Genomic DNA, 55,837 nt, shown 5'->3' with positions numbered 1-55,837 from the left:
GCGGGTCAAGGGTTTCCGCAGCATGGCCGACCTGCCCAGGGGCGGCAAATCGACCCTGCCCGCCTTCGACCGCAGCGAGCTTTTGCGGCGCCAGGTCGCCGCCGGGCTGACGATGGAGGATATGGAGCTCATCCTGTCGCCGATGGTCGAGGATGCCAAGGAAGCCATCGGATCGATGGGCGACGACACCCCGCTCGCGGTCATCTCGGACAAACCACGCCACGTCGCGCAATTCTTCCGCCAGAATTTCAGCCAGGTCACCAACCCGCCGATCGACTCCCTGCGCGAACGGCATGTGATGAGCCTCAAGACGCGCTTCGCCAACCTCGCCAACATCCTCGATGAAAAGGGCCAGAGCGATCATGTCCTCGTCATCGACAGCCCCGTGCTGGTCGGCGACGACTGGGACCGGCTGCGCGCCTATTTCGGCGATGCGGTCGCCGATATCGATTGCACCTTCAAGGTCGGCGGCGATGCCTCGACCTTGCGCGAAGCGATCGCACGCGTCCGCCGCGAGGCCGAGGATGCGGTGCGCGCCGGGCGCAGCGAATTGTTCCTGAGCGACGAAAAGCTCGGCGAAGGCCGCGTCGGCATCGCGATGGTGCTCGCCGCCGCCGCGGTCCACACCCACCTCGTTCGCAAGGGGCTGCGCAGCTACGCCTCGATCAACGTCCGCTCGGCCGAGGTGCTCGACACCCATGCCTTCGCGGTGCTGATCGGCGTCGGCGCGACCACCGTGCAGGCCTATCTGTCCGAAGCCGCGATCGCCGATCGCCAGGCGCGCGGACTGTTCGGCAGCGAACTGGCGCTCGACGACTGCCTGAAGCGGTTCCGCAAGGCGATCGACGACGGGCTGCTCAAGATCCTCGCCAAGATGGGGATCGCGGTGATCTCCTCCTATCGCGGCGGCTATAATTTCGAGGCCGTCGGGCTCAGCCGCGCGCTCGTCAACGACCTCTTCCCGGGTATGCCTGCGAAGATCTCGGGCGAAGGCTATCAATCGCTCTTCATCAACGCGACCGAGAAGCATGAGGCGGCGTATGACAAGCGCGTCACCACCCTGCCGATCGGCGGCTTCTATCGCCAGCGCGCCGGCGGCGAGACCCACGCCTATTCGGCGCAGCTGATGCATCTGCTGCAGACCGCGGTCGCGACCGACAGCTACTCGACCTATCTCCAGTTCGCGCGCGGCGTCGCCGACCTGCCGCCGGTCTATCTGCGCGACCTGATGGAGTTCAACTATCCGGCGCAGGGCGTCGCGCTCGACAGCGTCGAGGCGATCACCGAAATCCGCAAGCGCTTCGTCACCCCCGGCATGTCGCTCGGCGCGCTGTCGCCCGAGGCGCATGAAACGCTGGCGATCGCGATGAACCGCATCGGCGCGAAAGCCGTGTCGGGCGAAGGCGGCGAAGCGAGCGAACGCTACCAACCCTATGCCAATGGCGACAATGCCAACAGCAACATCAAGCAGATCGCCAGCGGCCGCTTCGGCGTCACCGCCGAATATCTCGGCGCCTGCGACGAGATCGAGATCAAGGTCGCACAGGGCGCGAAGCCCGGCGAGGGCGGCCAGCTGCCCGGCTTCAAGGTCACCGAATTCATCGCCCGGCTGCGCCACTCGACCCCGGGCGTGATGCTGATCTCGCCGCCGCCGCACCATGACATCTATTCGATCGAGGATCTGGCGCAGCTGATCTACGACCTCAAGCAGATCAACCCGCGCGCGCGGGTCTGCGTGAAGCTCGTCTCCAGCGCCGGCATCGGCACGGTTGCCGCGGGTGTCGCCAAGGCGCACGCCGACGTCATCCTCGTCTCGGGCAACACCGGCGGCACCGGCGCCTCGCCCCAGACCAGCGTCAAATACGCCGGCACCCCGTGGGAAATGGGCCTCAGCGAAGTCAACCAGGTCCTCACCCTCAACGGGCTGCGCCACCGCATCCGTCTGCGCACCGACGGCGGGCTCAAGACCGGGCGCGACATCGTCATCGCCGCGATCCTCGGCGCCGAGGAATATGGCATCGGGACGCTCAGCCTCGTCGCCATGGGCTGCATCATGGTGCGCCAGTGCCACAGCAACACCTGCCCCGTCGGCGTCTGCACGCAGGACGAAAAGATGCGCGCCAAGTTCACCGGCAGCCCCGAGAAGGTCATCAACCTGATGACATTCATCGCCGAGGAAGTGCGCGAAATCCTCGCCAAGCTCGGTTACCGCAGCCTCGACGAGGTGATCGGCCGCACCGAATTGCTGCGTCAGGTCAGCCGCGGCGCCGAACATCTCGACGACCTCGACCTCAACCCGATCCTCGCCAAGGTCGACGCCCCCGACAACGAGCGCCGCTCGCACGGCCTGCTCCGCAACCCGGTGCCCGACAGCCTCGACGCGCAGATATTGAGCGACGCCAAGCCCTTGTTCGAGCGCGGCGAGCGGATGCAGCTGACGTACAATGTCCGCAACACCCACCGCGCGGTCGGCACCCGCCTGTCGGCCGAAGTCACCGCGCGCTTCGGGATGAAGGGTCTCGCCGACAATCATGTCCAGGTCCGCCTGCGCGGCACCGCGGGCCAGTCGCTCGGCGCCTTCCTGTGCCAGGGCATCAGCCTCGAAGTGTTCGGCGACGCCAACGACTATGTCGGCAAGGGCCTGTCGGGCGGCCGCATCATCGTGCGCCCGACCGTGTCGAGCCCGCTGGTCAGCCAGCACAACACGATCGTCGGCAACACCGTCCTCTATGGCGCGACCGCAGGCACCCTGCTCGCGGCGGGGCAGGCGGGCGAACGCTTCGCGGTGCGCAACTCGGGCGCTAACGTGGTCGTCGAGGGCTGCGGCGCCAACGGCCTCGAATATATGACCGGCGGCATCGCGGTGATCCTCGGCACCGTAGGCTCCAACTTCGGCGCCGGGATGACCGGCGGCATGGCCTTCGTGCTCGACGCCGACGACCATTTCGAACGCCGCGCCAACCCCGAATCGATCGTCTGGCAGCGCATCGAAAGCCGCCATTGGGAAGGCGTGCTCAGGGCGCTGGTCGAGGATCATGCCAAGGCCACCGGCAGCAAATGGTCGAACGAGGTGCTCGCCGACTGGGACCGCTGGCTCGGCCAATTCTGGCAGGTGTGTCCCAAGGAAATGGTCGGCCGCCTGTCGCACCCCCTGCGCGACGAGGAAATGGCGGTCGTGGCGGCGGAGTAGAGTCCGTCGCCCCCGCCTATGCGGGGGCGACGTTTTGTCGCATCGCCGTCTCATCCCACCGCATCCCCCGCCATGTTCAGCCCAGCGAAAGCGTTGTGTCCCCATACACCGCGCTTTCGCTGACCCCGCACCCTTCCCGGAAAGGAAGATGCCGATGACCCGCTGGACCCCCAAACTCGCCCTGGCCGCCCTCCCCCTGCTCGCCATCGCCGCGCCGCTTCCGGCGCAGGCCGCCGATGTGCGCGATACCGCCGCGACGCTGACCGATCCTGCCGAAGCTGACCGCATGGCCGACACTGTGACGATCCTCGTCGATGCGCTGATGCGCACCAACATCGGCCCCCTCGCCGAGGCGATCGCGCGCGTCGATCCGGAGTCGGACGCAGCTTATATTCCCCATGATGCAACTTTGGGCGAGGTTACGGGCAGCAACCCCGACGCCGGCAAGCGCATGGGCGACGACGTCCGCGCCACCTCGCGCATGGCGGGCCAGCTCGCGACGACCGCTGCTGCTTATGCCCCGGTTCTCAAGGATATGGCGCGCGATCTCGCGGCGCAATGGCAACGCGAACGCGACGCCGCGCGCCGCTGATCCACAGCCTGCGGCGCCGCAACGCACCATAGCCGTTGCGCGCCGCGCCCCCCTGCCGCTATGCCCACGCCATGTGGCAACTTTACCAATATCCGCTCTGCCCCTTTTCGCGCAAAATCCGCCTGCTGCTCGGTGAAAAGGGCGTCGGCTACGATCTGGTGCGCGAATCGCCATGGGAGCGCCGCGACGAATTCATCGACCTGAATCCGGCCGGGCGGACCCCGGTCATGGTCGACGCCGCCCGCGGGCAGGTGCTGATCGACAGCATGGCGATCGCCGAATATTTCGAGGAAACGGTCGAGGGCAAGGCGATGATCAACGGCACCGCCGCCAATCGCGCCGAAATCCGCCGCCTCTCGGCCTGGTTCGACCAGGATTTCTATTATGAGGTCACCGGACCTTTGCTGTTCGAACGGATGCAGAAACGCATCGTCCACCGCCAGCCCCCCGACGGCGGCGCGCTGCGCGAGGCGATGAAGGCGGCGAACCAGCATCTCGATTATGTCGATTATCTCATCGACCACCGCACCTGGCTCGCCGGCGCGACGATGAGCCTCGCCGACCTCACCGCCGCCGCGCATATCTCGGTCGCCGACTATCTTGGCGGTATCGACTGGACCGGGCATGAGCAGACGAAGGGATGGTATTCAGGGCTGAAATCCCGCCCCTCGTTCCGCCCCCTGCTGGCGGAGCGGATGGAAATCGTGACGCCGCCGAAATATTATGAGGATGTGGACTTCTGACGCGGCGAGGACGTCGGTGTTCCCCGGCGAAAGCCGGGGTCCATGCCATGTAGCGCTGCGCGATCCGGGCCCCGGCTTTCGCCGGGGAACACGAACTCAGCAGCTCTTATATTTCCAGTTGCGGTCCTTGCCCTGGGCGACCTGCGCGACGATCGTTTCGATGCGCTTGATGCGCGTTTCCTCGCGCTTCGCCTCAAGCACCCATTCGATATAGTCGCGGCGCTTGCCCGGCGAAAAGGCATCCCAATGCCCCTGCGCCGCGGCATTGGCCCCCAGCGCTGCGCCAAGGTCGTCGGGCAGGTCGAGCGCCGCCTTGGGTTTCGGCGCCGGACGCTTGGGCTTGCCCTCGACGCATAGCGCCGCCGCCTTGGCGATATAGGCCGCCATCACCTCGTCCGACGGCAGGTCGGCCAGCGTCGCCAGCCGTCCCATGCTCCCCATCGCATCGGTATCGCGCGACGATCCGGTGACCTCTTCGTCGCGCCAGAAACCGAAGGTCGCATGGCCCTTGAACGCCGCCATGCCCGCGAGGTTCTGTCCGCCCAGCGTGAAATGCGGCACACCCCATTTCAGCGTTTCTTCGGCGCCGGGCACGTGCGCGTGCACCAGTTCGCGCAAATGGATCAGGATCGGCTGCGCGAAAGGCTGCCGCGCGGCGATATAGGCATCGACGCGCGGGTCGCGGTTCATCCCGGCCACCGCGCGGTGACGAGGTAATTGAGCGCCTCGCTGCCGCCGAGCTTGAAGCCTTTCGCCGCCGACGGCGACAGCCCGGTCCGGTCGATGACCTCCAGCCCCGCGCCTTCCATCAGTTTCGTCAATTCCTCGGGCTTCAGGAACTGGTCCCAGTCGTGCGTCCCGCGCGGCACCGCGCCGACGCGTTCGGCCGCCTCGACAAGCAGCAGTTTCGACAGCATCGTCCGGTTCGGGGTCGACAGGATCATCAGCCCGCCGGGCGCGAGCCGCGCCGCCAGTTCGCCGATAAATGCCGCCGGGTCGGTGACATGCTCGACGACCTCCATCGAGGTAACGAGATCGAAGGTCGCCGCCGGCAACGCCGCCAGTTCGCCCGCAAAATAGCGGATCGCCAATCCCTGCCCCGCCGCATGCTCCTGCGCCGCCGCGATATTTTCGGGTGCCGCGTCGACCCCCGTCACTCCGGCGCCCATCCGCGCCAGCGGTTCGGCGAGCAGCCCGGCGCCGCACCCGACGTCGAGCGCGCTTTTGCCGAAAAGCGGGCGCCGCTCGCGCGTGTCGCCGTGCCAATGCGCGTCGATCTGGCTGCGGATATAGGACAGCCGCACCGGGTTCAGTTTATGCAGCATCGCCGACGACCCATGCGGGTCCCACCAGTCGGCGGCGAGCGCCCCGAAATGCGCGGCTTCGTTCGGGTTGATCGTGGCGGTGCTCATGGCCGTTGATGTGGCACCGGGGCATCACCGGCGCAAGAAATTCTATCCGCCGTGTGCGTTGCCGGTCTTGCCTTCCCCCGCCCCCTTCCCTAACAGCCGAGCGCCGCAAAATTGTACGAATGTTGCGGTGGAAACCAGTTTCTTGAAAGCGGGGCGAGATGGCGCGGATCGTGATGAAATTCGGGGGCACGTCGATGGCGGGCACCGAACGAATTCGCACCGTGGCGAAGCTCGTCGCGCGCGAAGTCGCCAACGGCAACGAGGTCGCCGTCGTCGTTTCCGCCATGGCCGGCGAAACCGACCGCCTCGTCAATTTCTGCCGCGAGGCGAACCCGCGCTACGACCCCGCCGAATATGACGTCGTCGTCGCGGCGGGCGAACAGGTGACCTCGGGCCTGCTCGCACTGACGCTGCAGGCGATGGGCACCCCGGCGCGCAGCTGGCTCGGCTGGCAATTGCCGATCCGCACCGAGGAAGCGCATGCCCGCGCGCGCATCATCGATATCGACACCGGCGCACTCGGCGCCGCGATGGCGCGCGGCGAGGTCGCGGTGATCCCGGGCTTCCAGGGCATGATGGACGACGGCCGCATCTCGACGCTCGGCCGTGGTGGCTCGGACACCAGCGCGGTCGCGGTCGCCGCGGCGCTCAAGGCCGATCGCTGCGACATCTACACCGACGTCGACGGGGTCTATACCACCGACCCGCGCATCGTCGCGCGCGCGCGCAAGCTCGATTATGTGACCTATGAGGAAATGCTCGAACTCGCGAGCGTCGGCGCCAAGGTGCTCCAGACGCGCTCGGTCGGGCTCGCGATGAAGATGGGCGTGCGCGTGCAGGTGCTGTCGAGCTTCGTCGAAGGCGACGAAGCGCCCAAAAAAGGCACGATGATCGTCAGCGACCAGGAAATAGAGGAACATCAGATGGAACGGCAGCTGATCACCGGCATCGCCCACGATAAGAATGAAGCGAAGATCATCGTCACCCGCGTGCCCGACAAGCCGGGCGCGGTCGCCAACATCTTCGGCCCGCTCGCCGCCGCCGGGATCAACGTCGACATGATCATCCAGAACGTCGGCCGCGAAAAGGGCGAAACCGACGTGACCTTCACCGTGCCCGGCACCGACCTCCTCCGCTCGATCGACCTGCTCGAAGCGTCGAAGGACAAGATCGGCTTCAACCGCATCATCAGCGACGACAAGGTCGCCAAGATCAGCGTCGTCGGCGTCGGCATGAAGAGCCATGCGGGCGTCGCCAGCACGATGTTCCGCGCCCTCGCCGACCGCGGCATCAACATCCAGGCGATCTCGACCAGCGAGATCAAGGTCAGCGTGCTGATCGACGAGGACGAAACCGAACTCGCGGTGCGCGTGCTGCACACCGCCTACGGGCTCGACGCCGACTAGAGATTGCCCAAGACCCTATTTTTGACGGTCATCCCGGCGAAGGCCGGGATCTCACCGTCGCGTTTCGATGCACCGTTGAGATCCCGGCCTTCGCCGGGATGACGGGGTGGGCTTTAGGCACCATCGCAAGCCTACTCGGCAGCGACCGCTATCGATGCCTCATCCCCCGCCATCCGCCGCAGCCGCGCCTGGCCGATGAAATGCACCACAGCGATGTGGACCGCGAACAGGCCGAATTTCGACGCCAGCGGAAATATCCCGATGAACAGCGGCCACCAGGCGGTGAAGAAGACCGCGATGATCAGGTTGAGGCCCGCGCTCAGGAACATCAGCGCCGCCCAGATCATCCCGAACCGGTCCATGACATCGCCGACCAGTGCCAGCTGTTCAGGCAGGATATAGCGGTTGAGCCAGCCGCGGCGCAGCATCACCGTCCCGACGACCAGATAGACGATCGTGGGCTTTGCCATCACGAAACGCGGGTCGCCGGTGAAGAGCGTCGCCGCAGCGGTGAGGAGCACCGACGCGAGGCTGATCCACTGCAGCGCCGCGACCTTCTTGCCGCGCGCCAGTTCGTAACCGACCACCGCAAGCGCCACGATGGTGCCCGCGATCGTTGCAACCATAATATCCGCGCCAGCGACAAGCAGCACCGCAAAGACGAGCACGCCGAGCGAGTCGAACAGCATCGGTCCGAGAGCGTAAAGCAAGGTTTTCATCCGCCAGTCCCTTTCGCCTCAATATTTCCACTGTCAATATTGAGGCGATGCCACACGCAAGTCAAGCATAAATTGACAGCGTCAACATTGACGCGCTAATCGGTTCCAATGACCAAACCCTATCATCACGGCGACCTGCGCGCGGCGCTGCTCGCGGCGGCGGAGGCAATCGTGAACCGCGACGGCGTCGCCGGCCTCACCCTGCGCGGGGTCGCGCGCGAGGTCGGTGCCTCGCACGCCGCTCCCAAAAATCATTTCGACGATCTGACCGGCCTGCTCAGCGAACTCGCAGCGATCGGCTTCACACGCTTCGCCGATCGCATGCAGGCCGCCGCCGCCGCGCAAACCGCGCCCGCCGACAAGCTCAACGCGATCGGCCGCGCCTATGTCGAATTCGCGCTCGCCGAGCCCGGGCTGTTCCAGCTGATGTTCCGCGGCGAACGCCTCGACAGATCGCGCCCGGCGCTGAACGCCGCGATGGAGCGCGCCTTCGGCACACTGACCGGGTCGGTCGCCGCCACCCACGAAGGCGATCCCGACGTCGCGCGCGCTACCCGCGCCCATGCGGCGCGGGCGTGGAGCATGGTCCATGGCTATGCGATCCTGCTCCTCGACGATCGCCTCAACCCGCTGCTCGACGCGGGCGCCCCGCGCGACGATGCGCTCGCATTGCTCGACGACATGCTGAAGGGCTGAGGCCGGCCTTGCGCGGGCCCGGCATCGGGCGCATGCTCGCCCGCAGAGGCGGTGCACTCGCTTCCGTCGACGGAGGGGCAAGGGCAATGAGATTTCCCGGCAGTTTCTTGGCGGCATTGGCGCTCACGCTGACCGCCGTTCCCGCAGCCGCGCAGGTTCCGCCCTTCCCGACCGCCTTCACGACGCACGAGATCGCGGCCAATGGCACGACGCTGCATGTCCGTGTCGGCGGCAAGGGACCCGCGGTCGTCCTGCTCCACGGCTATGGCGAGACAGGCGACATGTGGGCGCCGCTCGCCGCCGCGCTGATGAAGGATCATACCGTCGTCGTTCCCGACCTGCGCGGCATGGGGCTGTCGGCGCATCCCGACGGCGGTTATGACAAGGCGACACAGGGCCGCGATATCGCCGCCGTGCTCGACAGCCTCAAGATCGGCAAGTTCGCGCTGGTCACCCACGACATCGGCAATATGGTCGGCTTCGCGCTCGCGACGCAGCAGCCCGATCGCGTCACCCGCTTCGCGCTGCTCGACGCGCCGGTCCCCGGGGTCGGGCCGTGGGACGAAATATTGAAGAACCCGCTGCTCTGGCATTTCCGCTTCGGCGGCCCCGACATGGAACGGCTCGTCGCCGGGCGCGAACGCATCTATCTCGACCGCTTCTGGAACGAGTTTTCGGCCGATCCCAAGCGGTTCGACGAAGCCTCGCGCGACCATTATGCCAGGCTCTATGCGCTGCCCGGCGGCATGCATTCGGGGTTCGCGCAGTTCGCCGCCTTCGATCAGGACGCCATCGACAATCGCGCCTGGCTCGCCAAGGGCCAGAAACTGACGATGCCGGTGCTGGGGATCGGCGGCGCCAAATCCTTCGGTCCGACGATGGCGCTCGTCATGCGCTTCGCCGCCACCGACGTCAGCGAAGGCGTCATTCCCGATGCCGGGCACTGGCTGATGGAAGAACAGCCCGACGCGACCGTGAAGATGGTCGCCGCCTTCCTGAACGCCCCCTAGCGCAGCCGCACCGTCGCGGTCACCGACAGGCCGGGGCGCAATTGCGCCAGCGCCGCCTGTCCCGGATCGAGCCGGATCCGTACCCCGACGCGCTGGACGATCTTGGTGAAATTGCCCGATCCGGGCTCGAACGGCAGCAAAGTGAACTCGCTCGCCGAACCGGGCGCGAGGCTTTCGACGGTACCGGTCAGCGGATCGCCGCCGAGCGCATCGACATGAACCTCGGCCTTTTGCCCGGACCGCATCTCGCGCGTCTGGGTCTCCTTGAAATTGGCGACGACATAGAGCGACCGCGTCGGCACGAGGGTCAGCAGCCGCGAGCCCGGCTGGACATAGTCGCCGACCTGCACCTGGCGGTTGCCGACCACCCCGGCGATCGGCGCGCGGACCAGGGCATGCCCTTTGTCCTGCCGCGCCAGCGCCAGCGCGGCGCGGGCCTTCAGCGCTGCCGCCTCGGCCGCCTGGATCTGCGCGAGCAACACCGGGCGCCGCGCCCTGGTCACCGCCGCCTGTTCGTAGCTGGTGCCGAGGTCGGCGCGCGAGCGCTGCGCCGCCGACACCGCACCGACCGCGGTCGCGCGCACCTGGTCGGCATCGCGCCGCGTGACGAAGCCGTCGACGAGCAGGCTGTCGTACCGCTTGAGGTCGGCAGACGCCCGCACCGATTCGGCGTCGGCAGCGGCGATCTGCGTTCCCACCGCCCGGATCTGCGCCGCCGCAAGCCGTTCGTCGGCGCCAAGCGCGGCCAGCGCCGCGCGCGCCGTCGCGACCTGCGCATCGGCGTCGGCGACCGCGGCGACCGCCGCCTGCAGCCGCGCGTCATAATCCTCGGCGTCGATGCGGACGAGCGGGTCGCCCGCTTTCACCGCCTGGTTATCCTGCACCAGCACCGCCGCGACCAGCCCGCCGACCTTTGGCGCCACCGTGCTCGAATCGGCCTGCAGATAGGCGTTGTCGGTCGATTCCGCGGTGCGCGGCGCGGTCAGCCACCAGATGCCCGCAGCGGCAACCAGCAGCGCGATCAGGCCGACCTTCCAAGCCTTTGCCGGGAAGGCGAAACGCCTCGCGACAGGCGCTTCGGCCTCGATCACCGTCGGCGCGTTCATGGCGTGATCACCAGCAAGGTCGAGGTCGCGGTGGCATAGAGCCGCCCCTCCGCATCGGTCAGCTTCGCCTCGACATAAGCGACGCGGCGACCGATCGAGATCACCCGCCCCTCGGCGCGCACCGTGCCGGTCTTCTCGGTCATCGCCTTCAAATAGCTGGTCTTGAGTTCGAGCGTCGTCATCGCCTGATCGTCGGCGAGCCTGGTCACCACCGCGATCCCGCAGGCGGAATCGAGCAGGGTCGCGGCATAGCCGCCATGGACCGTTCCCATCGGATTATAATGTTCGGGTCCCGGCACCCCCTCGAACGCCGCCCAGCCCTCGCCCGCATCGACGAGCTGAAACCCCAGCGTGTGCCCGATCGGCGGGCGGCCGCCGCTGGCGATCAGCTCCTGGACCTTGGCAAGCGTCATGGCGCGGCCTCCAACCCATAGCGCGCGACGATGCTGGCATGGGTGTCGGCCAGCAGCGCGTCGGAGAGCGCGGGATCGCCGACCGCGCGCGCCAGCGCGACCCCGCCGACAAGCTGCGCGAGCAGCGCATGCGATTCCGCCTCGGCATCGGTGCAACCGAGCGTCGCCAGCGGCACGGCAAGCCGCGAAGCTATGCCGACCACCCCGGCGCCGAACCGGTCGCGCGTCGCGGATTCGGACCGCGCGAAATCGCCCGACAGCGTCGGCAGTGGACACCCCCGATCGCGGCTGTCGCGATGCGCGGGGGAGAGGTAGAAATCGACATAGGCGCGCAAGACGGCTTTCGGATCGCCGACGGCATCGATCCGCTCGGTCCGTGCCCGCGCATCGGCGAACATCGTCCCGATCGCTTCGCCGACCAGCGCATCCTTCGATTTGAAATGGGCATAAAAGCCACCGTGGGTCAGTCCCGCGCGCGCCATGATGCCCGCGACCGCGACATTGTCGGGACCCTTGGCGCGAATTTCCTTCGCCGCTTCCTTCAACACCCGTTCGCGCGTTTCGGCGCGATGCCCACTCGAATAGCGCACTTGCGATCTCCTTTATATGATGCATATAATATAAAGGCAGCAGGACACAAGCCCGATGGCATCGATTCCCCTCTCCGCCGGGTCAGGCCCCGCTCCCGCCGTCACGCCGTTCAACCCGGCGGCGATGCCCAATGCGCGCAAATATCTGATCTTCGCGGTGATGGCGTTCGGCCAGTTCATGGCGCTGATCGACATCCAGATCGTCGCCGCCTCATTGAACGAGGTCCAGGCGGGCCTCAGCGCCGGCCCCGACGAGATCAGCTGGGTGCAGACCGCCTATCTGATGGCCGAACTGGTGATGATCCCCTTCGCCGCCTTCCTCGCCCAATCGCTGTCGACGCGCTGGCTGTTCGCGCTGTCGGCGGGGCTGTTCACGATCGCGAGCATGGCGTGCGGGCTGGCGTGGAGCATCGAATCGATGATCGTCTTTCGCGCGATCCAGGGCTTCGTCGGCGGCGCGATGATCCCGACCGTGTTCGCAACCGGCTATATGCTGTTCAGCGGCAAGCAGCGCGCGATGATCCCCGCGATCCTCGGCATGGTGTCGGTGCTCGCGCCCACGCTCGGCCCGACGGTCGGCGGCTGGATCACCGACGCGCTGGGATGGCGCTGGGTGTTCTTCATCAATGTCGCGCCGGGGATCGCGGTCACGATCGCGATCCTCGCCTTGGTACGCGTCGACAAGGCGGATTGGTCGATGCTGCGCCGGATCGACTGGGTGCATCTGGGGTCGATGGCGGTTTTCCTCGCCGGGCTCGAATATGTGCTCGAGGAAGGGCCGAAGCACGACTGGTTCAGCGAGCCGTCGATCGCGATCGCCGCCTGGCTGTCGCTCGTCGCCTTTGCGCTGTTCCTCGAACGCTCCTTCCGCTCCGATGGGCCGATCGTCAAACTCACGCCCTTCCGCAAGCCGACTTTCGCCTTTGCCTGCGTCTTCAACCTCGTGATCGGCTTCGGCCTCTATGCCGGCACCTATCTCGTCCCGATCTTCCTCGGCCGGGTGCGCGGCTATAATGCCGCCGAAATCGGGACGACGGTGTTCGTCTCAGGGCTGGCGCAATTGCTCGGCGTGCCAATCGCGGCGGCCCTGTCGCAGCGCGTCGACCCGCGCATCATCATCACCTTCGGACTCAGCCTGTTCGCGCTCGGGCTATGGATGTTCAGCTTCATGACCCCCGACTGGGGTTTCGCGGCGCTGTTCTGGCCGCAGGTCGTGCGCAGCTTTGCGATCATGCTGTGCATCGTCCCCTCGGTCGGCCTCGCGCTCGGCAATTTCGAAGGCGCCGAGCTGCGCTACGCCTCGGGCCTGTTCAACCTGATGCGCAATCTCGGCGGCGCCATCGGCATCGCCCTCGTCAACACCTGGCTCGGCGACAATATGCGCCTCCACGCGCTGCGCATTTCGGAAGCGCTCGGCCAGTCGGCGCAGGGCGCGCAGCAAGCGGCCGCGCAATTGACCCACTATATCGGGACCTGGGTGTCGGACCCGCAGCAGGCCGCGCTGATGGCCGACGCGACGATGGCCCGGCTCGTCGGCCGCCACGCGCTGACGCTGGCGTTCGACGACGTCTTCCGCCTGATGTCCTATATCTTCCTCGCCGCGCTGGTCATGGTCCCCTTCTGCAAACCCCCGCCGATCGGCGGCCCGAAACCGACCGACGCGCATTAGAGTGTGGAGCGACCATAAAATCCTCCCCGTCGCGAAGCGATGGGGAGGGGGACCGTCCGCGAAGCGGATGGTGGAGGGGCCAGCAAAGTCAGTGTCATCGCCCCTCCGTCAGCGCTTCGCGCTGCCACCTCCCCATCGCTTCGCGACAGGGAGGAATGAAATGGCCGGTACCGACCGATTGCGGACGTTGGCGTTCAAGCTCCAAAATTGGCTGCGTCGAAACGCTTCTCGACCTTGCCATGCCTGTCGGGCCGGTTTTCGTATCGATCTATCGCGTAGTCTCTCACTTTCTTGCTCCGGTCGGCACGCAGCGAGGAAAAGAGCCGATCCGATTGAGGCTCTGTAATATTTAGGTAGAGACAGCACGCAACCTTCCACCGAACTCGCCAGCTTTCGTGTTCTGCAAGTTCATCCCAAAGCGCATGCGCTGCGGGGTGTTCCTGCATCACTTTGCGCATCCAGTTTACTGTATTCTGCCAAACGCCGGAGCCACCCTCGATCATCGCGATTCGCGCGGTTACTATAAAATCTTGAATATCCCCGCTTCCATCCTTCATATCATGGACGGCGTCGATAACGGGGAAAAGGAGCCGTTGCTGACTTTCCTCGCGAACAAACTTGGCAGCATGCGATTTTTCTCGCTCCCGGCCGATAGTCCACATGCTCTCTCACTCGCGTAAATTGAGCTATGATCCTATACATCGAACGACCGCTTTCCACCCCAAACCAGTCCTCCTGTCCCCCACCCAAAAAACTTCTTTCCTAAAATATCCCACTATGTTCCAAACTGGCAGATGGAACAGACCGACTCACCCGCCGCGCTCCTCGCCGGCACCTGCCTCGCCTTCGCAGCCGTTCCCGCGCAGCGCCATCGCGCCGACGGCTGGACGCCCGAAACCCAGGCCAATTTCATCCGCGCGCTCGAAGCGATGGGCTCGGTGGGCAAGGCCGCGCGCGCCGTCGGAATGGGCCGCGCGTCCGCCTATCGGCTCCGCGAACGACGAGAGGCGGCAAGTTTCGCCGCCGCATGGGACCGCGCCATATCGATGGGCCGCACGCACCAGTTCAGCATCGCGATGGACCGCGCGCTCAACGGAGTCACCACCGTCCGCGTCCTCAAGGGCGGAGCCATCGACGTCAGCGGCGGTCCCGACATGGCGGTCGTCCACGCCGTACTGCGTGACGAAGGCTTCGCTAAAACGACAAAGGAGACATTTTGAACGCGTGCATGCGTATCCTTTGTCGCTTTAAGCCAAAAGAAAACCCGCCCCCGGGTCGATATCCCCGGGGGCGGGTTCCTGCGACCCGTCGCTATTACCGATCAGGCGAGGTCGAAACGGTCGGCGTTCATCACCTTGGTCCAGGCCTTGACGAAGTCCTTCACGAACTTCTCCTCATGGCCGGTCTCGGCATAGACCTCGGCAACCGCGCGCAGTTCGGAGTTGGAACCGAACACCAGGTCGGCGCGGGTGGCGCGCCAGGTTTCGCCGCCGCTCTTGCGGTCGGTCGCGACATATTCCTCGTCGCCCGATCCATCGACGGCCTTCCACACATTGGTCATGTCGAGCAGGTTGACGAAATAGTCGTTGGTCAACTGGCCCGAACGCCTGGTGAAATGGCCATGACCGCGATCGCCGTGATTGGCGCCAAGGACGCGCAGGCCGCCAACCAGCACCGTCATTTCGGGAACCGACAGACCCAGCAAGGACGCCCGATCGAGCATCATTTCCTCGGTCTTCACCGCCAGCTTCTTTTTGCCGAGATAATTGCGGAAGGCGTCGGCCTCGGGTTCCATCACCGCGAAGCTGTCGGCGTCGGTCTGTTCGGCGCTCGCATCGCCGCGGCCGCCGGTGAAGGGCACCGTCACGCCGAAGCCCGCATCCTTGATCGCCTTTTCCAGGCCGACCACGCCGCCCAGCACGATCGTGTCGGCCAGCGACAGATTGCCGCGCAGGCCGTCGAGCGTGCTCAGCACCTTGCCGAGGATCGCGGGTTCGTTGACCTCCCAGTCCTTTTGCGGGGCCAGCCGTACGCGCGCGCCATTGGCACCGCCGCGGAAGTCCGACTTGCGATAGGTGCTCGCCGAGGCCCACGCCGCCTTGACCAGTTCGCTGACGGTCAGGCCGCTGGCCGCGATCTTGTCCTTCACCGCCTTGACGTCGGCGTCGGAGGGTGCAGCGCCGGCAGGGATCGGATCCTGCCAGATCAGGTCTTCGGCGGGCACTTCGGGCCCGAGGTAGCGAACCTTGGGCCCCATGTCGCGATGGGTCAGCTTGAACCAGGCGCGGGCAAAGGCGTCCTTGAACGCTTCATGATCGTTACGGAATTTCTCGCTGATCACGCGGAATTCGGGGTCGACCTTCAGCGCCATGTCGGCGGTGGTCATCATGGTCGGAACCTTGATGTTCGGGTCCCACGCGGCGGGCGCCTTGTCCTCTTCCTTCTGGTTCACCGGCTGCCACTGCTGCGCACCGGCGGGCGAGTGGACCAGCTCATAATCATAATCGAGCAGCAGGCGGAAATAATTCTCCGACCACTCGGTCGGGGTATTCACCCACGACCCTTCGATGCCGCTGGTCACGCTATGCTCGCCGAGGCCGCCGCTTTCGTGGCTGCTGACCCAGCCGAAGCCCTGCGCCGCCAGATCGCCGCCCGAGGGCGCCGCACCGAGCAGCGAGGCATCGCCATTGCCATGCGCCTTGCCGAACGTGTGGCCGCCCGCGGTCAGTGCGACGGTTTCCTCATGGTCCATCGCCATGCGCTCGAAGGTTTCCTTGATGTCGCGCGCCGACAGCAGCGGATCGGGGTTGCCGCCCGGCCCTTCGGGATTGACGTAGATCAGGCCCATCTGGATCGCGGCGAGCGGCCCTTCGATCGCTTCCAGTCCCTTGTCCGGATCGATGCGGGTCTGAACGCCCTCGTTGACCCATTTGTCCTCCGAACCCCAATAGATGTCGCGCTCGGGCTCGAACACATCGGCTCGGCCGCCGCCGAAACCGAAGACCGGGCCGCCCATGCTTTCGATCGCGACATTGCCGGCCAGGATGAACAAATCAGCCCAGCTGATCTTGTTGCCGTATTTCTGCTTGATCGGCCACAGCAGGCGCCGCGCCTTGTCGAGATTGCCGTTGTCGGGCCAGCTGTCGAGCGGCGCGAAACGCTGCTGCCCGCTGTTGGCGCCGCCGCGCCCGTCGGCGGTGCGATAGGTGCCCGCGGCGTGCCAGGCCATGCGGATGAAGAAGGGACCGTAATGGCCATAGTCCGCCGGCCACCAGGGCTGGCTGTCGGTCATCAGCGCGGTCAGGTCATTCTTCAGCGCCTGATAGTCGAGCAACGCGAACGCCTTCGAATAGTCGAAATCGTCGCCGAGCGGATTCGACGAGCCGTTGGGGGTAAGGATCTCGGTCGCCAGCATATCCGGCCACCAATCCTTGTTGGTGCGGCCGAGCAGCGCGCGAACGCCGCCGGGCTGGTGAACCGGGCAACCGCTGCCGATGGGGGTCTGGTCGTTCATGCAGTCTCTCCTTTGGGGTTTTTTGTTTGCTGATCGTGGCGGCGGGCGATGACCGGCGCATGACGCGCCGACGCGAGGGTCGCGGGACAGGCTTCGACAGGGGCTGGCCGCGAGTCGATGGGGTCATCCTTTCGCCTTGGGATGGAAAGGATAGGCGGCACCCCTCCATCGACATAACCGAATAAGCTGAATTCAGTCATTGAACGAACCGATCACAGCGTCGCGGGTTGCGGCAAGGAAATGACGTTGGTCGCGCCGCCGCCACGCCCCGGCGAAAGGCGGCGCGGCGGATGCAACAGCGGGACGGCCCGAGGGTTGATCGAGGGTCACGCCCACCCCCCGGCGCGGCAAATAGGAGAGAGCAAGTGGCTAACCAAAACCCCAACGAGCAGCAGCAGCGCGACGAGGAACAACGTCGCAAGCAGCAGCAACAGCAGGGCGGCCAGGATCGCCAGCAGGGCGGTCAGCGGCCCGACCAGGACCGCGACAACCAGCAGCAGCGCTGACGGGCAGGCTGCATGAGAAAGGGGCCGCTCCTGCCGGAGCGGCCCCTTTTCCTTTGTCCGAAAGCGGTGGGGATCAGAAACTGACCTTGATCGTCCCGCCCCATGTCCGCGGATCGCCGGCCGTACCGGCGATCAGACCGGTGTTGCCGGGTGCGACCTGCAACAGATCGACATAGTTCACGTCGAAGGCGTTACGGACCCAGGCGAAGACGTCGATGCCGTCGCCGCGAAAGCCGGCGCGGAAGTTGGTCAACGCATAGCCTTTGACGTTGGTGTAGATCGACGGCGACGCGTTCGAATTCCAATGCGAACGGTAATTGCCGTCGATGCCGAAATAGACTTGGCCTTCCTTCGCCAGCAGCGTGACCGGAGCATTGGCTTCGGCGCCGTAGGAGAAGGCATATTTCGACACGCCCGGCAGGCGCTGGCCCGAGATATCGCACTGGCGCGGGCTGAGCGCACCGGGAACACCCGCCGCGCCCGGCGTCACGCCGACACCGGCGGTCGTGCCGCCGGACAGTTCGGGCGGGCACGGCGCGCTGGTGAACTTCTGATATTTGGCGTCGGTATAGGCGCCGTTGGCATAGGCCGTGAAGCGGTCGCTGGCGCGGATCTTGAAATCCGCTTCAAGCCCCTGCGAAACCACCTTCTCCGCATTGGCCAGATAGCCGCGCACCGTGCCGAACTGGCCGCCGTTCACCGTCGCCTGGAAATTCTTGATCTCCGTGCGGAAGGCGGTGAGGTTGAAGGTGGCAAGGCGGTTAAAGAACTGGGTCTTGAGGCCGACTTCGAAATGGTTGACCGATTCGGGCTTCACCGTGCTGGCGCTGAGGACGGGCTGATTGTTCGTATCGAGCGGCAGGCCGTTCTGGTTGATGCCGACCGTCTTGAAGCTCTTGGCATAGGTCGCATAGGCGAGCACGTCCGGCGCGACCTTGTAATTCACGTTCAGGTCGTAGCTGAAGTTCCAGTCGCTCACCGACGGCGCGGTGAGCTGCGGCTGATAGACGCCGCACTGCGCTGTCAGCACGGCATTGCCTGCGGTCGCCGTCGGGGCGCAACTGGTGATCACCTGCCCCGCCCCTGTGGTCACGACGCGCTGATAAAAGCCCTCTTTCTTGTCGTAATTGACGCGAATGCCCGGCTGGATGGTCAGTTCCGGCGTCAGTTTATAGCTGAGCTGCCCATAGAATGCCGCGCTGTCGGCCTTCAAAAATTGGGTATTGGAGGCGGTCAGGCCGTTGAGGACCTCGGGGCGATTATAGACATTGGTCGGATCGGTGGACGGCGCTAGGCTGTAGCGCGTGGCGTCGATCCCCTGCTGCTCGGTACCCTGGGTATCGATCCGCTGTCTGAAACCGAACAGGCCGGCGACGAAGTCGATCTTGTCGCCTTCGTAATTGTAGCGGAATTCCTGGCTATACTGATCCTGCTGCGACGGGTTCTGCGACCTCGCGACGACCGAAGCGCCGGTAAAGTCACGGTCGTTCTCGGGCAGCCAGTCCCAGAAGCGCCAGGCGGTGATCGAGGTGAAGGTGCCTTGACCGACATCCCACTTCACGCGCAACGAAGCGCCCCCGATCTTGTTGCCGGCGTTGAGGCTGGCATCGATGTCGGTCAGGCGATCATAGACGTTGCGGCTCGGCACGATGTAATTGTAGTTTGGGTTGGCGGCCTGAAGCCGCGCGATGATCGCGTCATACTGGCGGGTGAGCGCCCGCTGCGTCGTCCCCACGCGAACAAAGGCGGTGCCGCAGCACTCGGGGTCCTGCTTGCTGTAGTCGCCGGCCAGCGTGATGCTGAGATCCTCGTTCGGCTGGAACAGAAGCTGGCCGCGAAGGCCCAGATTGTCCTGCTCGTTGATCCAGCGGTCGGTCCGGGTGTTGAACAAAGTGCCGCGCCGGCTGGTGGTGGCGATCGCGATACGCGCCGCGATCTTGTCCGACAGCGGACCGGAGACCGCCGCCTTGGCCTGGCGCAAATTGAGATTGCCGACGGTCACTTCGGCGCGGCCCTCGAAATCGAAGGTCGGCTGGTTGGTCGTGATGTTGATCGCGCCAGCCGTCGTGTTCTTGCCGTAAAGCGATCCTTGCGGCCCGCGCAAAACTTCGACCTGATCGACGTCGAGGAAGTCGAAGGTCGCCGCAGCGACGCGCGAATTATAGACGTCATCGACATAGATGCCGACGCCCTGTTCGAAACCGTCGCTGGTCAGCCCGAAGGGGACACCCAGCCCGCGTATATTCACCGAGGTATTGCGCGGGTTCGAGGTATAGACCTGCAGCGTCGGGGCGAGCTGCTGGAGCTTCACGACGTTGAAATTGCCGGTCGCCTCGATCGAATCACCGCGGATCACCGAAATCGCGACCGGCACTTCCTGCGCCGTTTCCTGACGGCGGCGGGCGGTGACGATGATGATATCGCCTCGGCTGACATCATCGTCCTGCGCTGTGGCGGTGGCCGAAGTGGCGGCTTCCTCATCGGCAGTCTTGGCGCCCTCCGCCGCAGTGGCCGGCTGCGCCGCGAAAGCGAGCACGAAGGATAGGGTGATGGCACTCGCCGACAAGCGGCCGCGCACGGACGGATATTTCGCGGTCATGACAATTTTCCTGTTGCTTTGAAGTTGCACGAAAAATTGCCACATCCGGCGGTCCGGTCTGCGGCATTTTAAGGATGGGGCAAAGGCTAGCCCCCTTGGGAGATGGATCAGTTCGGGTAGCGATGGCGCTCGGTGATATCGACCTGCACCAGCTTGCCTTCATGCACGGTAAGTTGGATCGCACCGAAGCGCAGCTTTTCAAGCGCGTCGAGCACCGTCTGGACGGAACGCGACACAGCCTCGCGCTGGACCGGAGCCTTTTCTGCTGAAGCGGACATTTGTTTCCCTTTCCCTGCGACACCCTGTCGATTCGTCCACAAGCATATGCCAATCGATTTAGTTGACAATGATTGATTTGCTTTCTGCGGCGAAAGGCCCGGTTCGCACGCCCAAGCGAAATTTTGCCGATCGGCGCGTTTTGCACGCGCGGGACGCTAGGGATTGCGCGCGACTCCCAGTGCTGGCAAAGGCGTGTGCGATGACAAAAATTAACGATCTGATGGCGCGCGGAACCGCCCTTCTGGGCAGCGAATACGCGATTTTGTGCGGTGCGATGAGCTGGGTTTCGGAGCGAAACCTGGTCAGCGCGATCAGCAATGCCGGCGGTTTCGGCGTGATCGCCTGTGGTGCCATGACGCCCGAATTGCTCGATACCGAGATCGCAGCGACCAAGGCGCTCGCGACCAAGCCTTTCGGCGTCAACCTGATCACCATGCACCCGCAATTGTTCGACCTGATCGACATTTGCGCGAAGCATCGCGTCGGCCATGTCGTGCTCGCCGGCGGCCTGCCGCCCAAGGGCAGCCTCGAGGCGATCAAGGCATCCGGCGCGAAGGTGATCTGCTTTGCGCCGACGCTGGCGATGGGCAAGAAGCTGGTCCGTTCGGGCGTGGACGCGCTGGTGATCGAGGGCATGGAAGCCGGTGGACATATCGGCCCCGTGTCGACGAGCGTGCTGGCGCAGGAAATCCTGCCCGCGCTCGCGGACGAGGTGCCGATCTTCGTCGCCGGCGGCATCGGCCGCGGCGAGGCGATCGCGGGCTATCTGGAGATGGGCGCTTCGGGCGTCCAACTCGGCACTCGCTTCGTCTGCGCGACCGAAAGCATCGCGCACCCCAATTTCAAAAAGGCCTTCATCCGCGCTTCGGCGCGTGACGCCGTCGCCAGCGTCCAGATCGACCCGCGCCTGCCTGTCATCCCGGTGCGTGCGCTGAAAAATGCTGGCACCGAGGAATTCACCGCCAAGCAGCGCGAAGTCGCCAATCTGCTCGACGGCGGCAGTGTCGACATGCTGGAGGCACAACTGCAGATCGAACATTATTGGGCTGGCGCGCTGCGCCGCGCGGTGATCGACGGCGACGTCGAAAACGGTTCGTTAATGGCAGGGCAATCTGTCGGTATGGTAACCGGCGAAGAGACCGTGGGGGAAATCATCGCGTCGCTGGTGCAGCAGGCCGAAGCCGCCTTGCAGGCCCGGGGTTGATGCCGCATGATTTGGCGGCTGGGGAGTGGAGCATGACTTTGTTGCGGAAGATTATCGTCGTCGGACTGCTTGCGAGCATCGCGGGCTGCACCAAGCCGCCGCCGCCGCCGCCGCCGCCTCCCCCTCCCCCTCCGCCGCCGGTCGTGATCATCGTACCGCCGCGCCCGCTGCCGCCCGGCAACGCCTCGCTGACCCAGATCCTGCCCGGTCGCGCGATCGACGGACGCTTCGTGACCGCGAACAGCAACGTCACCGGCGACCGCGCCTTCTGGCAGATGAAGATCGCGCTGAACGTCGCCGCGATCGGCTGCCGCGGGCTGGAGGAAGCCACTCTGGTTTCAGCCTACAACAATATCATCAAGTCGCATGGCAAAGCGATCAAGGCGACTGAAAAGACCGTCATCACCGACCTCGGCAAGGCGAACAAGACGAACGGCATCAAGGAGCGTGATCGCCTGTCGACCCAGTTGTTCAACTATTTCGCGCAGCCGCCTGCCCAGCGCGCCTTCTGCGCGCGCGCCAACGAGGTCGCGCAGATCGTGTCGACGACACCCCCCGCCGACGTCGTCGCGCAGGCACCAGCCCATCTTGCGCGGCTCGACCAGCCCTTCGTCGATTTCTATGAAGCCTATGCGAAATACCAGCTCGACGTCATGGAATGGGACGCCAAATATGCGCCCCCGCCGCCGATCATGAGCGCACCGGCCCCGCTGACGACAAACCCGAGCGTGATCTATGGCCCGACGACGACGACCGCGCCGGGCGCCGCTTATAGTCCGACGACGCCCGGGACCAATCCGGGCAACTAGGCGGCGAACAGTAAATATTCACGCACGCCCTTGGCGTCGAGGCACGGCATCTGTTAGCACCGTCGGGACATGACAAACGCCCCGCCCCCGCCCTCGACAGCCGCCCAGTCGGCGCGCACGATCCTGACGCGGCTGCACGAGGTGATGGCCGCGCGCACCCACGCGCAGGGCAAGCTCAACCAGGTCGTCGGTATCATCGGCGAATGCCTCGATAGCGAGGTCTGCTCGATTTATCTGCTGCGCGAGGGCGCGCTCGAACTTTATGCGACGCGCGGATTGAAGCAGGAGGCGGTGCATGTCACGCGCCTCGGTCTTGGCGAAGGTCTGGTCGGCACGATCGCCGAACAGATCGAGACGCTCAACCTCGACGAAGCGGCGGCGCATCCCGATTTCTCCTATCGCCCCGAAACCGGCGAAGAATTGTTCCATAGCTTTGCCGGGGTGCCGATCATCCGCCGCGAGCGTGCGGTCGGGGTGCTCTGCGTCCAGCACAGCGACCCGCGCCGCTATGACGATATCGAGATCGAGACGCTGCAGACCGTCGCGATGGTGCTGTCCGAACTGATCGCCAACGCTGACCTGGTCGACACCACCGCACGGATCGACGCTGCCGAGGCCGACCAGTCGAGCCAGCGGCTGACCGGCCAGAAACTCGTCGATGGCATGGGCCGCGGCGTCGCGGTGTTCCACCAGCCGCGCGTCGTCATCGAGCATACCGTCGCCGAGGATACCGAAGCCGAACGCCACAGAGTTTACGCGGCCTTCGACAAGATGCGCGAACAGATCGACCGCATGGCGAGCCAAGCCGAATTCGGCGTCGGCGGCGAGCATGACGAAGTGCTCGAGATGTACAAGATGTTCGCCTATGACGAGGGCTGGTCGCGGCGGATCAACGAAGCGATCGACAGCGGCCTGACCGCCGAGGCGGCGATCGAGCGCGTCCAGCAACGCACCCGCATGCGGATGCGCCAGATCGACGATCCGCTGCTGCGCGACCGGATGCACGACCTGGAGGACCTCTCCAATCGGCTGATACGGATCGTTTCGGGCCAGCTCGGCACGGCGGCGCAGATGGGGTTGCGGCAGGATTCGATCCTGATCGCGCGCAACCTCGGCCCTGCCGAACTGCTCGAATATGATCGCCGCCGTCTGAAAGGCGTCGTCCTTGAGGAAGGATCGCTTACCGCGCATGTCATCATCGTCGCGCGCGCGATGGGGGTGCCGGTCATTGGGCGCGTGCGCGATGTCCGCACCGTCATCCGCGACGGCGACATGCTGTTGCTCGACGCGGCCGATGGGACGGTACACGTCCGTCCCAGCCCGTCGACAGACGACGCTTTCGACGCCAAGCTGGAGGTTTCGCAGAAGCGCCGCGCCAATCTTGCGGCGCTGCGCGACCTGCCGGCGGTGACCAAGGACGGCGTGTCGATCGAACTGATGATCAACGCGGGGCTACGCGAGGATATTGCGGCGCTCGACCTGACCGGGGCGCGCGGTATCGGGCTGTTCCGTACCGAATTCCAGTTCCTGGTGTCGGCGACGATGCCGCAGCGCGAGCGTCAGCAGCGCCTCTATCGCGACGTGCTCGACGCGGCGGGCGACCGGCCGGTGATCTTTCGCACCGTCGACATCGGCGGCGACAAGGCGCTGCCCTATATGAACACCGACACGGTGCTCGAGGAAAATCCGGCGATGGGCTGGCGCGCGCTGCGCCTCGCGCTTGAACGCGAAGGCCTGCTCAAGGTCCAGGCGCGCGCGCTGATGGAAGCGGCGGCGGGGCGGACGCTCAACGTCATGTTCCCGATGGTGTCCGAGCCATGGGAATATGAAGCGGCGCGGGCGCTGTTCGTCGGCCAGCGCGCCTGGCTCGCCAAGCACAACAAGAAATTGCCCGTGGCGATCCGCTATGGCGCGATGCTCGAGGTGCCGGGGCTCGCCGAGACGCTTGACCTGATGCTGCCGCACCTCGACTTCCTGTCGATCGGCACCAACGATCTGACGCAGTTCCTGTTCGCCGCCGACCGCGCTCACCCGCGCCTCGCCGAGCGCTATGACTGGCTGTCGCCGATCGTGATGCGTTTCCTGTCGCGCGTGGTGAAGACCGTCGCGGGCTCGAAGGTCACCCTCGGCGTCTGCGGCGAGATGGGCGGACGCCCGCTTGAAGCTATGGCGCTGCTCGGCATCGGGATCGAGCGGCTGTCGATCACCCCGGCTGGCGTCGGCCCGGTTAAGGCGATGATCCGCTCGCTCGATCTTGCCGCACTGCGCCGCGACATCCCTGCGATCCTCGCCCAGCCGACATCGACGCCCCGCGCCCAATATGCCGATTGGGCCAAGGCGCATCAGGTCGATCTGGGCGACTGACATCCGCGAGGCGGCGGCGCGCCCGCCCGCCACGGCGCCAAAAATCCAACCTTCCGGCTTTCTTCTAAGGGCTTGTTAACCAATTGTGTCTAGCTCCCGGAAAGGAATTCGGTGGGGCTAGACAGGGATTTTCCGGCATATGTTCATGCGCGTGGGCCAGTTCGATGCGGCGAACGACGTTCCCGGGAACGACGAGGCGATACGGGTCGCAGTACTGCTTCCCTGTTACAATGAGGGACTGGTGCTGCGAACGGTGATCGAGAGATTCCGCGCCGCGCTGCCCGATGCGACCATCTACGTCTATGACAACAACAGCCGCGACGATTCCGTCGCGGTGGCGCAGAGCGCCGGGGCCGTCGTCCGCTCGGAAAAGCGCCAGGGAAAGGGCTTTGTCGTCCGTCGCATGTTCGCGGACATCGACGCCGACATCTATATCATGTGCGACGCCGACGAGACCTATGACGCGTCGGCGGTGTCGTCGCTTGTCGCCGAACTGGTCGACAATGGGCTCGACATGGTCGTCGGCACCCGTGTCGATACCAGCGGCACGGCCTATCGTCCGGCGCACCGCTTCGGCAACTGGATGCTGACCTCGCTCGTCCGCACCATGTTCGGCGGCGGCTTCAGCGATATGCTCAGCGGTTACCGCATTTTTTCGCGGCGGTTCGTGAAGTCCTTTCCCCTGATGTCGCAGGGTTTCGAGATCGAGACCGAACTGACGATCCACGCGCTGCAACTGGCGATGCCGGTCGCCGAGATGCCAACGCGGTTCAAGGATCGCATCGAGGGATCCGAAAGCAAGCTGCAGACGGTGTCCGACGGCTTCCGCATCCTGTGGACGATCGTCACCCTGCTCAAACAGGAGCGGCCATTCTTCCTGTTCGGTATCGTGGCGCTGGCGATGATGACGGCCTCGCTGATATTCGGTTATCCGGTGATCGCGGAATATATGCGTAGCGGCACCGTGCCGCGCCTGCCCACCGCGATCCTTGCAACGGGGACGATGATCCTCGGCTTCCTCAGCCTGTTCTGCGGCCTGATCCTCGACACGGTGACGCGCGGCCGCAAAGAAGCGAAGCTGCTTCGGTATCTTGAACTGCCAGGCATCGAGGCGCGTCTGAAAAACCAGGGTTGAACAAAACGCTCAGCGATCGGGACGCTGCCGGCGCGACGGTCCGACGAGCCAGCCGGACGCCTTGATCGACAGCGTCGCTGCGGCAACCGCCAGCGATGTACCGGTCAGCAGGATGCGGTTGGCGAGCACGAACAGGACAATATCGGCCGCTCCGATCGAGAAACCCGCGAAAATGACCGAGAAACTCCATTCGGAAATGCCAAAGGCGCCAGGGAGCATCGCGACGGACGTCGCCAACGCCACCAGTGGCACACCTACAAGAATGGCCGCAATCGTCACGGTACCGATTGCAGCGTGAACGGCGATATTCATAAGCGTGAGACTGATGAACCGCGCAAGCGAAATGCCATAGAGTTTGCACAGGGTCACTCGGTCGAACCGTGACGCGGCGTCATGCACGCGGCGCAGAAAAGCCGGCGGACGAAACCACCTGATCGCGGTCGGCAACAAGAATATCATGCCCAGTCCGAGCGGCACCATCAACGCGCAGCCCCATAGATATATCAGGATATCACGGTGAACGAACGCCGCGATGGCCGGTATCGCCAGCAGCAGCACCACCGCGAAATCGGCGACCTGATCGATGCCACCCGACAGTGCGCCCCGAAGACCACTCGTCCCGCTAAGGCGATTTGCGAGTCCGCGACAGGCGACGTTGACGAGCGGAGACGGCAGGAACGTTCCCAGTCCCTGCGCGAAGGCACCTGTTGCGAAGGCCGGGCCGAACCGCGGGCGAACACCGGAAAGCACCTCTTCTATCAGCGACCAGCGCCACGACGACAAGGCGACATGGCCGACCACCAGAGCAAGGAGCGGCACGACGGGCCATAGAATGAGATGATCAAAAAGCGTCTGAAACTCGGCGCCCGACACACCGAAGCTCCGCACCCACAGCGCCATCGCAAGCCCAGCCAAGGCGATGGAAGAAATGATGAGGATAAAGCGGGTGCGTCGCGTCATGCACGATGTCCGCAATTGCCCGCCAGCCTTTCGATCAGTCGCAGATAGCGACTGAACAAAAAATCCGGGGAGCATTGCCGCGCAACATAGGCGCGCGCCTCATCCGCCGACGCGGTCGGCGTCCGGTCTAGCGCAGCGGCGAAATGCTGAGCCGTGCCCGCCACATCGCGCAAATCGACCTCTTCGGTCACGATGAAAGGTGCAAGTCCAGCATCGGTTTCCAATATCTGTTCGGAGCAAAGGACGCCACAGCCCGATGCCAGCGCTTCGCGCACCACGAGCGAGAAGCTTTCCGAGGGGCTGGGAAGAACCAGCGTGTCGCTCGCTCGGTAAAGCCGCGCCACCTCTGCCCGGTCGAGTTGCCCCAATATCCTTACATTGCCCAGTTCCCATCGGGCCGGGTCGACCGGGCCGGTCCCCGCAATGGCAAAGGTCCAGTCCGGACGCCGCCGGGCCATCTCCGCGACCACCATAATGCCCTTGCTTTCAGTCAGGCGCCCGACGACGGCGGCAATCTTGCCATTTTGCCCGGGTGTCAACGCCGCGCGATCGGCGTCCCGTTCGTCCGCGCCAGCCGAAGGACGAAATAGGCCGAGGTCGAGACCATGACCGATAGTCTCGCTCTCAGGGCGCGTACGGACTCCGTCGAAATGCCGCGCGACGACGGGGCTGACGTAGACCACAGCCTCCGCGGTGCGCACCATCGGGCGCACCGCCAGTGCTTCGCCCGCTCGCATGACGGCCCGGGCCATTTTCGACACCGTCGATGGTTCGCCCACGTGCTGGACCAGGAAAATCGGCTTTCGATGCCATTTCGCCACGACAAACGCGACCACGCTGAGCGCGAAATTGGCCTCCGCGATGATGACGACGTCAGCGCGCCGGACCGCGCGCGCGATCGTCGGCAGCGTCCATGGCATCGGCAGCGGCGCGGGAACGCCGCTGAGCGCGTAGATGAAGTCGGTCCCGGCCAAGGGTATATGGTCGATGCCCGGCCGCTCCGGAACCACGCCCTCTGCTTGCGCAAGCCACTCGACACGCATACCTGCGCGCCGCAAAGCGTCCGCGAGTTCGGCGCAGGCGAGTTCCATACCACCTCCATGTGCGGGATAATAGGCACTGACGAGCGCGATCCGCCGACCGCCGACCACGCCGACGGCCCGCTCATCCCCGGGCGAAGGATCGCGGGCAAGCCGCGAATCCAGGGAAGGCGCCCCGGTCATCGCAGATGCGTCACCGTGCAGCCGGCAACACGCAGTCGCGCCGCCGCGTCCCTGCTCGCCTCCTCTGCATCCGGCAGTTTTCCGAAACCATAATAGTCCACGACCTGCTTCAAAAGCGTCGGTTCGACCATCGCGACCGTGGACCCACGCGCGCAGAGCATCCCTACGAGTTCCGGATTCAGGCCACCACGCAACAGGCGTATCGGGCGCCCGTCCAGACGGGGAGGATTGATCACCAAATCCGCAGAAAACGGCACATCTGACTCCCCAATCACCGCATAATCCGTTCCACTGCGGTCGATACGCGCCGATGCGGCGGCGGCCGGCGCATAGAAGCCATGCGCGAACCATAATTGCAACGGCAACAGAATCAGCGCGCCGGCGCAGGTTGTGCGGCGCAGCAGCGTGCGCCATCGGCCTGTCTCCGCGCCAATCGCCTGCCACCCGAAAACGGCGAGCAGGATGCAATTGCCGATCTGGCCGTGAAGATAGCGATATCCAAAACCATGGCCCTGATAAGGAAGGATGACGGTCATGGTGACAAGCGTCAGGATCAGCCCCCCCGCCAGTGCTCCCGCCAACCGATCTCGGCGCGCGACCAGAAAGCCAGCAATCAGCAACGGGATCAGCAGCAGATGATTCCAAGCGGCAAAGCGGGCTAGATTGGCGATCATATTCGCCATTCGCATCCCGTCGCCCGCCGCCAGCGCATTCATCAACCGCACCGCATAACCGGAATCGCGCACCTGTTGCATCGCACCGTCGACCTGTACCAGCGTCGAAATCCAGTGAGGCCACCACAGCCAGAAAAGCCCGATTGCGGCATAGCCGACGAAATAGAGCGCGGCGCGGCGCCAGTCCTTTTCCAGCAGGAGGAGGAAAAGTACCGGCGCCGCGAACATCGGATGCATGATCGGCTGGTGCAGTCCGACCGCCGCAAAGCCGACCGCCAGCGCCGCCATATCCGCCCATCGGCGGCGACGGAGAAAGAGCCACAGCCAGCAGAGATTCAATGCAAGATGCGCTGGCATCGCATAAGCCGTCATGCCGGTGACGACGACTTGCGCCGAACCCGCGTAGAGCAGCAACGCGACAACTGCGGTCTCACGGCTGTCCGGCCAGATGCGCCGCGCGCAGCCCCACAAGGCCAGAGCCCCGAGCAGCGTCATCAGCGGTCCGGTTATCGCGGGCGCAACGACGAGGCCGACCAAGGCGCGAAGCGCAGCGTTCAGCGGCAGATAATCCGACACCCACGCGGCCCGGGGATCGGCAGCATACATGAACATCGTGTTCAACGCGGGCGCGTGGTCGCGCCACATGCCCGGCAATGGCGCGGCCAGCGATCCGTTGGCGAACACCGCCGCGTCGAACGACGCCATCTGTTCGTCGCGGCTCAGGTCATAGCCGGAGAGAATCCAGCTGTGGCCCGCCCAGGAAATCAGCGCCAATCCGGTTCCGATCAGCAAGGCCAGCCGCCAGTCCGCAGTCCACGCCGCAGAACGCGGCGCCACCCGCCAGCAGCAGATCGCGAGCAGACCGAGACCCGTCAGAAGCAGCGGCAGATCCTGTCGGTGCAGATAGAACAGGCTGAGATTCGCGTCACCCGAATAGAACGCACAGAGCAGCAGGGCATAGGCGAGGAGCAGCGCCAAAGGACGGCCTGCTCGATGAAAGACGGCCGCCCTCGCCGAGTCCGGCACGCCCCTTTCCGCGTCTGCTCGTTCGATTGTCCCCATTCGCCGACAACAGCATAGAAATTCCTAATTTGCTGTTAACCACGACATGGGTGCCGCAACTGGACTCCAAAAATGTTTCCGTTATGTTCTGTATATCGATTCGACAGGAGAGACAGATGAGCGAGACCCCCACCCGCGCCACCGGCCAATGCCATTGCGGCGCCATCCGCTATTCGATGCCGACCACCGTCGTCCACCACGCGCTGTGCAACTGCCAGGACTGCCGCCGCCACGCCGGCGCGCCGCTCGTCGGCTGGGCGCTTGTCGGGCAGGACGAGCTGGAAGTCACCGGCACGCCGAAAATCTATGCCTCATCCGACCATGGCCGTCGCCATTTCTGCGGCGATTGCGGCACCGGCCTTTTCTACACCAGCGACGCGGTGTTCCCGGGCCAGATCGACGTCCAGTCCGCAACGCTCGACGACCCCGACCTGATCCCCGCACAGGTGCAGATCCAGACCGCCGAGCGCATCGGCTGGATGGAAACGCTCGGCGATCTGCCGACCTTCGAGCGCTATCCGGGCTAGCGCCTGCCGTCAGCCTCGACGATCGCTCGGACCAGCGCGGCGATGTCGAGCCGCACCTTGCCGTCATCATACCCCTGGCGCACGATCACCAGCCCGCGCGAAGGAATGACGACCATATATTGGCCGCGATTGCCGAACGCGCCGAAGGCGTCGGCGGGAATGCCGTCGGACTTGTTGAAGAGCCAGAAGCCGGCACCATAGCCGAAGTCGCCGGTCCGCTGCGGTCCGCTCGGCGTCGTGACGAAGCGGCGCCAATTTTCGGGCAAAACCCGCTTGCCGGCCCACATCCCGTCATTCTGGTAGAGCAGGCCGAGCCGCGCGAGATCGCGCGCGGTGGTCGATACCTGGCTCGACAGGATATAATCGCCGTCCTTGTCATGCTCGGCGAAGGTGCGCGTCATGCCGAGCCGGTCGAAGAATGCGGCAGGGTCGAGGTGCAGGTCGCGGCGGATCACCGCCGAGCGTTTGTTCTTTTCGTCTTCGGCCTTCTGCTGCGCGGCCTTGAGCGACTGGACCGCGAGCAACGTGTCGTTGTTGGCATAGCGATAGACGCTGCCCGGCGGGTTGAGCAGCGGCCATTGCACCGTCCACTGCCGCACCGACGCGCCGCCCATGTAAATGGCGTCGCTGCGGTTGCCTGCGGTGTCGCTGGTCAGCCCGCTCGCCATGCGCATCAATTGCTCGGTGGTGATCGCGGCGCGCGGATCGCCCGGCGTCTGCCAGTCGGCGATCATCGCGGGCAGGGTCACGTCGATGTCGCCGTTCAGCACGCCATGGCCGATGAGTGTCGCCGCCATCGACTTGGCGACCGAGAAGGTGCGCTGCGCGGTGTGGAGGCCGTGCCCTTGCTGATAGCGTTCGATCGCGATCTTGCCATCCTTGACGACAAGTAGCGAACTGGTGCGCCCGCCGAAGCGCTCCATATCCATCGTCGCCAACTCATAAGGTGTCGCGTTGCGCGGCCGTGGTGCCAGCGCGTCGCGATCGCCGAGCGGCCATGGCTGGTCGTCGAGGTTCGGCCGGCCGGGACGATAATCGCTCCGCTCGCGCGGCGCGGCGCCGATCGGCAAGGTCACACAGCCCTGTTCGCCGTCCCATTCGGCGATGCGCGGCGGCATGTCGCCGCGGTAGCGCACGCTGACGCGCTTGGCCCTGTCGTCGACATCGGCCTTTTGCAGGCGCATATCGGGTTCGATCTCGGGATAGATATTGGTGAGTTCGTCGCGCTCTATATCGGCGAGCGCCTTACCCGCGCCATTCCACAGCGCCGAACAAGTGGCCCCGGCACGATAACCCGCCGCCCAGGCGCGGTTGATCTCCGCATTGGGTTCCGCAGCGTGCGCCGGGATCGCGGTCGCCGCAAGGAGCAGGCCAAGCCCAAATCGCCGCACCATCTCAGGGCCGCGCGCCAAAGGCCTGCCGCTGCGGCTTCTTGGCGCGGTCCCACCAGGCGCGGCGGAGGACATCGGCGACACGTTCGGGGTCGTCCGCCCCGAAGCGGACGAGCAGTGCGTGCCAGCCTTCGTAGTGCGGGGTCTGCCAGAAGGTGTCGGGGTCGGTTTCAAGCAGGATTTCCTTTTCGTCGGGTTTGCACATGACCGCGAAGCTGCCGGCCTCGCGCCCCGGCGAGGCAAGCGCCTTGCCGTTGAGCTTGGGACAGGGCGTACCATAGAAAGGCAGCATTTCGACATCGGGGAGCGCGCAGGCAAAGGCGACGACATCGGCCCAGCTGTCGAACTTCGGTGTCATGTCGGCTCCGCCTCTCAGTATCTTGGCGGCTTGGGGCGCACCACGACCTGCTCCACCGCGTCCCCGACCGGCTGCATCGGCTGGAACCGCATGCCATCGACAACCAGCCGATCGCCGACAATCGAATAGTCGAACAGCGCCTGCCCGCCGCGCGGACAGCAATTGCCGTCGCCGTCGCGCGCAACCGGGACGATCGCGAACATCTCGTCGAAGCGGAAGTCGGCGGGGCCGCGCAGCCAATAGCCCTTGGGGAGCAACTTGCCGCCTTCGTCGTACCAGCCGCCGATATCGATCTGGTGCCAGGTCGCCGCCGCGCCCTCCCCCGCGAACAGCGCATCGGCGTTGCCGCCGCCGCTGCCCGCCAGCGTCCCGGTGACATGGACGAGGCTCCGCTCGCCATTGCTCGACACGAGATCGGGAGTACCGATCGAGCCAGAGCTTTCGGCGAAGCCCGCAAGCGCCGTCTTGCCCGCCGCATCGCGCGCGATCAGTACGACCATCCACGCGCCCGGACCATCGCGCGGGGCGAGCGACAATTTCTGCCACAACAAGGTGCCGCCGCGTTCGGGCACCTCGATCCGCCCGCTCGCCTCGACGCCGCAGCGACCGCCATAATCGAACAGGCAGGTGTCGGCGATCTTCGCCACGCGGTCGGGCGCGAGCGAAATCGTCTTCGCGACATCGGCGCGCGAACATTCGGTTTCGATGCTGCCGCCGGGGCAGGAGATGGCGGGGGTCGTGAGAGCCGCGAGCGCGAGGATCAGTGACATAGGAGGATGTTCCCGAGCATGGTGCGACCCAATGAGAGAGAGCTAAGACGAAGCGGCCGTCGAGGCAAGATATCGACAATTGTCCGGCAGGCGCCGGAGAGAATGCGCAGGCCCTTGATGGCGTTCGGGCCTTAAGGAGACAAAGGATACGGACGCGCGCGTCCAAAATGTCTCCTTTGTCGCTTTAAGCCGGGAATTGGGGCCGGACGTCGGAGGGAAGCTTTGCAAGACAAGCGACGCGGTCATCCGGCAGGGTAGATCATGGCGAGGTTTTTTAGGAAAGCCTTTTCTGAGGCAGGCGAGCCGTTGAGCGGGTTTCGGGCAAAATGCGACGCTCACGGAGTCCACATCCGTCACCCCGGGCTTGACCCGGGGCCCGCCTTGTCTTGAAGAAAAAGGCGGATCCCGGATCAAGTCCGGGATGACGAGGGGAAGGACCGCCACGTCGGCGCCCCACCTCAAGGCTGCCCGCTACCCCCTCGCCTTGCGCTGCTCGTCCCACCAAGCCAGACGTTCTGCGATGCGCTTTTCGAAACCGCGATCAGTCGGCCGGTAATAGGTCTGCGGCCCCATCTCCCCGGGCCAATAGTCGGCGCCCGAAAAGCCGCCCTCGGCATCATGGTCATATTCATAACCCGCGCCGTACCCCAAGTCCTTCATCAGCTTGGTCGGGGCGTTGAGGATGTTCGCGGGCGGCGCGAGGCTGCCGGTGTCGCGCGCCGAGGCGAAGGCGGCTTTCTGCGCGGCATAGGCCGCGTTCGATTTGGGCGCGGTGGCAAGATAGAGGCACGCCTGCACGATCGCCAGTTCGCCTTCGGGCGAGCCGAGAAACTGGTACGCGTCCTTCGCCGCGAGGCATTGCACCAGCGCCTGCGGGTCGGCGAGGCCCACATCCTCGCTCGCGAAGCGCACGAGGCGGCGCAGCACATAGAGCGGCTCCTCGCCCGCGACGAGCATGCGCGCCATATAATAAAGCGCCGCCTGCGGGTCCGATCCGCGCAGCGCCTTGTGGAGCGCGCTGATCAGATTGTAATGGCCGTCGCGGTCCTTGTCGTAAACCGGCATGCGGCGGTGGAGCAGCTGCGCGAGCGCCGCCGGGTCGAGCGGCTCGGCGATGCCCGCCGCGAACAATGTCTCGACCTGGTTGAGCAGGAAACGGCCGTCGCCGTCGGCGCTGGCGGTCAGCGCCTCGCGCGCCGCCTCGGTCAGCGGCAGCGGTTTGCCCACTTCTTCCTCGGCGCGGGTCAACAGGGTCGCCATCGCCGCCTGGTCGAGCCGATGGAGCACGAGCACCTGCGCGCGGCTGAGCAGCGCGGCGTTCAGGGCGAAGCTGGGGTTCTCGGTCGTCGCGCCGACGAGCACCACCGTGCCGCGCTCGACATAGGGCAGGAAACCGTCCTGCTGGGCGCGGTTGAAGCGATGGATTTCGTCCACGAAAAGCAGGGTGCGCTTGCCCGCCGCCGCCATCTTTTCGGCATCGGCGAAGACCTTCTTGAGGTCGGCGACGCCCGAGAAGACCGCCGACAGCGGCGCGAACCGCATGCCGACCGCTTCCGCCAGCAGCCGCGCGATCGTCGTCTTGCCGGTGCCCGGGGGACCCCACAGGATGATCGACGACAATTGCCCCGCGGCGACCATCCGCCCGATCGCGCCGTCGGACCCGGTCAGATGTTCCTGCCCGACGACCTCGGACAAGATCCTGGGACGCAGCCGTTCGGCGAGCGGTGCCGCGCCGGGCGAGCCGCCGGCGGCGCGCATCGGCGCATCGTCACCGAACAGGTCGTCGGCCACCGCCGCCTATCCCCGCCGCTGTTTCTGCCGGATCAGCCGGATATAGGTGTCGGCGACCGTCTGGTTGATCGCGTCCCATTGATAGTGATGGCTCTCGGCGAGTGCCGCCGCGCCGTGCCGGGCGCGCAGGTCGATATCCTGGCAATAATGCTGGAGATGGTCGGCGAAGCCGGTGATCAGCCCCGGCGATACGAGATAGCCCGTCACGCCATGCTTGACGATGCTCGCGCTGCCCGTCGCGCGCGCGGCCACCACCGGCAGGCCGCAGGCCATCGCCTCGAGCGTGACATTGCCGAAGGTTTCGGTGACCGAGGGATTGAAGAAGACATCGCACGAGGCGAGCGCGCGGGCGAGGTCCTGACCGCCCTGAAACCCGACGAATTTGGCGTCGGGCAGCCGCGATTCGAACCAGTCGCCGGCGGGGCCCTCGCCGATCACCACCACCTCGTGCCGCACCTTGCGGCGGTTGAGCTGGTCGATCGCGTCGGCGAAGACGTCGAGCCCCTTTTCCATCACCAGCCGGCCGAGGAAGGCGACGACGGGGACATCGTCGGCGATGCCCCAGCTTTGCCGCCAGCTGTTGTCGCGCCGCCCGGGATTGAACACGTCGCGCTCGACCCCGCGGGTCCAGATGCCGATGTCGTAATTCATCCGTTGCTCGCGCAGCACCTGCGCGAAGCTTTCGGACGGCGCGATCAGCGCATCGCATTTGCGGTAGAGCTTGCGCAGCCAGGCGACGATCACCGGTTCGATGAACGAGAGGTTGTAATAGCGGAAATAGGTTTCGAAGCGGGTGTGCACCGAACAGGCGACCGGCAGGCGGCGGCGGCGCGCCCAGGCCGCGGCCTGACGGCAGACGCGGTCGGGGCTGGAAATATGCATGATGTTCGGGGCGAATGCGGCGAGATCCTCGCGCACGCGGCCCGAAAAATGGAGCGGGATCCGATATTCGGGGCGGTTCGGGATCGCCATCGACGGCACGCTGACCAGGTCGCCGGTCGGCTCGAAATCGGGATTGGCGACGGTCGGCGAATAGACGCGCACCGCCGCGCCCTGGCTGAGCAGATAGCCGACGAGCCGGTTGAGCGCCTTGTTGGCGCCATCGACGGTCATGTTGTAATTGCCGCTGAACAGCGCGATGCGGAGATCGGAAATTTCCATCCCGCCTCCGCTAATCGTCTCGGCAGGCAAAGGCAATCTTAGTCGCCGGTCTCCGACGGCGCCTCGAGTTCGACCACGACCGGCGGATGCAAGCGCAGGCGATGGACGCGACGTTCGTCGGCCTCGGTCACCTCGATCCGCCAGCCGCTCGGATGGACAAGGATTTCGCCGACCTCGGGCACATGCCCCGCGAGCACCGCCGAAAGGCCGCCCAGCGTATCGACATCTTCCTCGATCTCGGCGAGGCGCGGGTCGATCGCTTCGCCGATATCGTCGAGTTCGGCGCGCGCATCGGCGTCCCAGCAGCCGTTTTCGCCCGGCGTGAACAGCAGCACCGGCTCGTCGTCATGCTCGTCTTCGATCTCGCCGACGATTTCCTCGACCAGGTCCTCGATGGTGACAAGACCTTCGGTGCCCGAATATTCGTCGATCACGATGGCAAGATGGGTGCGCTGGGCGCGCATGTCGGCGAGCAGGTCGAGCACGCCCATCGATTGCGGCACGTACAGCGGCTGGCGGATCAGGTCGAGCAAGGGCGGCGGCGCGCGCTTTTCCGCCAGCACCGCGAAGACGTCCTTGATGTGGATCATGCCGACGACCTCGTCGAGATTTTCGCGGTAGACCGGCAGGCGGCTGTGCCCGGCCTCGGCGAACAGCGCGACGACCGCTTCAAAGCTGGCGCTTTCGTCGATCGCGATGATCTCGCCGCGCGGCACCGCGACGTCATCGACAGTCTGCTCGCCGAAATGCAGGAGATTGCGGAGCATCTTGCGCTCGATCGGCGAAAGGTCGCCGACGACGCTGCTGCCGCGCCGTTCCTGCCCTTCTTCCTCGGCCTCGTCGATGACCTCTTCGATCTGCTCGCGCAGCGACGGCTCCTTGTCGCCGCCGAACAGCAATGTCTTCAGTCCGGCCAACAGGCCGGGTCTACTACTGTCCTCTTCCGATCGGTTCGAAGACCCCTGGTCGTCGGGCATGATGTGTCGTGTTTCCCTGCTAAATCTCATCCGCATATGGATTGGCGAGGCCCAGCGATGCAAGCGCTTTCACTTCGAGCGCCTCCATCGCGCCGGCGCTGGCATCGTCCATATGGTCGTAACCGACGAGGTGGAGCGCGCCGTGGACGATCAGATGCGTCGCATGATCCTCCAGCGAAATCCCCTTCTCTTCGGCCTCGCGGGCGCAGGTTTCGCGCGCCAGCACGATGTCGCCCAGCAGGATTTCGCCGTCGTCGCTGTTCGCCAGGCTTTCGAGCAGGTCGTCCTGCACCTGCGGAAAGGACAGCACGTTGGTCGGCTTGTCCTTGCCGCGAAAATCGCGGTTGAGCTGGTGTACCTCGGCATCGTCGGTGAGGCGCACCGCGACTTCGACGAGCGGTGCGGCGTCGGCAAGGCCGGCATGCGGCGTGAGCGCGAGCGCGGCGGCAACGGCGTCGGCGGCGCGCGCCTCCCAATCGAGCGTGTCGGGCCAGGGCGTGGCGGCATGGGTTTCGACGGTCAGCATTTGAAAGCCGCAACTATCGGCAAGCGCGGTCGTTGCACAGCCCTAATGCATGTGCCGCAATTTGTCGGGGTTGCGCATCACATAGATGGCGGTGACCTTGCCATCCTCGATCTCCAGCGCGGTGGTCTGGAACTCGCCATCGGCCTCGCGCGTCACGAAACCCGGCAGGCCGTTGATCGTGCCGGTGTGGACCAGGGTCGAGCCATATTTTCCGAACAGCACCGCGAGGCTGCGGTGCAGCTTCATCACGATATCATGGCCCAGAACCGGCCCCATCGCGGCGGGGCGCTTGCCGCCGCCGTCGGCCCACATGCCGACATCGGCGGCGAGCAGAGCGCCCAATGCCCCCATGTCGCCGCTGCGCGAGGCGGCGAAAAAGGCGTTGGCGATTTCGAGCCCCTGCTCCTTTTCCAGCTTGTAGCGCGGGCGGGCGTCGCGGACATGGGTGCGGGCGCGGGCCGCGAGCTGGCGCGTCGCAGCGGGATCGCGGTCGATCGTCTTCGCGACTTCGTCGAACCCCACTCCGAAAACATCGTGGAGCAGGAAGGCGGCGCGTTCGAGCGGCGACAGCCGTTCGAGCGCGAGCATCAGCGGCAGGGTGACGTCGTCCTCTTCCTCTTCTTCGACCAGCGGGTCGGGAAGCCAGGGGCCGATATAGGTCTCGCGCCGGTTCTTCGCCGACTTGATCTGGTCGAGGCAGAGGCGGGTGACGGTGCGCCGCAGGAAGGCGGCGGGTTCGCGCACTTCGCTGCGGTCGGTGCCGAGCCAGCGGAGGAAGGCATCCTGCACCACATCCTCGGCATCGGCGACCGAGCCGAGCATGCGATAGGCGACGCGGGTGAGGAGCGGGCGCAGCGGGTCGAAACCGGCCGCCGCGTCCGCCGCATCGCCGGCGTCATGGATGCCCCCGGCGGGCATCAGGCCGCCTTCGCCGCGGGCATGTCGTACCAGAGGTCGAAGCCGACCGCGATGCGGTTCCAGCCGTTGATGACATTGATCATCAGGGTCAGCTTCACCTGTTCCTCCGGCGTGAAATGCGCTTCGAGTTCATCCTTGACCGCCTTCTGTGTGTGCCCCTGCGCGACCGTGGTCAAGGCGTCGGTCCAGGCGAGCGCCGCGCGTTCGCGGGGCGTATAAACGGGAGCTTCGTGCCAGGCCGATAGCAGGTAGATGCGCTGCTCGGTCTCGCCCTTGGCGCGCGCTTCGACCGTGTGCATGTTGATGCAGTTGGCGCAGCCGTTGAGGATCGACGAACGGATCTTCACCAGTTCGATCAGGCTCGGCTCGAGGCTGTTCTGCGCGACCATCGAAAAGGCCGTCCACTGCTTCATCAACTGCGGAGCGGCGGCATAGAGGTCGGTTACCTTGGTCATCGTCGGTCTCCTTGTGTGGGTTGTACGGACATGACGAGACAGGATCGGCGGATGTGACATGGGGCACGAAAAATTTGCGGCATCATAATCCTCCCTGTCGCGAAGCCATGGGGAGGTGGCAGCGCGAAGCGCTGACGGAGGGGCGATGACGCCAAGGTCGCTGGCCCCTCCACCATTCGCTTCGCGAACGGTCCCCCTCCCCATCGCTGCGCGACGGGGAGGATCGGAAACGCTGGGTTGCGAGAATGGCGCTTTGACGGAAGCGAAAGCTGAACTAGCATCCGCCCCTCATTCAACAAGCGAGGGGTACGCGACCATGAAATTTCTCGATGGCTTCACCGAACAGGCCTATGCGCTGCTGCGCATCGTCGCGGGCCTGTTGTTCCTGGCGCATGGCGTGCAGAAATTCCTGAACTTCCCGGCGCCTTTCCCGATGCCGCTCAACCCGATGCTGACCGCGGCGGGCGCGATCGAGTTGGTCGCGGGCACCCTGATCGTCATCGGCGTGCTCACCCGTCCCGCCGCCTTCATCGCGAGCGGCATGTCGGCGGTCGGTTACTGGGTCGCGCATGGCACGCAAGGCCCCTTCCCGATCGCCAACGGCGGCGAGACCATCGTGCTCTACTGCTTCCTGTTCCTGTTCATCGCGGCGCGCGGTGCGGGCATCTGGAGCGCTGACGGGGCGATGAAGAAATAGGCGAATGGCGGGCAATTCGAAACCGATGAGGCCGTCACTTTACAACAAGGCGCGGCTGTTCATGTTTTGGACGCTATCGGTATTCCTGACCTTCCCGATCTGGATAGCATTGTTGGATCGCCACTTCGGCCGGCCGGGCATTATTGCCGGCATGATGTTCTGGCTGGGCCACGGCGTCGCCTCGATGCATCTCTTTCGCTGCCCTGACTGCGGTTTGTCGCCGTTCCTGAGCCGCAAAAGCCTGTTCGCTTGGGCGACGCCATGGCCACGCCGAACTTGTGGGCATTGTGGCCGAAACCATCAAGCCGGCGCATAAAAATGGGGCGGCCCTTGCGGACCGCCCCTTGAGGTGCGGGCTTCACATGGTGAAGGTCGTCAAAGCTTGCGGGTGTTCGTTTCGATCAGCTTTTTCGCTTCTTCGATCGCCTTCGCGGTCGTCAGCGTCTTGTCCTGGATCTCGTTCGCCATATCGAGCAGGCGGCCGCTGATCACGGTACCGGTCTGTGCTTCCTCCTGGATCGCGATGCCGCCCTTGGTCGCGGCGACGCGGTCCCATTCGGCGCGGACGACCGCCCAATAGTCTTTCGTGGCGGCCCAATAATCGTCGGCGGCCTTCACGTCATACTGGTCGTATTTGATATAGGTGTTGAGGACATATTCCTGGACGATCGGCACCAGCTTGCCGTCCTTGATCCCCATCTTGGTGTTATCCTGCCAATGGACCCAGCCGTCGGGCGAGGGCTGGTGGCGGTTGATCGAGAGATAGCGATCATAGACCGGATTGCGCACCGCATCGCGGCGGGCGAGCGGGCGCCAGGTCCAGTTCGAGCGCCAGCGGCGGACGCCGCCCTGCGTTTCATACTGACCCCAGCCGGCATAGCGCGGGCTGTCGTCGACCTGATAGACCGTCTGCGACCAGCGGCCGGTGCGCATCTTTTCGGGGACATCTTCCCAGGTCCAGCTATTGCGGTCCGAATAGACGAGCACCCTGGCGGGTTCATATTCCCAGTCCTGGCGCCAATGCTTGATGATCATGCTCTTGTCGTCGTCGCCGGTGATGACGAGCATGTGCTGGAGCACGATCTTCCGCCCCGTGTCCTCAATCACGCGCACAACCTCGTTGCCGCCCGAACGCTTCGGCTCGAGCACCTCGTAATTCGGGTCCCAGCGCGTCGATTCCTGCATGTTGAAGCTGACGCGGTAGTTGCCCGCCATCGCAAGGATGTCGGCGCGGTCCTGTTCGAAATTCGCTGCGGCGGCGTCGGCGGCGATCGGCGGGTGGGCGAGCGCCGCGACCGGCAGCGCGGCGGAGAGCAGCAACAGGCCGGCGGCGAGCGAACGATATGTTTTCTTCATCGGTGCAGTCCTTCTTGTGGTCAGAAGCGGAAGCTCAGCGACACGCTCGCGTTGCGGCCCGGCTGGGTATAGGCATCGGCGGTGGCCGGCGTGACGTAGGTCGCGGGGACCGTCGCGGGCACCGACGACACCAGCGCGAGTCCGCGCACGTCGCTCCACCAGCTGTATTTCTTGTCGAGGATGTTGAAGACGCCGGCGCGCAGCGTCAGCCCGTCCATCAGCCGCACGAAGGCGGTTGCGTCGAGGATGGTAAAGGCGTCGGGACGATAGCATTGCGGGGTGCAGACGCCGTCGGCCCGCGACGCTTCCTTGCGCGCGCTGTGGGTCATGATGATCTGGCCACCGAAGCGCCCGGTGCGCTCGCGATAGCCGACGCCGGCGACGAGCTTGAGCGGGTCGATCGTCGACAACGGGCTGCGCGCGCCATTGGGTTCGATCACATCGCCCGTCGCATAGGATAGGGCGAGCGTCGTATAGAGGCCGGACGACGCTCGCCCCTCGAAGCGTGCCTCGGCCCCCTTGACCCGGACACGATCGAGATTCACGAATTGATAGACGGCGGGGTCGGCGGGGGTGAAGCTGCCGCTCACCACTTCCTGGCTGATGAAATCCTTGTAGCGCGACGTGAAACCCGTGAGGTCGAGGCTGACATGGTCGCTGGAAAAGCGCAGCCCGCCCTCGAAGCTTTCGCTGCGTTCGGGGCCGAGGTCGGGGTTCGGAGCCGAGGTATAGCCGAAGGCGAGATTTTCGAAGAACTGGTTCACCTGCCCCGGTTCGGGCGCCTTGAAGCCGGTCGCATAATTGGCGAACAGCCGCACCTGGTCGGTGACCTTCCAGACCGCGCCGAATTTGGGCGAAACGCGCGAACCATCCTGTCCGGCGCCCGCGAAGGTCGGGAGTAGCGGATCGGCGCGGGGCGACAGGTCGTACCAGTCGAAGCGCAACGCCGGATAAAGCGTCAGCGCGCCCTCGGCGATGCCGATCTCGTCGCCGACGAACAGGCCGGCGCGGGTGAAATCGGTGGTCGGGAAGGCGCGGGTCGGGAACACCTCGCCCGCCGGAGGCACGGTGCCGTCGCGCAGGCCGCGCTGCCGCGTCTTGCTGATGTCGCCGCCGAAAACGATGCGATGCGTGATCGCGCCCGTGTTGAAATCGGCGCGGGCATCGGCGGCGGCGCCGATGACGCGGTTTTCGAAGGTGTTGAGGCGGGTGCGGTCGGCGGCGGGGGTGCGGTCTTCCTCGGTGTATTGATTGTCCTCGCCGTCCTGCCAGTACAGCGCGACGCGGGCAAAATCGATCAGCCCCTCGCCTTCCCAGCTCCAGTCGAGCGAGACGCGCTTGCGTTCGCCGCTGTCGAAGCCTTCGAGCCGGTCGACGGTGGTGCTGCGCCCGGTGAGGCCGTTGGTGTAGAGGTGGGTGTCGAGATATTCGCCGGTCAGGCGCAGCTTGTGGCCGCTGGCGGGATCATAGACGATCCGCGCCAGCGCGGCGTTCGAGCGGCCGTCCTGCGGATTGGGCTCGGTGCGCAGGCTGCCGAAACCGCCGACACTGCCCTTGTTGTCGAGTTCCTGCCAGTCGCGGCGCGTATAGGCGGCCATCACCGACCAGTCGCCGCTGCGCCCCGCGAGGATCGCGGTTTCGCTGAACTCGTCGTCGGCGCTGCTATAGGCGCCGCGGACGAGGCCGCCGACCGATTTGCCGCCGGGCAGGAAATCGACGGGGTCGCTGGTGACGAAGCTGACCGCACCGGCAAGGCCGTCGCTGCCGTAAAGCGCAGACGAGGGACCCCGCAGGATTTCGACCGACTTGACGAGGCCGAGGTCGACATAGTCGCCGCGCCCCGCCGCCTGCGCGCCGAAGCTGAAACCATCGGGGACGCGCACGCCGTCGACCTGGATCAGCACGCGGTTGCCGCCGATGCCGCGGATGTTGAAGCTATCGTTGCCGGCGCGGCCGGTGGCGCCGAGCGCGGCGCCGAACCGCGCGGGCTGGCGCTGGACGCTGACCCCGGGTTCGAAGCGGATGAGGTCACGGATATCCGTCGCCAGTTCGTTCGCGATCTGCTCCTCGGTGATCAACGAAATGGTCAGCGGCACATCCTCAACACTCTTCTCGGTCCGCGTCGCGGTGACGACGATCTGGTTCTTGCGCGCCGCCCAATATTCACCGTCATTATCCTGCGCCATGGCGGGCGTCGCGGTCGCGGCGAGCGCGATGCCCAACGCGGTACCGGCGGCGAGACGGGAGACGGACGGCGAACGCTGGATGATCAATTTTCTTCCCCTGATTTATGCGACTGACTCGCAATAGCGGTCATCTAGGCGCGCAAGTTCAGAGGGTCAACATGCTATTGCGACTCGTTATTGAAAAGACAGGCGAACAATCGGGGAAGGCGGGCCATATGCCGTCATCGCGGCCTTCGCCGGGATGGCGATAAAGTGTGGAAATGATCCTCCCTGTGCCGCAGGCACGAGGGGTTTGCAGCGCGAAGCGCTGACGGAGGGCCATTGGCGGTGCCGTCGCCGCCCCCACCGCCCCTTGCTTCGCAAGCGGCCCTTCCCCATCGCCGCGCGACGGGGAGGATCTTTAAGAGTTAGGCCCCCGGCCCCTCATAGGCATCGACGATGCGCCCGACGATCGGGTGGCGGACGACGTCGGCGCTGGTGAAATAGCTGACGTTGATGCCCTCGACCCCTTCGAGGCGCGAGACGGCGTCGGCGAGGCCCGAGCTGGCGGGGATCGGCAGATCGACCTGCTTCGGATCGCCGCAGATCACCATGCGGCTGTTCATGCCGAAGCGGGTGAGGAACATCTTCATCTGCGGGATCGTCGTGTTCTGCGCCTCGTCGAGGATGATGAAGGCGTCGGCCAGCGTCCGCCCGCGCATGAAGGCGAGCGGCGCGATCTCGATCTCGCCGCTCGCGATGCGGCGCTCGACCTGCTCGGCGGGCAGGCAATCGTGCAGCGCGTCGTAGAGCGGACGCAGATAGGGATCGACCTTTTCCTTCATGTCGCCCGGCAGGAAGCCAAGCTTTTCGCCCGCCTCCACCGCAGGGCGCGACAGGATCAGGCGCTGGACACTGCCGGTGATCAACTGGGCGACCGCCTGCGCGACCGCGAGATAGGTCTTACCCGTCCCCGCCGGGCCGAGCGCGAAGATGATGTCTTCACGCGCCAACGCCTGCATATAGGGGATTTGCGACGGCGCGCGCGGGACGATCGTTTTCTTACGGGTGCGGATCATGATCGGCGGCGCTTCGTTGATCTCGTGGCGGATGATACCGTCGAGCGTCGGCTGCGCCGACATCGCGATCACGCCATCGACCATACCGGCGTCGACTTCCTGCCCCTGTTCGATACGGTTGTAGAGGTCGACGAGGACGTCGCGGGCGCGCGCCGCGGCTTCGGCCTCGCCCTCGATCTGCACCCGATTGCCGCGCGCCGAGATATAGACGCCGAGCCGGTTTTCGATCCCGACGAGATTGCGGTCGAATTCACCGAACAAGATGCCCAAAAGCTGCGTTCGCTCGAATTCCGCCGTCAGTCGGACGCGGTCGCCGGGTTCGGCGGGAGAGGCGGCGGTCAGCGGGCGTTTGGACATATGGGCAAGGCTCCTTCGATCGACGGCACGACTCTACTCCCGCCAAGACGGGAGTCCACTCCGACGGAGGGGAACGGGACGAAAGGAGAGAGCAGCGTTGCCAAAAAGCGACACCGCCTCCCCGCGCCGCACTAGGCGACCTCTTCGACGAGCAATTCGGCGGTGAGGCTGTTCGGACCCGCCGCGGCGATGCGCACATCGACCATGTCGCCGATGGCGAGCCCCGGCGCGATGACATGCGCCGACTGCAGCCAGGGTGTCTTGCCGATCAGCTGGCCGTCGAGCTTGCCCTTGCGTTCGAGGAGCAGGTGCGTGGTCTTGCCGATGGTCGCCGCGTTGAACGCGTGCTGCTGTTCGTTGAGCAGGGCCTGCAGCCGCTGGAGGCGATCGTGCATCACCTCGTCCGATATCTGATCGCCCATCGTCGCGGCGGGGGTGCCGGGGCGGCGCGAATATTTGAAGCTGTACGCCATAGCGTAACGCGTCGCGTGGATCAGATCGAGCGTCGCCTGGAAATCTTCCTCGCTCTCGCCCGGAAAGCCGACGATGAAGTCGCCCGAGATCGCGATGTCGGGGCGGGCGGCGCGGACGCGTTCGATGACGCGCAAATAGCTGTCGACGCTGTGGCTGCGGTTCATCGCGGCGAGGATGCGGTCGCTGCCCGCCTGCACCGGCAGGTGGAGATAGGGCATGAGCTGCGGGATTTCGCCATGCGCGGCGATCAGCCCGTCGGTCATGTCGTTGGGGTGGCTGGTGGTGTAGCGAATGCGTTCGAGCCCGTCGACGCGCGCCAGGTCGCGGATCAGCCCGTCGAGACCGACGGCGCGGCCGCGATCATCCTCGCCGTCCCACGCGTTGACGTTCTGGCCGAGCAGAGTGATCTCACGGGCACCGCCCTCGACGAGCGCGCGGGCCTCGGCGATCAGGTCGGCATAGGGCCGACTGATCTCGGCGCCGCGGGTATAGGGCACGACGCAATAGGTGCAGAATTTGTCGCAGCCTTCCTGCACGGTGAGGAAGGCGGTCGGGCGCTGACCGGCGCCGCGTTTGGGCAAGGCGTCGAATTTCGACATCGCGGGCATGTCGAGGTCGACCGCTTTTTCGCCGCGCGCGGCGCGGTCGAGCAGGTCGGGCAGCCGGTGATAGGCCTGCGGCCCGACGACGACGTCGACGGTCGGTGCGCGACGCGCGATTTCGGCGCCCTCGGCCTGCGCGACACAGCCGGCGACCGCGATCGTCGGGCGGCTGCCGTCGTCGCGCTTCAGCCGGCCGATGTCCGAATAGACCTTTTCGGCCGCCTTTTCGCGAATGTGGCAGGTGTTGAGCACGACCAGATCGGCGTCGGCGCCGTCGGCGGCGGCGGTCATCCCGCGCGCGCCGAGCATTTCGGCCATGCGCTCGCCGTCATAGACGTTCATCTGGCAACCGAAGGATTTGATGTGAAAGGTCTTGGGAGAGTCGGATTTCATCGGCGCGCTATAGGCGATGCATCGCACGGGCGGAAGGCTTGGCCGTCTCGGCCATTTCCTGCGCGATCGCGGCGCGCGCCGCTTCGCTGATCGCCTTGCGATCATGCGTCACGCTGGCGGGCAGCGGATCAAGGTAATGGATGGTAAGATGGATCGGCTTTGCGCGCGCGAGCAGTCGCTTGAAATTGTCGAGTCCGGATTCGGGGTCGAGCCAGGCGATATCGTTCGATTCCGCGCCATAATCCATGAAGACCGGCTGGATCTGCAGGTTTGGCGGGGCCGGGATCACCGCCTGGAACAGCGAAGCGCGGAACGGCAGCAGTCCGTCGCCGGGGCCCGTCGTGCCTTCGGGAAACAGCGTCACCGGGCGACCGCGCGCCAGCGCGTTGCGCAGGTCGTTCGCCTGATTGTGGATTTCGCGCTTCGCCTCGCGCTGCACATAGATCGTATGGTTCTGGTCGGCGAGCCAGCCGACGAGCGGCACGCCCTCGACCTCGGCCTTCGACACGAATGCCGAACGCGCGGCGCCGCCGAGCGCGAGGATGTCGAGCCAGCTGACATGGTTGGACGCGAACAACACGTTGCGCCGCAGCCGCGTGCCCGTCGTGCGGACGCGTAGCCCCGCGATCCAACCGACGGCGTTGAGGAACGCCATCACCATCGGCGACGGGCGGCCGACCGCGCGATAACAAAGGTGCGGAACGATCAGGAACAGCAGCGCCAGCACCATCGCGGTGAGGCGGACGATCGAACGCCAGGTGACCCGTGCGGGTCTAGTCGCGCTTGCGATCGAGGGCGACACCATAGAGCTCCATGCGATGGTCGACGAGGCGGAAGCCGAGGCGTTCGGCGATAACCTTCTGCAACGCCTCGAGCTCGGGATCGACGAATTCGATCACCCGGCCGGTTTCGACGTCGATCAGATGGTCGTGATGCGCCTCGGGCGCCGCTTCGTAGCGCGAGCGGCCGTCGCCGAAATCGTGGCGATCAAGGATGCCGGCCTCTTCGAACAGGCGAACGGTGCGATAGACGGTGGCGATCGAAATGCCGCTGTCCACCTTCGACGCGCGCTCATAGAGCGTTTCGACGTCGGGATGATCCTCGCTGTCGGAGATCACGCGCGCGATGATGCGGCGCTGCTCGGTGATGCGCAGGCCCTTTTCGTGGCACAGGGCTTCGAGGTCGATGGTACCGGACATGCGGGCCTTTCCTGCAATCTGCAGCCGTTCTTTGTTCTTATATTCTGTATAGGCACGGCCTGCGCATAGAACAAGGGCGGCGCCTTGCAGCACCGCCCCCATCTGCCCTGAAAGGCCAAAGCTCGAAACGCGTCAGGCCGCTTTCTTGGCCTTGGGCTTGCGCCCGCCGCCGCGGCCCTTGGTGCCGAGGCCGATTTCCTTGGCCAGCGCACGACGTTTTTCGGCGTAATTGGGGGCGACCATCGGATAGTCGGCGGGCAGGCCCCATTTGGCGCGATAGTCGTCGGGGGTCATGCCATAATGGGTCATCAGGTGGCGGCGCAGCATCTTGAGCTTCTTGCCGTCCTCGAGACAGGTGATGTAATCGGGCTTCACCGAGGTGCGGATCGACACCGCCGGTACCAGCTTCTCTTCTTCGACAGGCTGCGTACCGAGGCCGGAGAGGGCGGCGTGGACGTTGTTGATGAGCGCAGAAAGATCTGAAATCGCGACACTGTTGTTGCTGACATGGGCAGCAACGATGTCAGCAGTCAGCGTGACCAGCATTTCACTGGTATCGGTTTGATCCGACATGGGACGGTTCCTTTTTTATATACCCAGAAGATGGACGACGAATATTGGGGCTGTTCTTCATCCGGCCGAGATACTGCCATTATGGCAGCATTTCCGCAAGGTCTATCACCTAGTTAGACCGGTTCCGGATGAATGACGCATGGTAATCGCGTCGCGGATCATCCCGTCACCGCCTCGATAATAGTCCTTGCGCCGACCGCACTCCGAAAACCCGCTGCGCTCATAGAGATGAACGGCGTCGTTGTCAGCGCGCATTTCGAGGAAATAGTCCTCGGCACCTTCGCCGCGGCCCCAGGCTTGCCAATCGGATATTAACGCGGCGCCGATTCCGCGGCCGCGCCACGCCGGATCGACCGCGAGCAACAACAACTCGCTCTCCGGACCCGCGATGCGCGCCGCCGAAAAACCGCATGGCTGCTCGCCGTCCCACGCGAGGCAGACACGCGCCGACGGCAGCGCGAAGAGGGTGAGCAACTGCGCGCGGCTCCATGCCTCGCCAAAAGCCGGATCGAAGGCGGCATCCATCACGCGCATGACCGCGGCGAGGTCGGCGACGCGCGCGGTCGCAAGGCGGAAGTCGCTCATACGCGCGCCGCCATCGGCTTGGCATCGGGCGCGCGGCCATACTGGGGGCTGGGTTCGGCGAAGGTCGCCGCGGCGGGCAGGCGCGGATAGGCGCGGGCGTCGGGAAGCATCGGCAAGGCGGTCCCCGCGCCGCGCAGCGCGACGAACGCCTCGGCGCGGTTGCCGACGACCAGCGCGTCGTCGCGCCGCACCGCTTCGTCGGGCAGCAGCGAGCGGACATCGGCGCGCGGCGACAGGTCGGCGGCGAAGGGCTGGACGAACCATTGACCGTGCCCGCCCTCCATCACGACGAGCGCGCCGTCCGCCGCCGCGATCTCGTCGGCAGCAGCAGCCGCGACGAGCGCGAGGGTCGAAAAACCGAACGCCGGCACCCGCCAGCCGAGCGCCAGCGCGCGCGCCGCGGCGACACCGATGCGCACCCCGGCGAAGCTGCCGGGGCCGCAACCGACAAGGATCGCGTCGGCGCGCCCGCCGTCCGCCAGTTCGGCGATCAGCGGCACCAGCCGTTCGGCATGGCCGCGGCCGATGATGTCATGGCGAAAATCGCGCAGGCGCGCGCCATCGAACAGCGCGACCGAGCAGGCCTCGCTGGCACTATCGATGACGAGCCGGCGCAGGCCGTCAGGCGATGCGATTGAAGCGGTCAAAGCCGGGGCGCGGGCTGCGCTCGAAAATGGTCGCGGGGTCGCCGTAACCAAGCGTCGAGATGAAATTGCTGCGCACGCTCGGCTGGTCGGCGAAGAAGGCGGCGTCGACGGCGTCGTTGGCGAAACCCGACATCGGCCCGGTGTCGAGCCCGAGCGCGCGCGCGGCGAGGATGAAATAGGCGCCTTGCAGGCTCGAATTGCGGAACGCGGTCGCGTGCGCCAGTTCGGCATTGGTGTTGAACCAGCTTTTCGCATCGGCGTGCGGAAAAAGCTCGGGCAGGTTTTCGTAGAATTCGAGATCCATGCCGATGATCGCGGTGACCGGCGCGCTGCGGATCTTGTCGCCATTGGCGGGCAGCGCGAGCGCCGCGAGCTTTTCCTTCGCTTCGGTGCTGGTGCACCAGATGATCCGGGCCGGCAGGCAGTTGGCGCTGGTCGGGCCGAATTTCACCAGATCCCAGATCGCGTGCAGCTGGGTTTCCGAAACGGGCGTATCGAGATAGCCATTGTAGGTCCGCGCGGTGCGAAACAGCTGGTCGAGAGCTTGGTCGGAAAGCGGCTCGCTCATCGGGATTAGTCTCCTTCTCGGGGAATCAAACGGCGTGAACGGCCGTCACTTCGGGAACATAATGTTTGAGGAGCGATTCGATGCCGTTCTTCAGCGTCGCGCTCGACGAAGGACAGCCGGCGCACGCGCCCTGCATCTTCAGATACACATTGCCCTTGTCGAACCCGCGATAGACGATGTCGCCGCCGTCGTTGGCAACCGCCGGGCGGACCCGCGTCTCGATCAATTCCTTGATCTGATCGATGATGTCGGCGTCGGCGGGATCGTCGGCGAAGCTCGCCTCATCCTCGCCCGGAACGCTGATCCCCGCGGCAGAGCCGGGGTTGAACAGCGGCATCTGGCCGAGGAAATGGTCCATCACGATGCCGAGGACGTCGGGCTTGAGATCGCTCCAGCTGACGCCGGGCGCCGCGGTGACCGAGACAAAGTCGCGGCCGAAAAACACCCCGGTGACGTCGCCGAGCGCAAACAGCGCGGTCGCGAGCGGCGAGGCTTCGGCTTCCTCGGGGCTCGCGAAGTCCCGGGTGCCCGCGTCCATCACCGCCTGGCCGGGCAGGAATTTGAGCGTCGCGGGGTTGGGCGTCGATTCGGTTTCGATCAGCATGGGGGGCATGTGGGACGCGATCGGGCTTTGTGCAAGCCGACAAAGATGCTGTAGGGTCGAAAAATGCGCCATTTCTCCCATTTCGCCGCGATCGACTGGTCGGGCGCGCGCGGCGCGCGGCAGCGCGGGATCGCGCTGGCGGTCGCCAGAGGCACGGCGGCGCCCGCACTGGTGCGGCCCGGCCATATCTGGTCGCGGGCCGAGATGCTGGATTGGCTCGAAGGCGTCGCCGCGTCGGGCATCGACATGCTGATCGGCTTCGACTTTTCGGTCGCCTTCGCCTTCGCCGATCGCGGTGCCTATTTCCCCGAATGGGCAGAGAGCCCGGGCGACCTCCCGTCGCTATGGGCGCTGGTCGAACATCTCACCGCCGCCGATCCGCATTATGAGGTCGGCGGCTTCCTCGCGCATCCGCAAGCGCGGCGGCATTTCCGCCACGGCCGCGGCGACGTCGGCGACCTCTTCGAAGCCGGTGCCGGCCGGCTGCGCGTCGTCGAGCAGCACCAGCGCGCCACAAGGCAAGCGGCGAGCGTGAGCAATTTCAACCTCGTCGGCGCGGCGCAGGTCGGCAAGGCAAGCCTTGCGGGCATGCGCCTGCTCCATCGCCTCAGCGGCCGCATGCCGCTGTGGCCGCTCGATCCGGTGCCGAGGGCGGGGCCGCTGCTGGTCGAAATCTACACCGGCCTTGCCGCGCGCGCCGCGCGCGTGCCCGCAGGCCGCAGCAAGATCCGCGACGGCGCCGTGCTCGACGCCACGCTGGCCGAACTGGGATCACCGCCCGTGCGGCATATCGGCCCGATCGGCGACCATGCGAGCGACGCACTGCTGACCGCCGCCTGGCTGCGCGCGATCGCGCACGACCCCGCACGCTGGGCGCCTGCCCCGCTCACCGACACACTCGCACGCACCGAAGGCTGGACCTTTGGCATAGTTTGACGCGTTTTTCGCTTTTCGCATTTTCTCGACGCCGGATATTTCCATCCGACCGAAAAATGCCTAGGGCCGCAAACGGCGCGCCGGCTTAGCTCAGTTGGTAGAGCAACCGCCTTGTAAGCGGTAGGTCGTCAGTTCGAGTCTGACAGCCGGCACCACACAGTCTCTCGCCATCGGCCCAAGACGCCGTCGGTTTTCCCGCTCCGACCGTGGCGAATGACGCGGGCGATCCTTGCATAGCGCATGACATGCGTTCGCGCCGAGCCTCGCCACGAGATTGGTCCGGACGGCAACGCGCCGTCCGGATCGGCCTATACTCAGAAGGAGGCCGTGACACTTGCCACGACCGCCGCGTCGGCAATGGAACCGCTGCCATCGAGTCCCTTGCTGAAATTGGGCTGAAGGGGCGCGCCCTCCGCCCTGCTGATATCCGTGTCCACATAGGAAAAATTGAGCGTCAGATTGCGCCAGACCGCGTCGACGCCGAGCGACCAGTCCCAATAGCGACCGGTCGGCGCGACGCTCGTGCCGTTGGGACCGAGGCCGGGGTTTCCGTCCGAATAACCGATATGCGCCTTCGCCGTCAGCGGTGTTCCGGCGATCGCCAACGCACCATCACCCCACAGATAGAGATTATCTTCGCTCTGGCCGCGGCTGTTCGGCGCGGCGGAAACGTTCGCGAGCGCATATTGCTTGGGCGCATAGGCCGCGCCCGCCGTCAGCGTCGCCGGCCCGGTGGTGCCCGTCAGCTTGACATAGGGTTCGGCGAAATCCGAGTCATCGGCGCCGCCCGGATACATGTACCAGACGAGGCCCATGTCGAGCGTCATATTGTCCGCGATCGACGCCTTGTATCCGCCGATCAGGTCGAGTTCCATGTTCGCGCCGCCGAAGGTGCCCCAGCCCGAGAGATTGGACGCCCAGGCGCCGGCATAGAGGCCGCTCTCATGCGTCACCGTGAGGCCGCCCTGCACCGCCATTTCCTTGTCGGTTTGCGACACGCCGCGGAAACGATAGTCCGAGGCGATCGTTGCCGAACCCGAAATGGTGACGGCCGGTTCTTCTTCTTCCTGCGCCCATGCGGCGGCGGGAGACAGTGCTGCCGCAAAAACGGCGGCCGAGATGATGATTTTCATATCTTCCTCTAGAAAACGCCTCGGCCGGACATGGCGGAGGCTCGCGAGGATGCTCAACTAGATCGGCGCGGCGTTGGAAATCGAGAGCGAGAACCGCCCGACCGCATAGTGTTTTTGCTACGCGACCGGCCGGTTTCGATCGCCGGGCACCAACAGCTGTTCGAATATCGTCGGCGCTTCGAAGTCAGACGCGGGCAGACGCCTCCAGCGCTCGGAAACCTCGACGGTTTCCCACAGGCCGGGACCGACGAAGAGGAGCGCGCTCCCGGCGCTGCCGCAGACAAAGACGATCGCGGAGAGGAGCATCATGAACGATGTCGCATCGCGGGCCGGGGTGGTGAGCGCCATCTGGTGAAGCCGGACGGCAACCGACCAACCCAGCACAAGAAGCCCGAGGCCGCCGACGCGCAGGCCCAGATGGGCCGCAAGGGTGTCATGCCATTTCTTCACGTCAGACCTCCAAAGGGAGGTCGTTCACCTATGCATGTACGCGTAGGAAATCGAGATCGGGAAACGCCGCCGGGCATAGAGATTGCATATAGTCGCAGCCCGACAGCGCGCCGCCTCCCACTCAGCGCGCCGACGCGCCCTCCTCGGCAAGAGGATCGCCGAGGCGCAGGCGATAGCCGATGCCGAGTTCGTTGCAGATGATCTGCGGCTGCTGCGGATCGGCTTCGAGCTTCTGGCGCAAGGTCCGGACGAGAACACGGAGATATTCGACATGATGCTCATGCTCGGTCGGCCAGACCTCGTTCATGATCTGGTTGTGCGTTATGACCCGGCCGGGGAACCGCGCGAGTTGCGCGAGCACGGCATATTCCTTGGGCGTCAGATGCACCTCCTTGCCCGCCTTGGTCACCGTCCGCGCGATCAAGTCCATCGTCACATCACCCACCGACAGGGTCAGATTCCCGCCGTCACGGGTCAGGCGGTTGCGCAAAGCGACGCGCACGCGCGCCAGCAGTTCGTCGGTGTCGAAGGGTTTGGTCAGATAATCGTCGGCGCCGAGATCGAGCGCCGCGACCTTCTCTTCGGTCGCATCGCGCGCAGACACGACGATCAGGGTCGTATCGGACTGCTGCTTGAAGAGCGGAACCAGCTCGAGCCCGTCGCGGTCGGGCAGCCCGAGATCGAGCAGCGTAATGTCGGGACGCTCTTCACGCAGACGTTCGATCGCCTCGCGCGCATTTTCCGCCTCGACGATCGCATAGTCGGCCCGCGCCAGCGCCGCGTGGATCAGGCGGCGAATGTGGAATTCGTCATCGACGATCAAGACCTTGTGACGCACTTTCATGATATGTCCTTGTCGATCGGATGCGTGATGATCAGCGCGTCGGGGATGCGGATGGTGAAGCAGGCGCCATGCGGCTCGGCATTGTTGCCCGCCTCGACCGACAGCCCCATCGCCTCGGCAAAGCCCTTGACGATGGCGAGGCCAAGCCCGGTGCCGTGCTTCGCGCGGTCGCTTCCTTCGAGACGGGTGAAGGTTTCGAAGACGCGCTTCTCATTCCCGGGCGCGATACCCGGTCCCTGGTCGATGACCGACAACAGGATCGCATCCGCCCTGCGCCGCGCCCGAATGACAATCGGCGTATCGGGATCGGCATAGCGTCCGGCGTTGTCGAGCAGGTTGATCAGGCAATGGTGGAGCAGCACCGGGTCGACGCGGACGAACGGGATATTGGGTGAGATATCGATCTTCACCTCATGGCCGGTCAGCGACGCCCGTGTGTCATGCGCCGCACTCGCCGCGGCGTCGAACAATTCGGTGGCCTCGACCTTCAACGGCAACGCGCCCGCTTCGACGCGCGCCATGTCGAGCAGGTTCGACACGAAGCGGTTGAGGCGGCGCGCTTCGGTCTCGATGGTCTCGGCCAGTTGCGGCGACGGGTGGCGCTGCATTTCCTGCGCCGCCGAGAGGATCGTGGTGAGCGGCGTGCGAAGATCGTGGCTGACCGAGGACAACAGGGCCGAGCGCAAACGGTCGCGCTCGTCCACCTGCCGCGCGTGAAGAGACGCTTCTTCGAGCGCCATGCGGTCGAGCGCGATCGATGCCTGATCGAGCAGGCTCATCAACAGCGGCACCTGGTCGGACCGGATGGGTTCGCGCGCATCGTCACGGGTCATGCCGAGGACGCCGAGCACACCGCGCGTCGTGCGCAGCGGATGGAACAGCCAGTCCGACGCGGTGAGCGTCGACGACCCGCGCCCGGCGGGCTGTTCATTGTCCATCGCCCATTGGGCTGCAGCACGCTCGATCTGCTCGAGCCGGTCTTCGGGCGGCACCGCGGCGCGCAACGTCGGCCCGTCGGCGGACGGCAACAGCAGCGCCGTGCGGACATCGAGCAGACGCCCGACCTCGGCGCAGATCGCATGCATCAGCGTGTCCTGGTCGGGGGCAGCGGTCAGCTGCCGCGAAAAGCTGGCGAGCGCCGCATTCTGGCGCGCGCTCCACTGCGCAAGATCGGCCTGCGCGCGCACCCGCGCGGCAAACTGGCTGGTGACCACCGCGACGCCGAGCAGCACGAGAATGCTGACGACATTTTCCGGATTGTTGACGGTGAGCGTGCCGGTCGGCGGCAGGAAAAAGAAATTATAGGCAAGGCTCGATGCAAGGCCCGCGAACAGCCCGGCGCGCACGCCGAACGTCGCGGCGGCGAACATGACCGGCACCAGATAGAGCAAGGCGATATTGCCGAGGTCGATAGCCGCGAGGAGCAGGCGGCCCAGCGCCGTCATCGCGGCGACCATGATCAGCGACCAGACATAGTCCGCCGGCCGCCCCCAGCGCCCGGGAACGACAAGGCGGCCACGCTGTTGTCCGGACCGCGCGGCAGGCTCGCCGGGCAGCACATGGATGGCGACATCGTCGATCGTCCGGACGAGCTGGTCGACGACCGAGCCATGGCGCATTTCGAACCACCAGGGGCGGCTCGACTTGCCGATGACGATCTGGGTCGCCCGTGCCTCGCCGGCAAAGGCGCGCAGCCCTTCGACGACGCTCGCCGCCGGCACGGTGGCGGTCGAGGCACCGAGCCGCGAGGCGAGCGCGAGCGTGTCGGCAAGCTGCCGCCGATCGTCATCCGACATCGCCTGGCTTCGCCGCGTCTCGATATAGACCGCGGTCCACGGCGCCCGCAGCGCGTCGGCGAGCCGCTTCCCGGCGCGGACGAGTTCGGCGGCGACGGGCAGTTCACTGACCGCAACGACGATCCGTTCGCCGACCGCGAAGCTGCCCGCCAGCGCATTGGCGCGGACATGTTCGAGCATCTGCGCGTCGACCGCCTGCGCGGCGCGGCGGAGCGCCAGTTCGCGCAGCGCGGTCAGGTTGGACTTGGAGAAGAAATGGGTGAGCGCGCGGCTCGCCTCCTGCGGAATATAGACCTTGCCGTCGCGCAGCCGCTCGATCAGCTCGTCGGGTGGAATATCGACCACCTCGATCTCGGCATTTTCCAGGATCGAGTCGGGCACCGTCTCGCGGACACGAACGCGGGTGAAGGAGGCGACGACGTCGTTCAGGCTCTCGACGTGCTGGATGTTGATCGTCGAATAGACGTCGATGCCCGCATCGAGCAGTTCCTCGACATCCTGGTAACGCTTCGGATGCCGGCTGCCCGGCGCGTTCGAATGGGCAAGTTCATCGACGAGCACGAGCCCCGGACGGCGTTCGAGGATCGCGTCGATGTCCATTTCGCCAAGGCTATGTCCCTGATGATCGAC

The 55,837-nt window shown here is 65.4% G+C and carries 54 protein-coding genes and 1 tRNA gene (2 of these 55 cut by a window edge); 18 read left to right on the top strand and 37 right to left on the bottom strand.

All coding sequences use genetic code 11. The features are described from left to right. The 3 genes from gltB to AC07U1_RS11390 all read left to right on the top strand — a co-directional run. Positions 1-3,190, top strand: partial view of a glutamate synthase large subunit gene (gene gltB / locus AC07U1_RS11400; RefSeq protein WP_495176442.1) — the 3' portion only. It extends 1,340 nt beyond the left edge of the window; 3,190 of the gene's 4,530 nt are visible here — the last part of the coding sequence; its start codon lies beyond the left edge, outside the window; its stop codon occupies positions 3,188-3,190. Positions 3,191-3,344: 154 nt separating this feature from the next. After that, entirely contained in the window at positions 3,345-3,782 is a 438-nt protein-coding gene (locus tag AC07U1_RS11395) for a hypothetical protein (RefSeq protein ID WP_495176443.1), read from the top strand. Between the two features lie 71 nt (positions 3,783-3,853). Beyond that, positions 3,854-4,525, top strand: coding sequence for a glutathione S-transferase family protein (locus AC07U1_RS11390; RefSeq protein ID WP_056346654.1), 672 nt, complete (start codon positions 3,854-3,856; stop codon positions 4,523-4,525). A 96-nt stretch (positions 4,526-4,621) separates the two neighbouring features. Here AC07U1_RS11390 and AC07U1_RS11385 read toward each other — a convergent pair whose 3' ends face one another. After that, positions 4,622-5,215, bottom strand: coding sequence for a YdeI/OmpD-associated family protein (locus AC07U1_RS11385; protein ID WP_495176444.1), 594 nt, complete (start codon positions 5,213-5,215; stop codon positions 4,622-4,624). Continuing rightward, positions 5,212-5,937: a bifunctional 2-polyprenyl-6-hydroxyphenol methylase/3-demethylubiquinol 3-O-methyltransferase UbiG gene (ubiG, locus tag AC07U1_RS11380; RefSeq protein ID WP_495176445.1), complete on the bottom strand. Its 726-nt coding sequence runs from the start codon at positions 5,935-5,937 to the stop codon at positions 5,212-5,214. The genes AC07U1_RS11385 and ubiG overlap by 4 nt, the downstream gene beginning before the upstream one ends. Positions 5,938-6,095: 158 nt before the next feature. Here ubiG and AC07U1_RS11375 point away from each other — a divergent pair, with 158 nt between their 5' ends. Then, positions 6,096-7,343 (top strand): aspartate kinase, encoded by a 1,248-nt coding sequence (locus tag AC07U1_RS11375; protein WP_492740361.1) that lies wholly within the window; start codon positions 6,096-6,098, stop codon positions 7,341-7,343. A 131-nt stretch (positions 7,344-7,474) separates the two neighbouring features. Here the strand turns inward: AC07U1_RS11375 and AC07U1_RS11370 are convergent, their stop codons facing one another. Further along, complete coding sequence (locus tag AC07U1_RS11370) at positions 7,475-8,062, bottom strand: inner membrane-spanning protein YciB (RefSeq protein WP_495176446.1); 588 nt, start codon at positions 8,060-8,062, stop codon at positions 7,475-7,477. Positions 8,063-8,170: 108 nt separating this feature from the next. Here AC07U1_RS11370 and AC07U1_RS11365 point away from each other — a divergent pair, with 108 nt between their 5' ends. Beyond that, positions 8,171-8,758 (top strand): TetR-like C-terminal domain-containing protein, encoded by a 588-nt coding sequence (locus AC07U1_RS11365; protein ID WP_495176447.1) that lies wholly within the window; start codon positions 8,171-8,173, stop codon positions 8,756-8,758. A gap of 86 nt (positions 8,759-8,844) precedes the next feature. Beyond that, positions 8,845-9,768 (top strand): alpha/beta fold hydrolase, encoded by a 924-nt coding sequence (locus tag AC07U1_RS11360; RefSeq protein ID WP_495176448.1) that lies wholly within the window; start codon positions 8,845-8,847, stop codon positions 9,766-9,768. Here the strand turns inward: AC07U1_RS11360 and AC07U1_RS11355 are convergent. From AC07U1_RS11355 to AC07U1_RS11345, 3 genes are read right to left on the bottom strand one after another with little or no spacing between them, the layout of a single operon-like run. After that, on the bottom strand, positions 9,765-10,874 hold the full coding sequence (locus tag AC07U1_RS11355) for an HlyD family secretion protein (RefSeq protein WP_495176449.1): 1,110 nt from the start codon (positions 10,872-10,874) through the stop codon (positions 9,765-9,767). The two genes, AC07U1_RS11360 and AC07U1_RS11355, sit on opposite strands and share 4 nt — an antisense overlap. Next, positions 10,871-11,287, bottom strand: a complete 417-nt coding sequence (locus AC07U1_RS11350) for a PaaI family thioesterase (protein WP_495176450.1) — start codon at positions 11,285-11,287, stop codon at positions 10,871-10,873. The genes AC07U1_RS11355 and AC07U1_RS11350 overlap by 4 nt, the downstream gene beginning before the upstream one ends. Then, positions 11,284-11,877 carry a TetR/AcrR family transcriptional regulator gene (locus tag AC07U1_RS11345; RefSeq protein ID WP_495176451.1) on the bottom strand — a complete coding sequence of 198 codons (594 nt, stop codon included), beginning with the start codon at positions 11,875-11,877 and terminating at the stop codon, positions 11,284-11,286. The genes AC07U1_RS11350 and AC07U1_RS11345 overlap by 4 nt, the downstream gene beginning before the upstream one ends. A 55-nt stretch (positions 11,878-11,932) precedes the next feature. Between AC07U1_RS11345 and AC07U1_RS11340 the strand changes: the two genes are divergently transcribed. Then, complete coding sequence (locus AC07U1_RS11340; RefSeq protein WP_495176452.1) at positions 11,933-13,546, top strand: DHA2 family efflux MFS transporter permease subunit; 1,614 nt, start codon at positions 11,933-11,935, stop codon at positions 13,544-13,546. 194 nt (positions 13,547-13,740) lie between these two features. On the opposite strand, the gene AC07U1_RS11335 is transcribed toward AC07U1_RS11340, so the two are convergent. Further along, entirely contained in the window at positions 13,741-14,208 is a 468-nt protein-coding gene (locus tag AC07U1_RS11335; RefSeq protein WP_495176453.1) for a hypothetical protein, read from the bottom strand. A gap of 132 nt (positions 14,209-14,340) precedes the next feature. Between AC07U1_RS11335 and AC07U1_RS11330 the strand changes: the two genes are divergently transcribed. Continuing rightward, positions 14,341-14,766, top strand: coding sequence for a hypothetical protein (locus AC07U1_RS11330; RefSeq protein WP_495176454.1), 426 nt, complete (start codon positions 14,341-14,343; stop codon positions 14,764-14,766). A 101-nt stretch (positions 14,767-14,867) separates the two neighbouring features. Here the strand turns inward: AC07U1_RS11330 and katG are convergent, their stop codons facing one another. Next, positions 14,868-17,060, bottom strand: a complete 2,193-nt coding sequence (gene katG, locus AC07U1_RS11325; protein ID WP_495176455.1) for a catalase/peroxidase HPI — start codon at positions 17,058-17,060, stop codon at positions 14,868-14,870. Positions 17,061-17,425: 365 nt separating this feature from the next. Here katG and AC07U1_RS11320 point away from each other — a divergent pair, with 365 nt between their 5' ends. After that, positions 17,426-17,566 (top strand): hypothetical protein, encoded by a 141-nt coding sequence (locus AC07U1_RS11320; RefSeq protein WP_187140228.1) that lies wholly within the window; start codon positions 17,426-17,428, stop codon positions 17,564-17,566. Between the two features lie 73 nt (positions 17,567-17,639). Here the strand turns inward: AC07U1_RS11320 and AC07U1_RS11315 are convergent, their stop codons facing one another. After that, positions 17,640-20,165: a TonB-dependent receptor gene (locus AC07U1_RS11315; RefSeq protein ID WP_495176456.1), complete on the bottom strand. Its 2,526-nt coding sequence runs from the start codon at positions 20,163-20,165 to the stop codon at positions 17,640-17,642. A 107-nt stretch (positions 20,166-20,272) separates the two neighbouring features. Continuing rightward, the gene (locus AC07U1_RS11310; protein WP_082544952.1) at positions 20,273-20,443 is read right to left on the bottom strand and encodes a YezD family protein; all 171 of its coding nucleotides are present in this window, start codon (positions 20,441-20,443) and stop codon (positions 20,273-20,275) included. A 200-nt stretch (positions 20,444-20,643) separates the two neighbouring features. Between AC07U1_RS11310 and AC07U1_RS11305 the strand changes: the two genes are divergently transcribed. The 4 genes from AC07U1_RS11305 to AC07U1_RS11290 all read left to right on the top strand — a co-directional run bounded on the left by AC07U1_RS11305 (position 20,644) and on the right by AC07U1_RS11290 (position 25,956). Further along, positions 20,644-21,648, top strand: coding sequence for an NAD(P)H-dependent flavin oxidoreductase (locus AC07U1_RS11305; protein ID WP_187140226.1), 1,005 nt, complete (start codon positions 20,644-20,646; stop codon positions 21,646-21,648). 32 nt (positions 21,649-21,680) lie between these two features. Continuing rightward, entirely contained in the window at positions 21,681-22,457 is a 777-nt protein-coding gene (locus AC07U1_RS11300; protein WP_495176457.1) for a hypothetical protein, read from the top strand. 69 nt (positions 22,458-22,526) lie between these two features. Next, on the top strand, positions 22,527-24,821 hold the full coding sequence (ptsP, locus tag AC07U1_RS11295) for a phosphoenolpyruvate--protein phosphotransferase (RefSeq protein ID WP_495176458.1): 2,295 nt from the start codon (positions 22,527-22,529) through the stop codon (positions 24,819-24,821). A 145-nt stretch (positions 24,822-24,966) separates the two neighbouring features. Continuing rightward, on the top strand, positions 24,967-25,956 hold the full coding sequence (locus AC07U1_RS11290; RefSeq protein ID WP_492740584.1) for a glycosyltransferase family 2 protein: 990 nt from the start codon (positions 24,967-24,969) through the stop codon (positions 25,954-25,956). A gap of 9 nt (positions 25,957-25,965) precedes the next feature. On the opposite strand, the gene AC07U1_RS11285 is transcribed toward AC07U1_RS11290, so the two are convergent. The 3 genes from AC07U1_RS11285 to AC07U1_RS11275 are packed head-to-tail and all read right to left on the bottom strand — an operon-like array spanning position 25,966 to position 29,791. Next, positions 25,966-26,916 carry a lysylphosphatidylglycerol synthase domain-containing protein gene (locus tag AC07U1_RS11285; protein ID WP_056346623.1) on the bottom strand — a complete coding sequence of 317 codons (951 nt, stop codon included), beginning with the start codon at positions 26,914-26,916 and terminating at the stop codon, positions 25,966-25,968. After that, a complete protein-coding gene (locus tag AC07U1_RS11280) occupies positions 26,913-28,139 on the bottom strand; it encodes a glycosyltransferase family 4 protein (RefSeq protein ID WP_495197699.1) in 1,227 nt (408 codons plus the stop codon). Before AC07U1_RS11280 ends, AC07U1_RS11285 begins: the two co-directional genes overlap by 4 nt. Next, positions 28,136-29,791: a glycosyltransferase family protein gene (locus tag AC07U1_RS11275; RefSeq protein WP_495176460.1), complete on the bottom strand. Its 1,656-nt coding sequence runs from the start codon at positions 29,789-29,791 to the stop codon at positions 28,136-28,138. The genes AC07U1_RS11280 and AC07U1_RS11275 overlap by 4 nt, the downstream gene beginning before the upstream one ends. A 200-nt stretch (positions 29,792-29,991) precedes the next feature. Between AC07U1_RS11275 and AC07U1_RS11270 the strand changes: the two genes are divergently transcribed. Beyond that, positions 29,992-30,402 (top strand): GFA family protein, encoded by a 411-nt coding sequence (locus AC07U1_RS11270; protein ID WP_187141828.1) that lies wholly within the window; start codon positions 29,992-29,994, stop codon positions 30,400-30,402. On the opposite strand, the gene AC07U1_RS11265 is transcribed toward AC07U1_RS11270, so the two are convergent. From AC07U1_RS11265 to AC07U1_RS11225, 9 genes are all read right to left on the bottom strand, one after another. After that, on the bottom strand, positions 30,399-31,796 hold the full coding sequence (locus AC07U1_RS11265; protein WP_495176461.1) for a serine hydrolase domain-containing protein: 1,398 nt from the start codon (positions 31,794-31,796) through the stop codon (positions 30,399-30,401). The two genes, AC07U1_RS11270 and AC07U1_RS11265, sit on opposite strands and share 4 nt — an antisense overlap. 1 nt (position 31,797) lies before the next feature. After that, on the bottom strand, positions 31,798-32,151 hold the full coding sequence (locus AC07U1_RS11260) for an MmcQ/YjbR family DNA-binding protein (RefSeq protein WP_495176462.1): 354 nt from the start codon (positions 32,149-32,151) through the stop codon (positions 31,798-31,800). A gap of 14 nt (positions 32,152-32,165) precedes the next feature. Continuing rightward, positions 32,166-32,921, bottom strand: coding sequence for a hypothetical protein (locus AC07U1_RS11255; RefSeq protein WP_495176463.1), 756 nt, complete (start codon positions 32,919-32,921; stop codon positions 32,166-32,168). A 471-nt stretch (positions 32,922-33,392) separates the two neighbouring features. Further along, a complete protein-coding gene (locus AC07U1_RS11250) occupies positions 33,393-34,679 on the bottom strand; it encodes a replication-associated recombination protein A (protein WP_495177459.1) in 1,287 nt (428 codons plus the stop codon). 39 nt (positions 34,680-34,718) lie between these two features. Continuing rightward, the gene (locus AC07U1_RS11245; protein ID WP_495176464.1) at positions 34,719-35,873 is read right to left on the bottom strand and encodes a glycosyltransferase family 4 protein; all 1,155 of its coding nucleotides are present in this window, start codon (positions 35,871-35,873) and stop codon (positions 34,719-34,721) included. A 38-nt stretch (positions 35,874-35,911) separates the two neighbouring features. Then, positions 35,912-36,850, bottom strand: coding sequence for a hemolysin family protein (locus tag AC07U1_RS11240; protein WP_056346603.1), 939 nt, complete (start codon positions 36,848-36,850; stop codon positions 35,912-35,914). A 19-nt stretch (positions 36,851-36,869) separates the two neighbouring features. After that, positions 36,870-37,376: an rRNA maturation RNase YbeY gene (gene ybeY, locus AC07U1_RS11235; protein WP_495176465.1), complete on the bottom strand. Its 507-nt coding sequence runs from the start codon at positions 37,374-37,376 to the stop codon at positions 36,870-36,872. A 42-nt stretch (positions 37,377-37,418) separates the two neighbouring features. Continuing rightward, positions 37,419-38,294 (bottom strand): sigma-70 family RNA polymerase sigma factor, encoded by an 876-nt coding sequence (locus AC07U1_RS11230; protein WP_495176466.1) that lies wholly within the window; start codon positions 38,292-38,294, stop codon positions 37,419-37,421. Beyond that, complete coding sequence (locus AC07U1_RS11225) at positions 38,294-38,749, bottom strand: carboxymuconolactone decarboxylase family protein (protein ID WP_495176467.1); 456 nt, start codon at positions 38,747-38,749, stop codon at positions 38,294-38,296. Before AC07U1_RS11225 ends, AC07U1_RS11230 begins: the two co-directional genes overlap by 1 nt. A gap of 316 nt (positions 38,750-39,065) precedes the next feature. Here AC07U1_RS11225 and AC07U1_RS11220 point away from each other — a divergent pair, with 316 nt between their 5' ends. Together AC07U1_RS11220 and AC07U1_RS11215 are read left to right on the top strand one after the other, a co-directional pair. Next, positions 39,066-39,446: a DoxX family protein gene (locus tag AC07U1_RS11220; protein WP_056346596.1), complete on the top strand. Its 381-nt coding sequence runs from the start codon at positions 39,066-39,068 to the stop codon at positions 39,444-39,446. Between the two features lie 4 nt (positions 39,447-39,450). Beyond that, entirely contained in the window at positions 39,451-39,762 is a 312-nt protein-coding gene (locus AC07U1_RS11215) for a hypothetical protein (RefSeq protein WP_495176468.1), read from the top strand. A gap of 59 nt (positions 39,763-39,821) precedes the next feature. Here AC07U1_RS11215 and AC07U1_RS11210 read toward each other — a convergent pair whose 3' ends face one another. The 11 genes from AC07U1_RS11210 to AC07U1_RS11160 all read right to left on the bottom strand — a co-directional run bounded on the left by AC07U1_RS11210 (position 39,822) and on the right by AC07U1_RS11160 (position 50,048). Next, positions 39,822-40,802 (bottom strand): DUF6607 family protein, encoded by a 981-nt coding sequence (locus AC07U1_RS11210; RefSeq protein WP_495176469.1) that lies wholly within the window; start codon positions 40,800-40,802, stop codon positions 39,822-39,824. A 20-nt stretch (positions 40,803-40,822) separates the two neighbouring features. Next, positions 40,823-43,075, bottom strand: coding sequence for a TonB-dependent hemoglobin/transferrin/lactoferrin family receptor (locus AC07U1_RS11205; RefSeq protein ID WP_495176470.1), 2,253 nt, complete (start codon positions 43,073-43,075; stop codon positions 40,823-40,825). Between the two features lie 320 nt (positions 43,076-43,395). Beyond that, positions 43,396-44,403, bottom strand: a complete 1,008-nt coding sequence (locus AC07U1_RS11200; RefSeq protein ID WP_187141838.1) for a PhoH family protein — start codon at positions 44,401-44,403, stop codon at positions 43,396-43,398. Positions 44,404-44,534: 131 nt separating this feature from the next. Beyond that, positions 44,535-45,872, bottom strand: a complete 1,338-nt coding sequence (gene miaB / locus AC07U1_RS11195; protein ID WP_495176471.1) for a tRNA (N6-isopentenyl adenosine(37)-C2)-methylthiotransferase MiaB — start codon at positions 45,870-45,872, stop codon at positions 44,535-44,537. 7 nt (positions 45,873-45,879) lie between these two features. After that, positions 45,880-46,677, bottom strand: a complete 798-nt coding sequence (locus AC07U1_RS11190) for a lysophospholipid acyltransferase family protein (protein WP_495176472.1) — start codon at positions 46,675-46,677, stop codon at positions 45,880-45,882. Next, positions 46,646-47,071 (bottom strand): Fur family transcriptional regulator, encoded by a 426-nt coding sequence (locus tag AC07U1_RS11185; protein ID WP_056346586.1) that lies wholly within the window; start codon positions 47,069-47,071, stop codon positions 46,646-46,648. Before AC07U1_RS11185 ends, AC07U1_RS11190 begins: the two co-directional genes overlap by 32 nt. A gap of 132 nt (positions 47,072-47,203) precedes the next feature. Then, complete coding sequence (locus AC07U1_RS11180; protein WP_056346584.1) at positions 47,204-47,644, bottom strand: Ros/MucR family transcriptional regulator; 441 nt, start codon at positions 47,642-47,644, stop codon at positions 47,204-47,206. Between the two features lie 105 nt (positions 47,645-47,749). Next, positions 47,750-48,229: a GNAT family N-acetyltransferase gene (locus AC07U1_RS11175; RefSeq protein ID WP_262407962.1), complete on the bottom strand. Its 480-nt coding sequence runs from the start codon at positions 48,227-48,229 to the stop codon at positions 47,750-47,752. Next, positions 48,226-48,876 (bottom strand): tRNA (adenosine(37)-N6)-threonylcarbamoyltransferase complex dimerization subunit type 1 TsaB, encoded by a 651-nt coding sequence (gene tsaB / locus AC07U1_RS11170; RefSeq protein WP_495176473.1) that lies wholly within the window; start codon positions 48,874-48,876, stop codon positions 48,226-48,228. The genes AC07U1_RS11175 and tsaB overlap by 4 nt, the downstream gene beginning before the upstream one ends. Then, entirely contained in the window at positions 48,851-49,444 is a 594-nt protein-coding gene (locus AC07U1_RS11165; protein ID WP_492740389.1) for a malonic semialdehyde reductase, read from the bottom strand. Before AC07U1_RS11165 ends, tsaB begins: the two co-directional genes overlap by 26 nt. A 25-nt stretch (positions 49,445-49,469) precedes the next feature. Next, positions 49,470-50,048: a NifU family protein gene (locus AC07U1_RS11160; RefSeq protein ID WP_492740587.1), complete on the bottom strand. Its 579-nt coding sequence runs from the start codon at positions 50,046-50,048 to the stop codon at positions 49,470-49,472. Positions 50,049-50,111: 63 nt separating this feature from the next. Here AC07U1_RS11160 and AC07U1_RS11155 point away from each other — a divergent pair, with 63 nt between their 5' ends. After that, complete coding sequence (locus AC07U1_RS11155) at positions 50,112-50,984, top strand: hypothetical protein (protein WP_495176474.1); 873 nt, start codon at positions 50,112-50,114, stop codon at positions 50,982-50,984. Positions 50,985-51,063: 79 nt separating this feature from the next. After that, a tRNA-Thr gene (locus tag AC07U1_RS11150) sits at positions 51,064-51,139 on the top strand. 159 nt (positions 51,140-51,298) lie between these two features. On the opposite strand, the gene AC07U1_RS11145 is transcribed toward AC07U1_RS11150, so the two are convergent. From AC07U1_RS11145 to AC07U1_RS11130, 4 genes are all read right to left on the bottom strand, one after another. Continuing rightward, positions 51,299-52,117 (bottom strand): TorF family putative porin, encoded by an 819-nt coding sequence (locus AC07U1_RS11145; protein WP_495176475.1) that lies wholly within the window; start codon positions 52,115-52,117, stop codon positions 51,299-51,301. Positions 52,118-52,234: 117 nt separating this feature from the next. After that, positions 52,235-52,567, bottom strand: a complete 333-nt coding sequence (locus AC07U1_RS11140; RefSeq protein ID WP_495176476.1) for a hypothetical protein — start codon at positions 52,565-52,567, stop codon at positions 52,235-52,237. A 121-nt stretch (positions 52,568-52,688) separates the two neighbouring features. Further along, positions 52,689-53,411: a response regulator gene (locus AC07U1_RS11135; RefSeq protein ID WP_187141846.1), complete on the bottom strand. Its 723-nt coding sequence runs from the start codon at positions 53,409-53,411 to the stop codon at positions 52,689-52,691. After that, on the bottom strand, positions 53,408-55,837 hold the 3' portion of the coding sequence (locus AC07U1_RS11130; RefSeq protein WP_495176477.1) for a DUF4118 domain-containing protein. 243 nt of this gene lie beyond the right edge of the window; 2,430 of the gene's 2,673 nt are visible here — the last part of the coding sequence; its start codon lies beyond the right edge, outside the window; its stop codon occupies positions 53,408-53,410. The genes AC07U1_RS11135 and AC07U1_RS11130 overlap by 4 nt, the downstream gene beginning before the upstream one ends.

This window comes from Sphingopyxis sp. GW821-FHT02C12 (assembly GCF_059421785.1).
This window is presented reverse-complemented; position numbering and strand designations above follow the sequence as displayed.

Bases quoted from the DNA above. Each gene is read 5' to 3' on its own strand.
- AC07U1_RS11250 (WP_495177459.1), bottom strand. From the start codon at position 34,679: ATGCGCGCCGCCGGCGGCTCGCCCGGCGCGGCACCGCTCGCCGAACGG.
- AC07U1_RS11245 (WP_495176464.1), bottom strand. From the start codon at position 35,873: ATGGAAATTTCCGATCTCCGCATCGCGCTGTTCAGCGGCAATTACAAC.
- ybeY (WP_495176465.1), bottom strand. From the start codon at position 37,376: ATGCTGACCGTCGAAACCCATGCCGCCACGCCCTGGCCCGACACGCTC.
- AC07U1_RS11375 (WP_492740361.1), top strand. From the start codon at position 6,096: ATGGCGCGGATCGTGATGAAATTCGGGGGCACGTCGATGGCGGGCACC.
- AC07U1_RS11340 (WP_495176452.1), top strand. From the start codon at position 11,933: ATGGCATCGATTCCCCTCTCCGCCGGGTCAGGCCCCGCTCCCGCCGTC.
- AC07U1_RS11260 (WP_495176462.1), bottom strand. From the start codon at position 32,151: ATGACACCGAAGTTCGACAGCTGGGCCGATGTCGTCGCCTTTGCCTGC.
- AC07U1_RS11360 (WP_495176448.1), top strand. From the start codon at position 8,845: ATGAGATTTCCCGGCAGTTTCTTGGCGGCATTGGCGCTCACGCTGACC.
- AC07U1_RS11160 (WP_492740587.1), bottom strand. From the start codon at position 50,048: ATGCTGATCGAAACCGAATCGACGCCCAACCCCGCGACGCTCAAATTC.
- AC07U1_RS11315 (WP_495176456.1), bottom strand. From the start codon at position 20,165: ATGACCGCGAAATATCCGTCCGTGCGCGGCCGCTTGTCGGCGAGTGCC.
- AC07U1_RS11305 (WP_187140226.1), top strand. From the start codon at position 20,644: ATGACAAAAATTAACGATCTGATGGCGCGCGGAACCGCCCTTCTGGGC.
- AC07U1_RS11240 (WP_056346603.1), bottom strand. From the start codon at position 36,850: ATGCCCGACGACCAGGGGTCTTCGAACCGATCGGAAGAGGACAGTAGT.
- AC07U1_RS11185 (WP_056346586.1), bottom strand. From the start codon at position 47,071: ATGTCCGGTACCATCGACCTCGAAGCCCTGTGCCACGAAAAGGGCCTG.
- AC07U1_RS11210 (WP_495176469.1), bottom strand. From the start codon at position 40,802: ATGAAGAAAACATATCGTTCGCTCGCCGCCGGCCTGTTGCTGCTCTCC.
- AC07U1_RS11335 (WP_495176453.1), bottom strand. From the start codon at position 14,208: ATGTGGACTATCGGCCGGGAGCGAGAAAAATCGCATGCTGCCAAGTTT.
- AC07U1_RS11265 (WP_495176461.1), bottom strand. From the start codon at position 31,796: ATGGTGCGGCGATTTGGGCTTGGCCTGCTCCTTGCGGCGACCGCGATC.
- AC07U1_RS11230 (WP_495176466.1), bottom strand. From the start codon at position 38,294: ATGCCCGCCGGGGGCATCCATGACGCCGGCGATGCGGCGGACGCGGCG.
- AC07U1_RS11215 (WP_495176468.1), top strand. From the start codon at position 39,451: ATGGCGGGCAATTCGAAACCGATGAGGCCGTCACTTTACAACAAGGCG.
- miaB (WP_495176471.1), bottom strand. From the start codon at position 45,872: ATGAAATCCGACTCTCCCAAGACCTTTCACATCAAATCCTTCGGTTGC.
- AC07U1_RS11310 (WP_082544952.1), bottom strand. From the start codon at position 20,443: ATGTCCGCTTCAGCAGAAAAGGCTCCGGTCCAGCGCGAGGCTGTGTCG.
- AC07U1_RS11220 (WP_056346596.1), top strand. From the start codon at position 39,066: ATGAAATTTCTCGATGGCTTCACCGAACAGGCCTATGCGCTGCTGCGC.
- AC07U1_RS11225 (WP_495176467.1), bottom strand. From the start codon at position 38,749: ATGACCAAGGTAACCGACCTCTATGCCGCCGCTCCGCAGTTGATGAAG.
- AC07U1_RS11135 (WP_187141846.1), bottom strand. From the start codon at position 53,411: ATGAAAGTGCGTCACAAGGTCTTGATCGTCGATGACGAATTCCACATT.
- AC07U1_RS11300 (WP_495176457.1), top strand. From the start codon at position 21,681: ATGACTTTGTTGCGGAAGATTATCGTCGTCGGACTGCTTGCGAGCATC.
- AC07U1_RS11165 (WP_492740389.1), bottom strand. From the start codon at position 49,444: ATGAGCGAGCCGCTTTCCGACCAAGCTCTCGACCAGCTGTTTCGCACC.
- AC07U1_RS11145 (WP_495176475.1), bottom strand. From the start codon at position 52,117: ATGAAAATCATCATCTCGGCCGCCGTTTTTGCGGCAGCACTGTCTCCC.
- AC07U1_RS11355 (WP_495176449.1), bottom strand. From the start codon at position 10,874: ATGAACGCGCCGACGGTGATCGAGGCCGAAGCGCCTGTCGCGAGGCGT.
- AC07U1_RS11255 (WP_495176463.1), bottom strand. From the start codon at position 32,921: ATGTCACTGATCCTCGCGCTCGCGGCTCTCACGACCCCCGCCATCTCC.
- AC07U1_RS11200 (WP_187141838.1), bottom strand. From the start codon at position 44,403: ATGTCCAAACGCCCGCTGACCGCCGCCTCTCCCGCCGAACCCGGCGAC.
- AC07U1_RS11155 (WP_495176474.1), top strand. From the start codon at position 50,112: ATGCGCCATTTCTCCCATTTCGCCGCGATCGACTGGTCGGGCGCGCGC.
- AC07U1_RS11190 (WP_495176472.1), bottom strand. From the start codon at position 46,677: ATGGTGTCGCCCTCGATCGCAAGCGCGACTAGACCCGCACGGGTCACC.
- AC07U1_RS11395 (WP_495176443.1), top strand. From the start codon at position 3,345: ATGACCCGCTGGACCCCCAAACTCGCCCTGGCCGCCCTCCCCCTGCTC.
- AC07U1_RS11175 (WP_262407962.1), bottom strand. From the start codon at position 48,229: ATGAGCGACTTCCGCCTTGCGACCGCGCGCGTCGCCGACCTCGCCGCG.
- AC07U1_RS11180 (WP_056346584.1), bottom strand. From the start codon at position 47,644: ATGTCGGATCAAACCGATACCAGTGAAATGCTGGTCACGCTGACTGCT.
- AC07U1_RS11385 (WP_495176444.1), bottom strand. From the start codon at position 5,215: ATGAACCGCGACCCGCGCGTCGATGCCTATATCGCCGCGCGGCAGCCT.
- AC07U1_RS11280 (WP_495197699.1), bottom strand. From the start codon at position 28,139: ATGACCGGGGCGCCTTCCCTGGATTCGCGGCTTGCCCGCGATCCTTCG.
- katG (WP_495176455.1), bottom strand. From the start codon at position 17,060: ATGAACGACCAGACCCCCATCGGCAGCGGTTGCCCGGTTCACCAGCCC.
- ptsP (WP_495176458.1), top strand. From the start codon at position 22,527: ATGACAAACGCCCCGCCCCCGCCCTCGACAGCCGCCCAGTCGGCGCGC.
- AC07U1_RS11285 (WP_056346623.1), bottom strand. From the start codon at position 26,916: ATGACGCGACGCACCCGCTTTATCCTCATCATTTCTTCCATCGCCTTG.
- AC07U1_RS11365 (WP_495176447.1), top strand. From the start codon at position 8,171: ATGACCAAACCCTATCATCACGGCGACCTGCGCGCGGCGCTGCTCGCG.
- ubiG (WP_495176445.1), bottom strand. From the start codon at position 5,937: ATGAGCACCGCCACGATCAACCCGAACGAAGCCGCGCATTTCGGGGCG.
- AC07U1_RS11270 (WP_187141828.1), top strand. From the start codon at position 29,992: ATGAGCGAGACCCCCACCCGCGCCACCGGCCAATGCCATTGCGGCGCC.
- AC07U1_RS11290 (WP_492740584.1), top strand. From the start codon at position 24,967: ATGCGCGTGGGCCAGTTCGATGCGGCGAACGACGTTCCCGGGAACGAC.
- AC07U1_RS11390 (WP_056346654.1), top strand. From the start codon at position 3,854: ATGTGGCAACTTTACCAATATCCGCTCTGCCCCTTTTCGCGCAAAATC.
- AC07U1_RS11370 (WP_495176446.1), bottom strand. From the start codon at position 8,062: ATGAAAACCTTGCTTTACGCTCTCGGACCGATGCTGTTCGACTCGCTC.
- AC07U1_RS11350 (WP_495176450.1), bottom strand. From the start codon at position 11,287: ATGACGCTTGCCAAGGTCCAGGAGCTGATCGCCAGCGGCGGCCGCCCG.
- AC07U1_RS11330 (WP_495176454.1), top strand. From the start codon at position 14,341: ATGGAACAGACCGACTCACCCGCCGCGCTCCTCGCCGGCACCTGCCTC.